The 57,671-nt window shown below is 65.8% G+C and carries 51 protein-coding genes, 1 tRNA gene and 1 other RNA gene (1 of these 53 running past the window's edge); 15 read left to right on the top strand and 38 right to left on the bottom strand.

What is annotated here, in order from left to right:
- Positions 1–1,030, bottom strand: the 5' portion of a protein-coding gene (locus tag NT151_06520; GenBank protein ID MCX6538574.1) for a PP2C family protein-serine/threonine phosphatase. The gene continues 104 nt to the left of window position 1, outside the view; only the first 1,030 of its 1,134 coding nucleotides appear in the window; the start codon lies at positions 1,028–1,030; its stop codon lies beyond the left edge, outside the window.
- A 256-nt stretch (positions 1,031–1,286) separates the two neighbouring features.
- Between NT151_06520 and sppA the strand changes: the two genes are divergently transcribed.
- Complete coding sequence (gene sppA, locus NT151_06515; GenBank protein MCX6538573.1) at positions 1,287–3,053, top strand: signal peptide peptidase SppA; 1,767 nt, start codon at positions 1,287–1,289, stop codon at positions 3,051–3,053.
- Between the two features lie 234 nt (positions 3,054–3,287).
- Here sppA and NT151_06510 read toward each other — a convergent pair whose 3' ends face one another.
- The 7 genes from NT151_06510 to NT151_06480 all read right to left on the bottom strand — a co-directional run bounded on the left by NT151_06510 (position 3,288) and on the right by NT151_06480 (position 12,576).
- Positions 3,288–4,199 (bottom strand): NmrA family NAD(P)-binding protein, encoded by a 912-nt coding sequence (locus NT151_06510; GenBank protein MCX6538572.1) that lies wholly within the window; start codon positions 4,197–4,199, stop codon positions 3,288–3,290.
- Between the two features lie 356 nt (positions 4,200–4,555).
- The gene (locus NT151_06505; GenBank protein ID MCX6538571.1) at positions 4,556–6,478 is read right to left on the bottom strand and encodes a SurA N-terminal domain-containing protein; all 1,923 of its coding nucleotides are present in this window, start codon (positions 6,476–6,478) and stop codon (positions 4,556–4,558) included.
- A 150-nt stretch (positions 6,479–6,628) separates the two neighbouring features.
- A complete protein-coding gene (gene araD, locus NT151_06500; GenBank protein ID MCX6538570.1) occupies positions 6,629–7,321 on the bottom strand; it encodes an L-ribulose-5-phosphate 4-epimerase AraD in 693 nt (230 codons plus the stop codon).
- A 2-nt stretch (positions 7,322–7,323) separates the two neighbouring features.
- The gene (locus NT151_06495) at positions 7,324–8,907 is read right to left on the bottom strand and encodes a ribulokinase (GenBank protein MCX6538569.1); all 1,584 of its coding nucleotides are present in this window, start codon (positions 8,905–8,907) and stop codon (positions 7,324–7,326) included.
- Between the two features lie 296 nt (positions 8,908–9,203).
- On the bottom strand, positions 9,204–10,634 hold the full coding sequence (locus NT151_06490) for an L-fucose/L-arabinose isomerase family protein (GenBank protein MCX6538568.1): 1,431 nt from the start codon (positions 10,632–10,634) through the stop codon (positions 9,204–9,206).
- Positions 10,631–10,855: a hypothetical protein gene (locus NT151_06485; GenBank protein MCX6538567.1), complete on the bottom strand. Its 225-nt coding sequence runs from the start codon at positions 10,853–10,855 to the stop codon at positions 10,631–10,633. The genes NT151_06490 and NT151_06485 overlap by 4 nt, the downstream gene beginning before the upstream one ends.
- An 8-nt stretch (positions 10,856–10,863) precedes the next feature.
- Complete coding sequence (locus tag NT151_06480; protein ID MCX6538566.1) at positions 10,864–12,576, bottom strand: sodium:solute symporter family protein; 1,713 nt, start codon at positions 12,574–12,576, stop codon at positions 10,864–10,866.
- A 157-nt stretch (positions 12,577–12,733) separates the two neighbouring features.
- Here NT151_06480 and NT151_06475 point away from each other — a divergent pair, with 157 nt between their 5' ends.
- The 9 genes from NT151_06475 to NT151_06435 all read left to right on the top strand — a co-directional run bounded on the left by NT151_06475 (position 12,734) and on the right by NT151_06435 (position 24,642).
- Positions 12,734–13,816: a sensor domain-containing diguanylate cyclase gene (locus NT151_06475; protein ID MCX6538565.1), complete on the top strand. Its 1,083-nt coding sequence runs from the start codon at positions 12,734–12,736 to the stop codon at positions 13,814–13,816.
- A 20-nt stretch (positions 13,817–13,836) separates the two neighbouring features.
- Positions 13,837–14,847 carry a rod shape-determining protein gene (locus NT151_06470; protein MCX6538564.1) on the top strand — a complete coding sequence of 337 codons (1,011 nt, stop codon included), beginning with the start codon at positions 13,837–13,839 and terminating at the stop codon, positions 14,845–14,847.
- Positions 14,848–14,916: 69 nt separating this feature from the next.
- Complete coding sequence (locus NT151_06465) at positions 14,917–15,762, top strand: rod shape-determining protein MreC (GenBank protein MCX6538563.1); 846 nt, start codon at positions 14,917–14,919, stop codon at positions 15,760–15,762.
- Positions 15,759–16,280, top strand: coding sequence for a rod shape-determining protein MreD (gene mreD, locus NT151_06460; GenBank protein MCX6538562.1), 522 nt, complete (start codon positions 15,759–15,761; stop codon positions 16,278–16,280). Before NT151_06465 ends, mreD begins: the two co-directional genes overlap by 4 nt.
- A 6-nt stretch (positions 16,281–16,286) precedes the next feature.
- Positions 16,287–18,185 carry a penicillin-binding protein 2 gene (mrdA, locus tag NT151_06455; protein MCX6538561.1) on the top strand — a complete coding sequence of 633 codons (1,899 nt, stop codon included), beginning with the start codon at positions 16,287–16,289 and terminating at the stop codon, positions 18,183–18,185.
- Between the two features lie 20 nt (positions 18,186–18,205).
- Positions 18,206–19,309: a rod shape-determining protein RodA gene (gene rodA, locus NT151_06450; GenBank protein MCX6538560.1), complete on the top strand. Its 1,104-nt coding sequence runs from the start codon at positions 18,206–18,208 to the stop codon at positions 19,307–19,309.
- Positions 19,306–20,853, top strand: a complete 1,548-nt coding sequence (locus NT151_06445) for an Rne/Rng family ribonuclease (protein ID MCX6538559.1) — start codon at positions 19,306–19,308, stop codon at positions 20,851–20,853. Before rodA ends, NT151_06445 begins: the two co-directional genes overlap by 4 nt.
- Position 20,854: 1 nt before the next feature.
- Entirely contained in the window at positions 20,855–23,626 is a 2,772-nt protein-coding gene (locus tag NT151_06440; protein ID MCX6538558.1) for a DEAD/DEAH box helicase, read from the top strand.
- Complete coding sequence (locus NT151_06435; protein MCX6538557.1) at positions 23,626–24,642, top strand: hypothetical protein; 1,017 nt, start codon at positions 23,626–23,628, stop codon at positions 24,640–24,642. The genes NT151_06440 and NT151_06435 overlap by 1 nt, the downstream gene beginning before the upstream one ends.
- 423 nt (positions 24,643–25,065) lie before the next feature.
- Here NT151_06435 and NT151_06430 read toward each other — a convergent pair whose 3' ends face one another.
- The 16 genes from NT151_06430 to NT151_06355 form a co-directional block, all read right to left on the bottom strand.
- On the bottom strand, positions 25,066–25,569 hold the full coding sequence (locus NT151_06430) for a 3D domain-containing protein (protein ID MCX6538556.1): 504 nt from the start codon (positions 25,567–25,569) through the stop codon (positions 25,066–25,068).
- Positions 25,569–25,835, bottom strand: coding sequence for a DUF2062 domain-containing protein (locus NT151_06425; protein MCX6538555.1), 267 nt, complete (start codon positions 25,833–25,835; stop codon positions 25,569–25,571). The genes NT151_06430 and NT151_06425 overlap by 1 nt, the downstream gene beginning before the upstream one ends.
- Complete coding sequence (gene thiL, locus NT151_06420; protein MCX6538554.1) at positions 25,832–26,839, bottom strand: thiamine-phosphate kinase; 1,008 nt, start codon at positions 26,837–26,839, stop codon at positions 25,832–25,834. Before thiL ends, NT151_06425 begins: the two co-directional genes overlap by 4 nt.
- Entirely contained in the window at positions 26,823–28,394 is a 1,572-nt protein-coding gene (gene rny / locus NT151_06415; protein ID MCX6538553.1) for a ribonuclease Y, read from the bottom strand. Before rny ends, thiL begins: the two co-directional genes overlap by 17 nt.
- Before the next feature lie 108 nt (positions 28,395–28,502).
- Positions 28,503–28,683: non-coding RNA, 6S RNA (gene ssrS, locus NT151_06410), on the bottom strand.
- A gap of 63 nt (positions 28,684–28,746) precedes the next feature.
- On the bottom strand, positions 28,747–29,034 hold the full coding sequence (locus tag NT151_06405; GenBank protein ID MCX6538552.1) for a cell division protein ZapA: 288 nt from the start codon (positions 29,032–29,034) through the stop codon (positions 28,747–28,749).
- Positions 29,035–29,039: 5 nt separating this feature from the next.
- On the bottom strand, positions 29,040–29,315 hold the full coding sequence (locus tag NT151_06400; GenBank protein ID MCX6538551.1) for a hypothetical protein: 276 nt from the start codon (positions 29,313–29,315) through the stop codon (positions 29,040–29,042).
- Between the two features lie 28 nt (positions 29,316–29,343).
- Entirely contained in the window at positions 29,344–29,793 is a 450-nt protein-coding gene (rplT, locus tag NT151_06395) for a 50S ribosomal protein L20 (GenBank protein ID MCX6538550.1), read from the bottom strand.
- Positions 29,794–29,937: 144 nt separating this feature from the next.
- Positions 29,938–30,135 carry a 50S ribosomal protein L35 gene (gene rpmI / locus NT151_06390; protein ID MCX6538549.1) on the bottom strand — a complete coding sequence of 66 codons (198 nt, stop codon included), beginning with the start codon at positions 30,133–30,135 and terminating at the stop codon, positions 29,938–29,940.
- Between the two features lie 165 nt (positions 30,136–30,300).
- Entirely contained in the window at positions 30,301–31,050 is a 750-nt protein-coding gene (infC, locus tag NT151_06385) for a translation initiation factor IF-3 (GenBank protein MCX6538548.1), read from the bottom strand.
- A gap of 12 nt (positions 31,051–31,062) precedes the next feature.
- On the bottom strand, positions 31,063–32,991 hold the full coding sequence (gene thrS, locus NT151_06380; protein ID MCX6538547.1) for a threonine--tRNA ligase: 1,929 nt from the start codon (positions 32,989–32,991) through the stop codon (positions 31,063–31,065).
- A gap of 83 nt (positions 32,992–33,074) precedes the next feature.
- Positions 33,075–33,151, bottom strand: a tRNA-Val gene (locus NT151_06375).
- A 179-nt stretch (positions 33,152–33,330) separates the two neighbouring features.
- Positions 33,331–33,603 (bottom strand): HU family DNA-binding protein, encoded by a 273-nt coding sequence (locus tag NT151_06370; GenBank protein MCX6538546.1) that lies wholly within the window; start codon positions 33,601–33,603, stop codon positions 33,331–33,333.
- Positions 33,604–33,696: 93 nt separating this feature from the next.
- On the bottom strand, positions 33,697–34,863 hold the full coding sequence (locus NT151_06365; GenBank protein ID MCX6538545.1) for a S41 family peptidase: 1,167 nt from the start codon (positions 34,861–34,863) through the stop codon (positions 33,697–33,699).
- 16 nt (positions 34,864–34,879) lie between these two features.
- Complete coding sequence (locus tag NT151_06360; GenBank protein ID MCX6538544.1) at positions 34,880–36,010, bottom strand: peptidoglycan DD-metalloendopeptidase family protein; 1,131 nt, start codon at positions 36,008–36,010, stop codon at positions 34,880–34,882.
- A gap of 89 nt (positions 36,011–36,099) precedes the next feature.
- Positions 36,100–38,160 carry an alkaline phosphatase family protein gene (locus NT151_06355; protein ID MCX6538543.1) on the bottom strand — a complete coding sequence of 687 codons (2,061 nt, stop codon included), beginning with the start codon at positions 38,158–38,160 and terminating at the stop codon, positions 36,100–36,102.
- 323 nt (positions 38,161–38,483) lie between these two features.
- Here NT151_06355 and ruvX point away from each other — a divergent pair, with 323 nt between their 5' ends.
- Both ruvX and mltG read left to right on the top strand, forming a co-directional pair.
- Positions 38,484–38,939 carry a Holliday junction resolvase RuvX gene (gene ruvX / locus NT151_06350; GenBank protein ID MCX6538542.1) on the top strand — a complete coding sequence of 152 codons (456 nt, stop codon included), beginning with the start codon at positions 38,484–38,486 and terminating at the stop codon, positions 38,937–38,939.
- Positions 38,940–39,191: 252 nt separating this feature from the next.
- Positions 39,192–40,295, top strand: coding sequence for an endolytic transglycosylase MltG (gene mltG, locus NT151_06345; protein ID MCX6538541.1), 1,104 nt, complete (start codon positions 39,192–39,194; stop codon positions 40,293–40,295).
- On the opposite strand, the gene NT151_06340 is transcribed toward mltG, so the two are convergent.
- From NT151_06340 to NT151_06300, 9 genes are all read right to left on the bottom strand, one after another.
- Positions 40,292–41,230 (bottom strand): NAD(+)/NADH kinase, encoded by a 939-nt coding sequence (locus NT151_06340; protein MCX6538540.1) that lies wholly within the window; start codon positions 41,228–41,230, stop codon positions 40,292–40,294. The genes mltG and NT151_06340 overlap by 4 nt on opposite strands.
- Positions 41,231–41,256: 26 nt before the next feature.
- Complete coding sequence (locus NT151_06335) at positions 41,257–41,997, bottom strand: TlyA family RNA methyltransferase (GenBank protein MCX6538539.1); 741 nt, start codon at positions 41,995–41,997, stop codon at positions 41,257–41,259.
- A gap of 12 nt (positions 41,998–42,009) precedes the next feature.
- Positions 42,010–42,951 (bottom strand): polyprenyl synthetase family protein, encoded by a 942-nt coding sequence (locus NT151_06330; protein ID MCX6538538.1) that lies wholly within the window; start codon positions 42,949–42,951, stop codon positions 42,010–42,012.
- Positions 42,948–43,244, bottom strand: a complete 297-nt coding sequence (gene xseB, locus NT151_06325) for an exodeoxyribonuclease VII small subunit (protein MCX6538537.1) — start codon at positions 43,242–43,244, stop codon at positions 42,948–42,950. The genes NT151_06330 and xseB overlap by 4 nt, the downstream gene beginning before the upstream one ends.
- 17 nt (positions 43,245–43,261) lie before the next feature.
- Positions 43,262–44,710, bottom strand: coding sequence for an exodeoxyribonuclease VII large subunit (xseA, locus tag NT151_06320; GenBank protein ID MCX6538536.1), 1,449 nt, complete (start codon positions 44,708–44,710; stop codon positions 43,262–43,264).
- Positions 44,707–45,540 (bottom strand): TIGR00282 family metallophosphoesterase, encoded by an 834-nt coding sequence (locus tag NT151_06315; GenBank protein ID MCX6538535.1) that lies wholly within the window; start codon positions 45,538–45,540, stop codon positions 44,707–44,709. The genes xseA and NT151_06315 overlap by 4 nt, the downstream gene beginning before the upstream one ends.
- Positions 45,541–45,579: 39 nt before the next feature.
- A complete protein-coding gene (locus NT151_06310; protein ID MCX6538534.1) occupies positions 45,580–46,050 on the bottom strand; it encodes an Hsp20/alpha crystallin family protein in 471 nt (156 codons plus the stop codon).
- 206 nt (positions 46,051–46,256) lie between these two features.
- A complete protein-coding gene (locus NT151_06305; protein ID MCX6538533.1) occupies positions 46,257–46,547 on the bottom strand; it encodes a hypothetical protein in 291 nt (96 codons plus the stop codon).
- A 148-nt stretch (positions 46,548–46,695) separates the two neighbouring features.
- The gene (locus tag NT151_06300; GenBank protein ID MCX6538532.1) at positions 46,696–46,986 is read right to left on the bottom strand and encodes a hypothetical protein; all 291 of its coding nucleotides are present in this window, start codon (positions 46,984–46,986) and stop codon (positions 46,696–46,698) included.
- A 225-nt stretch (positions 46,987–47,211) separates the two neighbouring features.
- On the opposite strand from NT151_06300, the gene NT151_06295 reads away from it, so the two are divergent.
- Both NT151_06295 and NT151_06290 read left to right on the top strand, forming a co-directional pair.
- A complete protein-coding gene (locus tag NT151_06295; protein MCX6538531.1) occupies positions 47,212–47,472 on the top strand; it encodes a hypothetical protein in 261 nt (86 codons plus the stop codon).
- Between the two features lie 181 nt (positions 47,473–47,653).
- The gene (locus NT151_06290; protein MCX6538530.1) at positions 47,654–48,976 is read left to right on the top strand and encodes a transposase; all 1,323 of its coding nucleotides are present in this window, start codon (positions 47,654–47,656) and stop codon (positions 48,974–48,976) included.
- A gap of 287 nt (positions 48,977–49,263) precedes the next feature.
- On the opposite strand, the gene NT151_06285 is transcribed toward NT151_06290, so the two are convergent.
- The 4 genes from NT151_06285 to NT151_06270 all read right to left on the bottom strand — a co-directional run bounded on the left by NT151_06285 (position 49,264) and on the right by NT151_06270 (position 52,883).
- Positions 49,264–49,419: a hypothetical protein gene (locus NT151_06285; protein ID MCX6538529.1), complete on the bottom strand. Its 156-nt coding sequence runs from the start codon at positions 49,417–49,419 to the stop codon at positions 49,264–49,266.
- Positions 49,420–49,633: 214 nt separating this feature from the next.
- Positions 49,634–51,205, bottom strand: a complete 1,572-nt coding sequence (locus tag NT151_06280) for an L-serine ammonia-lyase, iron-sulfur-dependent, subunit alpha (GenBank protein ID MCX6538528.1) — start codon at positions 51,203–51,205, stop codon at positions 49,634–49,636.
- A 120-nt stretch (positions 51,206–51,325) separates the two neighbouring features.
- Entirely contained in the window at positions 51,326–51,508 is a 183-nt protein-coding gene (locus NT151_06275; protein ID MCX6538527.1) for a twin-arginine translocation signal domain-containing protein, read from the bottom strand.
- Positions 51,509–51,731: 223 nt separating this feature from the next.
- Positions 51,732–52,883 carry an IS4 family transposase gene (locus NT151_06270; GenBank protein ID MCX6538526.1) on the bottom strand — a complete coding sequence of 384 codons (1,152 nt, stop codon included), beginning with the start codon at positions 52,881–52,883 and terminating at the stop codon, positions 51,732–51,734.
- A 956-nt stretch (positions 52,884–53,839) separates the two neighbouring features.
- On the opposite strand from NT151_06270, the gene NT151_06265 reads away from it, so the two are divergent.
- The gene (locus tag NT151_06265) at positions 53,840–57,088 is read left to right on the top strand and encodes a TonB-dependent receptor (GenBank protein ID MCX6538525.1); all 3,249 of its coding nucleotides are present in this window, start codon (positions 53,840–53,842) and stop codon (positions 57,086–57,088) included.
- A gap of 173 nt (positions 57,089–57,261) precedes the next feature.
- Here NT151_06265 and NT151_06260 read toward each other — a convergent pair whose 3' ends face one another.
- A complete protein-coding gene (locus NT151_06260; GenBank protein ID MCX6538524.1) occupies positions 57,262–57,492 on the bottom strand; it encodes a hypothetical protein in 231 nt (76 codons plus the stop codon).
- Positions 57,493–57,671: the final 179 nt, after the last annotated feature.

Genomic DNA, 57,671 nt, shown 5'->3' with positions numbered 1-57,671 from the left:
CCGTGAGCGCCGAGAGTCCGGGCATCAACGCCCTCAGACGCTCGTCGCCATAGAAGTCGCCGCTGGCATTCATCGCGTCGGTCAGACCATCCGAGTAGACTACGAGCATCTCGCCAGGCTGGAGCTCGACCTGCTGCTCCTCAAACGAGGTCCGCGGCATCAACCCCATGGCCATATTGCCGCGAGGCAGGTCGTGGAATCCGGCTGGGGTCACGACAATTGGCGGCATGTGCCCGGCATTGACCAGCGTGATCCGGCCGCTGTCGGCGTGCACATCGAGATACACCAGCGTCACGAACCGGTTGGGCAGGCCGTCGCGGCAGAGAATCGCATTGACGCGTGACGCCAGGTCGGTCAGCGACGTCGCAACGGTTGCCAACGCGCGCAGCGTGGACTGGACCTTGGCCATCAGCAACGCGGCCGGCAGGGCCTTGCCGGCCACGTCGGCCAACGCCAGGGCGTGCCGGCCCGGCTCGACCTCGAGGTGATCCACCAGGTCGCCGCCGACATCATTGGCCGGCATGGTGTAGAGCCACACATCCCAACCCGCCACCGTCGGGTTGCCCTCCGGCATCAATGCCCGCTGCACGGCACGGCCCGCAGCCAGTTCGTGCCGGGCGACCAGTTTGTCTTTGAGTTCCAGCATCAGCAGCAGGAGCAGCAGGCCGGCGCCCAGCACGGGAGTATCGATACTCGCGCCGCCATGACTGCCTTGAGTCGAAGTGCTCGCGCGAAACGACAGAATGCACAGCGCGAAGATGAGCAGCACACGCCGCGCCGGCGTCAACTTGAGGAACAGCGATTTCAGCAGCCACCAGAGCCGGACGAAGAACCGCTTGACCCGCGACATCTCCTGCAGGCGCAGGCGGTACTCGTCAGACAGATAAAACGATTCCAGATCGTCGAACGTGCGACGAATCGCCGCCCAGAATCCGCCACTCCGGACATCGTCTCCAAAACCCCGGAAATCCTGCTTCAACTGGTCCCAGAGCCTGGGGTCGTCTGGCGCGCCTGGTGCGGTGGTCTGCATGAGTCTTCTCGTCTATCCTCGCGGCGGTCGGGCCTTCGCGTCGCCGGAACGGTCCATTCGTTGCCTTCAGTCAGTATTGACGGACACCGGCGCCCGCAAGTTCACCGCTGCGACAGGGTTTCGGCTGAAGGCGCATCCTGTCGACCGGCCCGCGGCTGTGCCCGCCACCCCAACGCGGGTGCCGCGTCGGGGGCCCCGGCCGGGAGCCATTGGGGCAAGTGCTATACTCGCAATTTTGGTGGGAAGGAGGCCGTCGGTGGCAATTCGGCGCGGCGTTGGCTTGGTACTTACGATCCTGATTCTGGGCATCACCATCTCGGTGGGCGGCATGCTCCTGATGCTGATGCTGGTCGGCCGGGAGCCGACCGTCGTCAGCAATTCTGTGCTCACGCTGCGAGTCGAGGGCGACCTCGACGAGATTACCTCCGACAACGTGTTTGGAAATCTTGTCTCAACGAAGCGGCCGACGGTGCGCGGTCTCGTGGACAACCTCCGCAAAGCGAAGGTCGACACCCGGATCTCGAGCGTCATCATCAGGCCGGGCAACCTCACCTCGGCCTACTGGGCCAAGCTGCAGGAAGTGCGCGACGCGATCCTGGACTTCAGGAAGTCGGGCAAACAGGCCATTGGCTTCCTCGAATACGGCGGCACGCGCGAGTACTACGTCGCGACCGGGTGTGATCGCGTCTTTCTGGCGCCGGCCAGCCCGCTCGACTTGAGCGGCCTCGCCAGCTACGCGCTCTTCCTGCGCGGGACGCTCGACAAGATCGGCGCCACGGCCGACTTCTACCACATCGGCGACTACAAGACGGCGCCCAATCAGCTCACCGAGAAGACCTTTACGCCGGCGCACCGCGAGATGGAAGAATCGCTCAACAACGACTTCTTCGAGCAGCTCGTGCAGGCCGTGGCCGAGAGCCGGAAAAAGCGGCCCGAAGACGTGAGGGCGCTCATCGACGAAGGGCCGTACCTTCCGGAAAACGCCTTGCACGCCGGCCTGGTGGACGAGGTGGCGTACGAGGACCAGATCGAGGAGAAGGTGAAGCTGTCGAAGACGAAGACCTTCTCGCGCCTCGAGGCCGATGCCTACAGCAAGGTCAGCCTGGAATCGGTCGGCCTGGGCAAGGGGCCCCGCATCGCGGTCATCTACGCGATCGGCCTCATTAATTCCGGCCGGAGTGGTTACGACCCCCTCAACGGCCCCGTGGTCGGCTCCGACACGATCGTCGAATATATCCGCAAGGCGCGCAAGGATAGTTCGATTCGAGCAATCGTGTTGCGGATCGATAGTCCCGGCGGTTCAACGATCGCCTCCGACGTCATCTGGCGGGAACTGATGCTCGCACGCACGGGGACCCATCCCTGCCCGGTGGTCGCGTCGATGTCTGATCTGGCGGCATCAGGCGGCTACTACATCGCGATGGCGGCGCCCGACATCGTGGCGCAGCCCGGGACGCTCACCGGTTCGATCGGCATCTACGGGGGCAAGATTGTGACCGGCGGCACGTACGAGAAACTCGGGATAAACATCGAGGCCATCAGCCGGGGCAAGAACGCCGAGATGAACTCGCCGGTCCGCCCGTTCAATGAGTCGGAACGCCAGAAGCTGGAAGAACAGCTTCAGGCGTTCTACGACCAGTTCGTCGAGAAGGTTGCCGAGTCGCGCAAGATGAAGCCCGAGGCCGTCGATGCGATCGCGCAGGGCCGTGTCTGGACCGGGCGGCAGGCGAAACACCTGGGCCTGGTGGATGTGCTCGGCGGACTCGACCGTGCGATTGCCGTGGCCAAGGAGCGCGCGAAGATCGAGCCATCCCAGAATGTCGAACTCGTCACCTATCCGCCGCGCAGAAGCCTCTTTGATGTGCTGAGCGAGTCGTTCGGCGGGGGAGTGGACGGACGCGCGGAGGTGGCCGCGCTGCTGGGATTCACGGATCGGAAAGCCATCGCGGCCTTGACGGCCCCACTTCGTCTGTTCCGCCGGGGCGAGCCACTCGCGCTCATGCCCATGGGCTACATGCAGTAGGACGACGACGGAGCCAGAGCGCCTCCAGGATGTGGCGCGCGCACATCGCGACACGACGCGTGGAGATCGCCAGGTGCTGATGGCTACGTGCTGACCTTATGCAAGGGGGACGTGGTATGGCATGCCTGAACGCAGGCGCGATCACGGCGTACTTCGCCACCAGCTCGGCTTCAAGTTCCGTGTTGCGCTTCACCCTGACGTTAGATCATGCCCGGCGAAAGATGGCAACAGCACTCACGATGGGCGCCTCACTTGACGCGCTGAGAGCACATCCCGCACAGTCGTCCAACGCATGTTGGGATAGCGATCGTTGTCGAGCGGCTCTAGCTTTGCCCGGCCGTCGAACATGTTACGCATGTACTGCATGCCCTGCCATGCCGGGTAAAGTTCCTTCTCTCCGGGAGCGATCGTGCGCGCGACCTTGATAAGCGTGCCGAGCATGCCCAGACCTCCGGCGCGGAACAGGCGGAACTTCTTTCCGGTCACCTCACTCACGACCGCTGTCAGCTCCCGGGCGCTGAGTTGATCGCCAGCGATTCGTAGAATGCGAGGAGTGGACGGATCAAGAGCCGCGCTCGCCGTGAAGGCGGCCGTGTCGTCCATCGTCGTGAAGTCCATGCGCTGGTCCGCATTCCCCCAATAGAGGACGCGCTTCAGTTTGAAGAGAATGAGCGGCATCTGACCGGTCAGCATATCGGCAAACGCACCGTTGTAGATCGTGGTCGCTGAAATCGACGTCTTATCCAGGCGCTTGTGGAAGTCTCGGCGCAGATCGAGATTGCGATTCTCTCCGGGTGGAAACCTGGTGAAATCGATCGAGTAGTCGGACGGAATGAAACGTGGCACGTCAGCCTTGATCGCAGCGTCGAGCAGAACCGTTTGCGTCTCTACGATCACGTCCCGTAATCCCTGCAGCGCGGACACCACGCAGGACGCACCCGAGCATGCCGGTGTCACTTCGGAAGCGCTGCTCAAGTCGACACTGGCAATCGCTACGCCGAGCTCCTGCAGTCGCTCAATCTTGTCTCGCGCAGTGCCGTGGCGAACAAGCGCTCTTACGCTGGCTCCCCGTTCGAGCAAAGCTCTCGCGATGCGTCCGCCGAGATTACCAGCAGCTCCCGCCACAACGATGGTCGAGTCATTCATGATTCCGATATTAGAGAAAGAACAGCGTCGATACAAGTTGGGCACAGATCCGCGTGGGGGGTCGAGCCGCGCGCACCCACGGGTCGTAGCTGCTGGTAAGACTGGGTGTGGCGCTCGGCGCCAAGTGTTCCTGCTGTCATCACCAGCGTGGCGCACACAGCCACCACCAACTGTGTCGCCTTCGTGGCCTGCCTCAGCGCTTCGAGTCGCAAGTGCGGCCGCGTCTCGTTTTCGAGCGCATGGGCCGCAGTTGCTCCCTCAGCACTGAGTCCTGAGGGCACAAGTGCGTGGCCGTGTTTGTGCACCGAAGGACTCAGCACGTCAACCTCCAGGGTTTGAAGAAGCCGTGCGTTCGCTTACGCGCCGGTCGACCTATCGAGGGCCTCGCGGTTCATCTGGATCTTCATCTTCTGGCGCGCCTTTATCATGTAGGCGTTGAAGAACTGATTGCGCCGCTGGCCGAGCAGATCCTGTTTGATCGACTCCCGCGCGCCTGCGGCTTCGCTCGGGGCGATGTCCTTCCGCTCGATGACCTTCAGGATCGTCGTGCCATCCAGTGTCGCAATCGGATCACTCACGGCGCCGATGGCCTGTGAAAACGCGGCCTTCTCCACCGTGGCGTTCATGCCCACATCCGGCAGCGCGGTGCCGCGCGCGACGAGATCGCTCGTCTTGGCCTCGATCCCGGCCTTCTTGGCGGCTGCCACGAAATCGATCGCCGTTTTGAGGGCCGCCGCCAGCGTAGCCGCCTTCTCAGACGCCAGCTTGCTCGCCTTCTCCTTGATCACATCGTCGCGGGCCTTGTCCTTCACCTCGTCGAGCGTGGGGATTCGTGGATCTTCGCGACCCGAGACCGCCGCAAACGCGTACCCGCGGCCCACTCGCAAGGCGCCGCTGACTTCGTTGTTGCCAAGCTGGAAGATTTCGGCCGACACCTGCGGCGATCCGCCGAGGCTGAGCAGCGGCTCTTCACGCGTGAAGAACCCGGTCTCCTGGACCTTCCATCCGCGCGACGCCGCGACCTTGTCGAGATCCGGCGGCGTCTTCAGTTCCTTCGCCAGCTGATCGGCCAGGCCATCAGCGGCCTTCTGCGCCTTTTCCATCGCCAGTTGCTCGGTGATCTGCGCCCGCACCTGCTCGAGCGTTCGGGTGGTGGCCGCCTTCTTGTCCACGACCTTGATGATCTGGAAACCGACGCTGGTCTTCACCACGTTGCTCATCGTGCCGGGCGCGAGCGCGAACGCGACCTCGTCGAATTCCGGGCCTATCCGGCCTTTTGCGAAGTAGTCGAGGTCGCCGCCCTGCTTGGCGGTCGGCTCGTCCTCGGAGTACTTCTTGGCCAGCGCCGCGAAATCGGCGTTCGGTTTCTTGGCTTCGGCCAGTACTTTCTCCGCCTCGGCCCGCACGGCCTTCTCGTCCTTGCCTTCGCTCTTGAGGAGGATGTGGCTCGCGCGCACCTGCTCCGGCGTCGAGAATGTCTCGATGTTGTTGTTGTAGAACCGCTCCACCTCGCGCGAGGGCACTATGACGCCCTTGCGCTGGGCATCGAGATCGATCAGCAGGTACTTCACCTTCCGGCGCTCACCGATGCGGTACTTCTCTTTGTTCTTCTCGAAGGCGGCCGCGATCTCGGCGTCGGTCGCCGTCGCCTGGGCGCGGAACGTATCGGCGGAGATGTGCACGAGCTGCACTTTGACCTTCTCGTTGCGGCGCTGATACTCCGCGTCGGCTTCGGTGTTGGTCACGCTCACCCAGTCGGTCACCACGGCCTGCAGCTTCTGGATGAGCAACTGGCGCTTGAGGCTCGCCTCGAATTCGGGCGGGGAGAGGGGCGGACGGGCGTTCCTGAGCGTGATCTGGTAGCGCTGCTCGCCGACGAACCTGCCGTTTTCCTGGAACTCCGGCATCGACACGATGCGCTGGCCCACTTCCTCATCGGTCACGGTGATGCCGAGGCGTCCGGCTTCGGCTACCATCGCGCGCTCGTTGATCAACTGCTGCAGCACCTGCTGCTCGAATCCGAGCTGCTTCAGCAATTGTTCGCTGATGCCGGCACCGTAGGCCTGGCGGTACGCCGCGACCTGGCTCTGGTACGCCCGGCGGAACTCCGAGACGTTGATGCTGGTGCCATCCACCCGCGCCACTTCGTCATTGGAAGAGGTGCCGTCGCCGTTGCCCAGGAAACTGGGGATATAGAACACCACAAAGGTAAGACACACCAGGGCCAGGCTCCACTTGAGCCAGCCCTTGTGACGCCGCATGCGATCGAGCATCGTCATAGTGCTAATCCATTCCAGGAAGTAGAACTTCTAAGTGTATCGTCCAGGTCGAAGCGTCTGCAAGCACTTAGCGAATCCCCGGTCAGTTAGGGATTAGGGGTTAGCGGTTAGGGATTAGCCAATCCCCAATCCCTAATCCCCAATCCCTGATCAGTCCTTCGCCTGTCCGTAGTAGGCCTCGGGGCCGTGCTTCCGGGAAAAGTGCTTCTGGAGGAGCGCAGACGAGATGGCTCGCGCGTTGGGATTCAGGGACAACGTGCCGTAGGCCAGGTGGGCCAGCGTTTCGACGACACACGCCGTGTGGACCGCCGAACTGGCGGACGGCCCCCAGCAGAACGGGCCGTGGCCGTGCACGAGGACCGCCGGAACCTCTTGCGGATCCAGCCGGGCGAAGCGGCGGACGATCACGTGCCCGGTGTTGACTTCGTACGCCTGGCGAATCTCGCGTGGCGTCATCGGCAACGTGATCGGGATCGGGCCGGGGAAGTAGTCGGCGTGCGTCGTCCCCAGGCAAGGCACCTCGCGACCGGCCTGCGCCCAGGCGGTCGCCATTCTCGAGTGCGTGTGGACGATGCCACCGACACCGGGGAACGCCCGGTACAACACCAGGTGGGTGGGCAGATCGGAGGATGGCCGCAATGTGCCCTCGATCACGCGGCCGTCGAGGTCAGTGACGACCAGCCTGGCCGGCGTGAGTCGCGCGTAGTCGACGCCGCTGGGCTTGATCACGACCAGCCCCGATGGGCGGTCGATGCCGCTGGCGTTGCCGAACGCCTCCATCACCAGTCCGCGCCGGACCAGTTCGAGGTTGGCGTCGCAGACCTCGTCGCGCAGCCGACGCAGTTTCATCGTGTGGCCCTCGCCTGTGCCGCGATCTCTCGCAATCTCGGCAGCACGTGCCCGAGTGGCACCGCATCGGCACCACGCCGGCCGAGCGCGAAGTAGAGATCCCGGTACAGAGGATACATCTGGTTGTACGTGTCGACGGCGCTGGATTGCGGCTCGATCACGTCGTAGGACGGACACAACCGGTCCTGCGCTTCCTCGATCGTCTTGAACGCGCCGGCGGCCATGAAGGCGAAAATCGCCGCGCCCAGACTCGTGGATTCCCGTGTCGGCACCAGAATGGGCTTGCCGAGCAGGTTCGCGTAGATCTGATTGAGCGCCGGGTTCTTGCGGGGAATGCCTCCCGCATTGATGATCCGGCGGATCGGGACGCCGTGCTGCTCCATGCGTTCGAAAATGACACGCGTGTGGAACGCCGTGCCTTCAATGGCCGCAAAGAGCTCGTCTGTCGCCGTGTGGGTCAGGTTCCAGCCGAGCGTGATGCCGCCCAGTTCCGGGTTGACGAGCACCGTGCGGTCGCCGTTGTCCCACGTCAGGCGAAGCAGACCGGTCTGGCCGGCGCGGTACGCGCCGAGATGTTGTGACAGGTCCGTCACGGTCGTGCCGGCGCGCCGCGCGATCGCTTCGAAGATGTCACCAGTCGCCGACAATCCAGCTTCGATGCCCGTGTAGTTCGGATGAACCGATCCAGGCACGACGCCGCACACTCCCGGAATCAGGTCCGCCTGTTCGCTTATCGCGATGATGCAGGTCGACGTGCCGATCACATTGACCACATCGCCAAGCCTGACGCCGGCGCCGATGGCATCCCAGTGGGCGTCGAAGGCGCCGACCGGGACCGGCGTGCCGGCCGCGAGGCCCAGCCGGGCGGCCCAGGCTGGAGTCAGACGGCCCGCGATCTGGTCGGACGTACTGAATCGACCGCGGATCTTGGCTCGCACGCCAGCGAGGAGCGGATCCACGGCGGTGAGGAATTCCTCATCGGGCAGGCCGCCCCAGGCCGGGTTCCACATCCACTTGTGACCCATCGCGCAGACACTGCGCGGCAGGGCGTCCGGGTCCGTGATGCCGCAGAGCGTTGCGGCCACCATGTCGCAGTGCTCGAGCGCGGTGACAAAGCTCGTACGCTTCGAGGGATTGTGGCGGAGCCAGTGCAGGAGCTTCGAGAATCCCCATTCGGATGAATAGACGCCGCCGCACCAGTCGATGGCAGGCAGCTTCTTCTCGTGGGCGGTGGCGGTGATCTCGCCGGCCTCCTGCCACGCCCGGTGATCGCACCACAGGTAATACTGGTCGAGCGGCACCAGACCCTCGCCGACCGGCACGACACTCGACCCGGTCGTATCGAAGGCGATGGCCGCGATCGTGTGGCCGTCGATCCCCGCCTCTTCGATGGCGCGACCCGTGGCCGCTTCGAGGGCGCGCATCTGGTCGTCGTGCTTCTGCGTGCCGAGGTTCGGATCGTCCTTGCTCCGCTGGAGCGGGTAGTCGGCTGTGCCCGCCCCGAGCCGTCCGCGCGTATCGTCGAAGATCGAGACGCGGACACTCAACGTGCCGAAATCCACGCCGGCGACAACGGTCACAGTGTTACTCCTAACCCTGATCCTCGCGGCGGGAGGACGGTTCCTCCGCGTCCCCGCTCACGCAAGCCGGCAAAACGCGCCTTGCCGGGGTGTGTCGCCGATGTCGCGTGGGGACCCCCATCCCCACGCCTGTCTTGGCCCTCACGGCACGTTTTGCAGACTGCCGCCCTTCGACTTCGCTCAGGACTTCGCTGTCGGCTTGGTTCGAGGGGCCGCTCCGGAAGCCGTCCTCCCGTCGGCACGACTGTGCGCCGGTGCGGGTTGCTCCCGAACCCCGAATCCCCAATCCCTAACCCCTAATCCCCAACCCCGTGCCAGTACATCTCCCAGCCCAGGTACTTCGTGGCCGCTTCGTGCACGATGGCCGCGGTCGAGGAGAGGTTGGCCGCAACGTGGTGCTCGAAGCCGCGTTCGCAGATGAATCGCAGCAACTGCTGCATCCGCGGGATGTGCACGACGCCGGCGCCACCGAACGTCGTGAGCGGATCGTCGGTGAATGCGCCCTCGCCGACGTAGCCGCACACTCTGCCCGCGCGGTCGTCTGTCGAGACGCGCGCGAAGGTCATCGGCCCGCTCTTGACGCGGCCGACGCACGTGCCGAACGTGTTCTCTTTGCCGACCGTGCCCGCGATGATGGCCTGGTAATCCATCCGCGCTTCCGTGAAAAACGTCCTCGGCAGGTTGCTGCAATGGAAGCAGACGGCCTTGTCGGGATCCTCGCCGTAGTTGTTGTTCCAGTCGAGCAGCGCACTCGGCGTGCCGGAGGCGAGCCGGAGCGCGTGCATGGCGATCGTGCCGCAGATGTCGACCTCGCACGCGCTCGACATCAGCTCGTTGCTCATCATGCTCATCACCGTGCACGGCACCACCCCGAAGTACGTCTCGAGCGCCGTCCAGCACTGGAAGGCGCTTGCCGAGACGCCGGTCTCCTTCATCCATCCGTCGATGACGGCGCCGAGCTTGGCCATCTTGATGAGCGCGGCCCTCGGTGTGTCGAAGACCGGCACGTAGGCGGTGATGGCACCGAGCTTGGCCTGCGCCATCGGATCATCTTCCTTCAGCCGATCCACCCGGCCGAGGATTTCCGACAGGTCGACCGTTTCCACCGTGATGCCGCTCGCTTCGAGCAGTTTCTCGCTGTAGCGCACGGTGTTGAATGCCGCTGGCCTCGCGCCAATCGCGCCGACGCGCAGGTTCCGCATCCCGCGCACGACGCGGCAGACGCCGGCGAACCACTCGAGGTCCCGCCGGAAGGTCTCCGACTCGGGCGACTCGGTATGCAGCGTCGTCAGCGAGTAGGGAATGCCGTACTGCGTCAGGTTGTTGCAGGCCGACATCTTGCCGCAGAAGCTGTCGCGCCGGTCGGCGATGAGCATCCGGCCGGCCGAATCCGGCGTCGCCTGCACCAGCACGGGCACGCGCAAGCCGGCCAGCCGAAGCGTGTCGGCCACCGCCCGTTCGTCCCCGAAGTTCGGTAGCGTGACGATGATGCCGTCGATGTCATCGCGGTGCGACGCGAACAGCGCCGCACAGCGCTTGGCTTCTTCGTAGGTCTCCACCGCGCCGTGCTTCGAGTCGTCTGGCCCGAGGACCGTGGCGGAGATGCCGGCCCGTTCGAGGGCGGCCAGCATGTCTTCGCGGCCGGTCCTGGCGAGGTGATCGGGAAAGAATCCGCGGTTGCCGACGATGATGCCGAGCATGGGGCGAGTGTGTGCGGCTGCGCTCATGAGCGATACCTCCGGGGATGGTAGAAGTGGGTATACAGCGACCCGAGTCCAACCAGCAGCGCCCCCCACCAGATGCCCATGTGCAATTCGCCCAGCACCACCTCCCGCGCCGGCGGCACGTAGAGCTCGTAGAGACTGACGCCCAGAATCAGCAGACCGTAAGCGAACAACAGGAGGCCCACGAAAAACCAGATCGACAGCCGTCCATGTCCTTCACGCATGACGCCTCCTACCAGAAGATGATGTTGAGCAGGACGAACACGATGCCCACGACAACCGCCCAGAATCCCGGGCGCTTGATGAGCGGCAGGTCGCGGTCATGGGGAACCGTCGTGCAGCCGTAAACCAGCCCGTTCAGCTCGGCCTCCGGTTTCGGTCGCGTCGCCAGGCTCACCACCACGGTCACCACGACGCACACGATCCACGACCACAGCGCGCGGTACATGTTCTCGGCCATGTCCCTGGCGTTGCTCGAGAACGCAATGTAGTGGAGCGCGCTCGGATCCAGCTTCACCCAGGCCCACATGCCGATCGACGACAGCGTGCCGGTCAGCAGCCCCCAGAATCCTCCGGCAGGCGTCGCGCGTTTCCACAGCATGCCGAGCAGTACCGTGCCGAACAGGGGCGCGACGAAAAACGAGAACAGCGCCTGCACGTAGTCCATGATGCTCAAGAACTGCATCACCAGGTACGCGGTGCCGATGCTCACCAGCACGCCCAGGATGGTGCACCATCGGCCCATCGAGACGTAGTGGGCGTCACTGGCGTCTTTGCGGATCAGCGCCCTGTAAAGGTCGTAGGTCCACACCGTCGCGAACGCGCTGACGTTGCCGGCCATGCCCGACATGAACCCCGCGATGAGCGCCGTGATGCCGAGGCCCAGCAGGCCCGGCCCGCAGTACCGGGCCAGCATCAGCGGCAGCACTTCGTTGTAGCTGTGGCCGCCGCTGGCGATCGCCTGCGCCTCGCCCGTCAGCTTCATCGGCAGCAGCGCGAGGCCGAGCAGGCCCGGGAGGATGACAATCAACGGCACCATCATCTTGAAGCCGGCGCCGATGATCGGCGCCATCCTGGCTGAGCGCAAGTCTTTGGCGGCAAGCACGCGCTGCACGACGAGGAAATCCGTCGTCCAGTAGCCGAACGAGATCACCCACCCCAAGCCGAGCACGATGCCGGTCCAGTGGATGCCCATCGGATTGTCGGTAAACGATCCCATCGTGCGCCACATGTGGGTGTAGTCCTGGCCGGGGAAGTTCTGGGAGATGCGGGTGACCATGCCGTTCCATCCGCCTGTTTCCACCATGCCCAGGATCGGGATGAGCAGCGCGCCGAGCCAGATCAGCACGAACTGCAACACCTCGTTGAAGATGGCCGAGAACAATCCGCCCAGGCAGACATAGAGCGCCACCGTCAGCGATGACACCCAGATGCTGAAGTTAATGTCCCAGCCGAGGACGACCTTCATCACCAGCGCCATCGAGTACATGTTGATGCCGCTCATCAACACCGTCATGAGCGCGAACGACACGGCCGACAGCGCGCGGGACGGCTCGCCGAAGCGCAGCTTGAGATACCCCGGCACCGAGTGCGTCTTCGAGATGTAGTAGAACGGCATCATCACGAGGCCGAGAAACAGCATCGCGGGGATCGCGCCAATCCAGTACCAGTGCGTCGCGAGAATGCCGTACTGATACGCGGCCGCGGCCCAGCCCATCAACTCGAGCGCGCCGAGGTTGGCGGCCAGAAAACTCAGGCCGGCGACCCACGCGGTCATTTCGCGGCCCGCGAGGAAGAAGTCGTCTCCCGTCTTCGTGTACCGCTTCAGGTAGAACCCGATCGCGATCACCGCGGCGAAATACAGCGCGATAATCGCCATATCGACCGGTGCCAGCGCCAGCAGACGGTCGGGAACCGGTGGCAGCATTGAGGCGAGCGTTCTCATGCGGCAGATTCTATCCTGCCAGACCCCTAAAATGGTGACTATCCAGCCGGTTGGATCTGGAGGTGCCAGGGGCTGGCGCTGTGCTATATTTGCTGAGGACTGAGGAACTTAGCGGGCCGGCCCGCTTCATCGATTGGCGGTCCCTCGAGTGTCACCGGTGAAGACCGTTCGGAAAGCGGGCGCCGCGGCGTCCGATCTGTCGAATCGGCTTTGGCGTGTACAGCCAGATCTGCGCGCGTGTCTGCGACGAAACGACACGCTCGTCGAGGTGGTGCGCGCCTCGCACGGCGAGAATCGCCCGGCGACGGCGGCCCAGGTGTTGATCGAGCGCGTCAGCCGGTGGATGCCGGCGCCCATCTGGGGCGTCGTCCTCAACGAGGGGCCCGGGTCGGTGTCCCTTGTGGCGTCGACCGATGCAGACGATGGCTCACTGGCGGCGTTCCACACCGTGGGCGCGTGGATCACCGACCATGGCGAGGAGTTCTTCACGCGCGATCTGAGTTCCGATCCGCGCGTGAATCAGCCGGTGGTGGCGACGGTCATCGGGTTTCCACTTCTGGCTCGGGGACGGACCATTGGCGCGTTGGTTGGCCTCGATCGGACCGCCAGCCGCCTGGTTCCACGATTCGGGGCGGGGGTTCTGCCACTGCTGCAGCAGGTCCTCGAGCCGGTTGCGGTGGCCATCGACCAGGCGCAGCGGATTCAGCGGGTCGAGGCGCTGTCGGTGACCGATGACCTGACCGAGCTGTACAACTCGCGGTACCTCAAGGAGGCCTTGATCCGCGAGACGAAGCGGGCGGGCCGGTACGGCCGCACGCTGTCGGTGCTGTTCATCGATCTGGATGGCTTCAAGATGGTGAACGACCGGCACGGCCATCTGCTCGGGAGCCGGACGCTGGTCGAGGCGGCGATGGTGATCCGCGGGTGCGCGCGCGAGAGCGATGTGGTCGCCCGCTATGGCGGTGACGAATTCGTGGTGGTGCTGCCCGAGACGGCGAGTCCCGGCGCGGTGGTCGTCGCCAGGCGCGTGGGCCAGCGGCTGGCCTCGTACGCGTTCCTGGCGGCGCACCAGCTCAGTGTGCGGCTGACGGCGTCGGTCGGCATCGCGACGCTGCCGGGTGATGCGACCACCCCCGAGGATTTGCTCCATGCCGCGGATCTCGCCATGTACCGCGTCAAGGAGAACGGCAAGAACGGTATTCGCCTGGCCTCGCAGAACGAGGAAGGCCGCAAGGAGTGAGAGCGTTGGCGTTTCGTTCCCTGTTGTCGTTGTTTTCGAGCGACCTCGCCATTGATCTGGGCACGGCCAACACGTGCGTCTACGCGCGCGGCCGCGGGATCGTGGTGAACGAGCCCTCGATTGTGGCCATCAACAAGATCAACGGTAAGGTCGAAGCCGTCGGCCGCGAGGCCAAGGACATGCTGGGCCGGACGCCCGGCAACATCGTGGCGATCAAACCGATGAAGGATGGCGTGATCGCGGACTTCGAAGTGACCGAGAAGATGCTGACCTACTTCATCAAGAAGGCGCACAACGGCGCCATGTGGGTCAGACCCCGGATCGTCATCGGAGTGCCGTCCGAGATCACCCAGGTGGAGAAGCGCGCCGTCAAGGACAGCGCGTACCGCGCGAAGGCCAGCGAAGTGCATCTGGTCGAGGAAGCGATGGCGGCGGCCATCGGCGCGGGCATGCCCATCACCGAACCGACCGGCAACATGATCGTCGATATCGGCGGCGGCACCACCGACATCGCCGTCATCTCGCTGGCTGGAATCGTCTACAGCAAGGCGGTGCGCGTGGCCGGCAACGAGATGGACGAGGCCATCATTCAGTACATCAAGCGGAACTATAACCTGCTCATCGGGGAGCGGACGGCCGAACAGATCAAGATGGAGATCGGATCGGCCTTCCCCCTCGAAGAGCGTTTGACGATGGAGATCAAAGGCCGGCACCTGATCGAGGGCGTGCCGAAGACCATTACCATCAGCGACGAAGAGGTGCGCGAGGCGCTGGCCGAGACGGTCAACGTGATCATCGACGCCGTGCGCGTGGCGCTCGAGCGGACCCCGCCGGAACTCTCGGCCGACATCGTCGATCGCGGTGTCGTGATGACCGGGGGCGGGTCGATGCTCAAGAACCTCGACAAGCGGCTCCGCGAGCAGACCGGACTGCCGGTGGCGATGGCTGAGGATCCGCTGGCGTCCGTCGTGCTGGGCGCCGGCAAGATGCTCTCGGATTTCAACCTGCTGCGCAAGATCTCCATCGACTGACACGACGATTGGCCCGAGGCGCCCGGCCGAGCGTGGCTCGGGCGCCGTCGGTACCGCGGGCGGCGATAGATGGCCCTTCCCGACACCCGCCACCGCGTCCGCTATCTGTTTATAGCGGTCATGGTGGGTCATATCCTGCTCATCTCGACGCAGGTCAGTACGCGATCCGGCGTGTCGCTGCTGCAGGCGGCGCTGGCGTCCGGACTCACCGAAACGCAGCGGGGCGCCTGGGCCGTTGTCGGCGCCGGGCAGGCCGTCTGGGACGGCTATGTCGCGTTGTGGGGTGTCCGGGCGGACAACCAGCGGCTGAGCCAGGAGTTGGCGGATCTGCGCGTGCAGCTTCAGCAGGAGCGGGCCGCGTCGCAGACCGTGGAGCGTCTGCGGGCGCTGCTGGACCTGCGCGCCCGTGTCACGTGGAAGACGACCGGGGCCGACGTCATCGGCGGCAGCGTGTCGCCTGAGTTCCGGTCGATCGTGATTGATCGCGGCAGCGATGCCGGGCTGCGTCGTGACATGCCGGTGATCACGCCGGCGGGGCTGGTCGGACGCGTGGTGTGGCCCAGCGCGCACGCGGCGACCGTGCAGCTCATCGTGGACAAGAGTGCGGCGGCGGCCGTGATCGTGGAACCGTCCCGGGCACAGTGCGTGGTGCTCGGGAACGGCGATGGCACGCTGAGGCTCGACTACCTGGCGTCTTCCGCCGTTGTGCAGCGGGGCAATCAGGTGGTGACGGCCGGTGTCGACGGTGTCTATCAGAAGGGGATCGTGGTCGGGTACGTCGAGCGGGTCGGCCGGATCGTGATTCTGCGGCCGGCCGTGGATTTCACGAGCCTCGAATCCGTGCTGATCGTCGTCGAGCCGGCGCCCCAGCCAGCGCCGGTGCGTCCGCCGGCAGACGCGCAGGTCAGACAATGAAGGCCGTGCGCACCATCGCGGCCGTGGTGATCGCGCTCATGCTGCAGAGCGTGCTGGCTCGGATGACGGGGTCGTTTCGTCTGCCGGTCGATCTGGTCCTGGTGGCGGTGGTCACCACGGCGCTCCTCTACGGCCGGGTTGCCGGATTGCTCGGCGGCACGCTGGCCGGGTTGGCGCAGGATGGGCTGGTCGGCGGCGTGATGGGCATTGGCGGGATGGCGTTGAGCCTGGCGGGATTCCTGGCGGGTTACATCGGGACGCAGTTCATCGTGACGCAGACGATCCCGCGGTTCCTGTTATTTGCCGGCGCAACAGTGGTGCACGGCGCGGTGTTCATGGGGCTCTATCAACTGCTCGGCCTGCGCCAGTTCGACCAGCCGTACCTGGACCTGACGGTGCGGGCCCTGGTCAACGCAGTCGTGGGCATCGTGCTCTTCGGTCTCGTCGAGACCCTGCCGGGCCTGCCCGAACGCTGGCGGAACCGGCGCGAGCGTCGCCGGAAGGTGCGGTTTCACTGACGTATTATGGTGACCGGAACGGCCGATGGCCGGCGTCGAACGGCTCTGCGACTCACCGTGTTCTCGGTGGCGGTCAGTGTGTGCTTCGCCGCGCTGTGCGTGAGCTTCTGGTACATCCAGGTGCTGCACAACCAGATGTACCGGGAGATGGCGGAGGCCAATACCGAGCGGCGCATGGCGCTGCGCGCACCGCGTGGGATCCTGTTCGATCGCAGCGGTCGCGTGCTGGTCGAGAACCGCGATGCTTACGTGATCTCGATTCTCCGCGAGCACAGCAAGAATCTCGATCAGACCATGCAGTTGCTGGCCGCCGCCACCGGGGTTGCCGAGTCGCGGGTGCGAGACACGGTCGCGCGGCACATGAGCACACCGCGCTACCAGCCCATCGTCGTCATCGAGGACGCCTCGCTGGCGCAGGTGTCAGCCGTGCTGGCGCGGCGGCTGGACTTCGAATTGCCCGGGGTTGTCGTCCAGCGCGTGCCGACCAGGCGGTACCCGTCCGGCGGGCTTGCCGCTCACCTGCTGGGGTACGTGGGCGAAATCAGTGAAGCGCAGATGGCGTCTGAAGGGTTGCGCAGCGGATCGATGGTGGGGCAGTCTGGTGTCGAGAAGGCCTACAACAAGCTGTTGATGGGCACCGACGGCGAGCGGCGGGTGATGGTGAACAACGTGGGCCGCGAGATCACGACGCTGGCCGAAGCGCCTGCGGCCGAGGGGCGTCGGATTCAACTGACCATCGATTACGACCTGCAGCAGGCGGCCGAGGACGCCTTCCGCGTGTCCGGATACGCGGGAGCGGCCGTCGTGCTCGATCCGAGAAACGGGGAGGTTCTGGCGCTCGCCAGCGTGCCGTCCTACGATCCGAATGTCTTCGCGGCCGGGATCGACCCGGCCACCTGGAAGCGGCTCAATACCGATCGACTCCGGCCGCTGCAGAATCGCGCCACACAGGGCCGCTACTCGCCGGGCTCGACCTTCAAGGTCGTGGTCGCGACCGCGGCGCTCGAGGAAGGCATCATCACGCCGGATTTCAAGGTGACGTGCCACGGTGGAGCGACGTTCTTTGACCGGTTCTTTCAGTGCAGTGTGAAGAGCGGGCACGGCACCGTCGATCTGCGCCACGCCATCGAGCAGTCGTGCAACGTGTACTTCTACACCGTCGGCAATATGGTGGGCATCGACAAGATCCACAAGTGGGCGGAGGCCCTCGGCCTGACGGGCAAGACCGGGATCGACCTGCCGAACGAAGCCGAGAGCCTCGTGCCGTCGAGCGCGTGGAAGCGAGCGCATACCGGCGAGCGCTGGTATTCGGGCGAGACGATTTCGGTCGCTATCGGACAGGGCCAGGTGTCGGTGACGCCGATGTCGCTGGCCTTGACGTACGCCTCGGTGGCGAACGGCGGTACCCGGCTCACGCCGCGATTGGTGCGCGCCGTCAATGACGGTTCTGGATGGAAGACGCCACCCGCCGCAGACGCCGTCGTCGGCCAGGTGTTGAAACCGGAGACCGTGGCGGCGCTGCACGACGGGCTGTTTCTGGTCGTCAACGGCGCCGGGACGGGCGGACGGGCGCGCCTGGTCGGCTACGATGTCGCCGGCAAGACCGGCACGGCGCAGGTGATTTCGCTGCAGGGCGGGAAGCAGGCCGCAGGCCGAACCGACATGGACCTGCGCGATCACGGGTGGTTTGCGTTCTTCGCGCCCAAGGACAACCCCGAGGTGGCGGGCGTCGTGTTCGCCGAGCACGCGGGGCACGGGTCGAACGCGGCGCCGCTGGCCCGGCACATCATCGAAACCTATTTCGCAAAAAAGGCGGGGCGGCCGCTGCCGGTGCTGGCTCCGCCCGAACCGCCGCCGATCAAGGCCGCGGCACCTGGTGTCGCCGGGCAGGATCGTCCGCACTAGAGGGAGGCCATCGGCCAGTAATGTTCGATCGGCGTTTCTACCGGCATCTGGATTGGCCGCTCGTGGCGGCCGTGTACGCGCTGTGCGTCATTGGCGTGCTGATGATCTACAGCACGACAGGCGACGCGGCGCGCGCGGCCATGGCGCGCCTGTTTCTCGTGCAGATCTACGCCATCCTGATCGGGACGGTCGCCCTTGTCATCTGCCTGAGTGTCGACTATCGGTCACTGGCCGATCGCGCGCAGGTGATCTACGCGATTCTGCTTGGGTTCCTGGTCTACGTGCTCATCTTTGGCGTCGTGCGGGGCGGCGGCCGACGCTGGATTCCGCTGCCGCTGTTCAATCTCCAGCCGTCCGAGTTCGCCAAGATTGTGGTGGCGCTCCTGCTGGCCAGGCTGTTCGCGGCCAACCAGAAGCGAATCCCGTCCACCGGCAACCTGGTGGTGGGCGGAGTGATGACGGCGGTGCCGCTGCTGCTCATCTGGGCGCAGCCCGATTTCGGCACGCCGGTCACGCTGGTGTCGGTGCTGTTGGGCATCGCGTATGTCGCCGGCATGCGGCTGCGCGTGGCAGGCGTGCTGCTGGCATTGGCGATTGTCACCGCGCCCATCGTCTGGAACTACGCGCTCAAGGACTATCAGAAGGCGCGCGTCGTGACGTTCCTCGACCCGTGGCGTGATCCCCGCGGGAAGGGCTATCAACAGATCCAGGCACAGATCACCGTGGGCGCCGGCGGGCTGTGGGGGCAGGGCTTCCGAAAAGGTACGCAGGGACAGCTCAGCTTCCTGCCGGCGCGCCACAATGACTTCATTTTCTCGGTGCTGGCGGAGGAGCACGGCTTTGTCGGCGTGCTGGCTGTCCTCGGCCTGTACCTCTTCATCGTCGTACGGTCGATCGAGACGGCCAGGCTCGCCAACGACCGCCTGGGTACCTATCTCGTCGTGGGTGTACTGTCGAGCTTCACGTTCCAGGTGCTCTACAACATTTCGATGTCGGCGGGACTCGCGCCGGTCAAGGGACTCACGCTGCCGCTCATGAGCTACGGCGGCTCGTCCCTGATCGCGACGCTTGCCGGCTTCGGGCTCATCCTCAATGTGAGGATGCGGAGGTTTACCAACTCGTGAACAAGGAAATGATCATCACCTCGAACGGCCATCAGACCATGGTGGCCATTCTCGAGGACGACCAGGTTATGGAAGTGTCGGTCGAACGCGAACGACAGCGCGGGGTCGTCGGCAACATTTACAAGGGCCGTGTGTCGAAGGTGCTTCCCGGCATGCAGTCGGCGTTCGTGGACATCGGTCTCGAGCGCGATGGCTTTCTGTACGTGTCCGACGTCGTCGACACCATGGAGGCCTTCGAGCGCCTCGGCGTCGACGCCGAAGACGGAGACGAGGGGGCTCGCGAGGATGGCGGGGGCGACCAGGGCAAGGAGCATGAGCGCGGCGAGACGCCGAAGATCGAGACCCTGCTCAAGCAAGGGCAGGAGATTCTGGTCCAGATCGTCAAGGAGCCGCTTGGCACCAAGGGCGCACGGCTCACCTCGCACGCGACCATGGCGGGACGGTTTCTCGTGTTCATGCCGACCGTCGACCATATCGGCGTGTCGCGCAAGATCGAGTCGCGCGACGAGCGGTCGCGCGTGCGGGGCATCGTCAAGCAGTTCCGCGAGAAGGAAGGCTTCACTGGTGGCGTGATTATCCGCACGGCGGCCGCCGGCCGCCCGCAGGAGGATCTGACGAACGATCTGGTGTACTTCCAGCGGATCTGGGGCGAAATCCGTCAGCGCGTCGACTCGTCTCGCTGTCCGGCGGTGGTGTACCGGGAGCAGGGGCTCGTGTCGAAGCTGGTTCGCGACCTGCTGACCGACGAGTACTCCGCCATCCGGGTCGACGACCCCGCCGAGTTCCAGAACGTCAAGGAACAGGTGCAGCGCTTCATGCCGGCGCTGGCCGGGCGCGTCAAACACTACACGAAGGACTTTCCGATCTTCGAGGAATACGGCGTCCAGTCAGAAATCGACAAGGCGCTGCGCAGCAAGGTCTGGCTGAAATCAGGCGGCTACATCGTCATCAATCAGACGGAAGCGCTCGTGGCGATTGACGTCAACACGGGTCGATTCGTCGGCAAGCGCAACGATCGGCTCGAGGACACGATCGTCAAGACGAACCTGGACGCGGTGAAAGAGATTGTCCGGCAGGTTCGGTTGCGCGATCTGGGCGGTATCATCGTGCTCGACTTCATCGACATGGAGGAGCGCAAGAACCGCACGAAAGTGGCGCAGGCGCTCGACCAGGAGTTGCGGCGCGACCGGTCGCCGTCGAAGGCCGTGCAGGTGTCGGATTTCGGGTTGATCATCATCACGCGCAAGCGGGTCAAACAGAGCCTCGAACGCGTCATGACCGATCCGTGTCCCTATTGCTCGGGCACCGGCGTGATCAAGTCTGCCGCGACGATCTGCTACGAGATCCTCGATGAGGTGCGGAAGGTCGGCGCCGAACTGGACGGTCCGGGGCTGGTGCTGCGGGTCAATCCGGAGATCGCCAAGGCCCTCCGGGAGGAGGAGTCCGCAGTGCTGCGCGAGTTGCAGGACACGCTCGGCAAGACCGTGTCGATCAAGCCCGACCTCCACCTGCATCACGAGCAGTTTGACGTGATGGCGATTTGATGTGACCCCGCCATCGTCAACCGCCCTCGCGTTGCTGGCGCCCGTCCTGACACCACGCGGTCACCTGTTGCTGACAGAGGGTGGCGAGCCACCAGGCACGGACCGCGATGTCGCCACGCGACTGCTCGATGCCTTCAGCAGAGGATCGGGTGAGGGACTCCTGCAGCTCGGAGCCGGAGAAGTCGGGACGACACTGTCCCCCGTGCTGGCCTACTGGCGGGATTTCGCCACACAGTTCGTCACAGCGATCTGTGCGCATCCTGACGCGCACGTCAGTCAACGCGCCGATAACGATCACGCTCCAGACGACGCGGCGGCTGGCCGGTTTGGTATTGCGACGCCAGAGGACGTCGTCCTCAGCAATATCGTCGCCGCAGCGCCGCCGATGGCGGGCGCCGAGTATCTGACGACCACGGTGCTCCGCAGCCTGTGGGGCGCCATCGAGACAGCGTTTGCCCGCCGGATCGCCACGACGACCACCAGTATCCAGGACGCATTGCAGGTGTTCAACCCCGCCTGGAACACCGTTGGCCGCGTGTGCTTCCACCTCGCCGAAAATCGCAAGGACCCGGAAGCGCCCTTCGCGTTTCTCGCCACCTACACACACGGCCTATCCGCTCAGGCGAAACCCCAGCATCTCCCGCTCGGCCAGGCATTGCGCGAGTACGCCGGTGCGGCCAACAAGACGCGCCTGCTCTCGCTGCTGCTACCCGTCCAGCGCGCCGCCGAACGATGCGCGTGGCTGAAGTCGATGGTCGACCAGGGCGAGATCTTTCACCCGCTGCGCTGGACGCCGCGCGAGGCGGTCACCTTCCTTCGCGACGTTGAGGCGCTGGAACAAGCCGGCGTCGTGGTCCGCGTACCGGCGAACTGGAAGAGCGGCCGGCCGCCGCGCCCTCAGGTGACCGCCACGGTGGGCGCGAAGGCGCCCGGTGGCCTCGGCCTGGACGCGTTGCTCGATTTCCAGATGGAGGTGACGCTCGATGGTGAGCCCCTGACGCCGGCCGAGATTCGTGCGGTGCTCGATGGTGTGGAGGGGCTGGCGCTTCTTCGTGGCAAGTGGGTGGAGGTCGATCGCGAACGCCTGCGCGGCATGATTGACCAGTTCCGCCGGATCGATCGCGCGGCCAGCACAAACGGGGTCACCTTCGCCGAGGCCATGCGTCTGCTCGCGGGAACCGGCGCGCCGGCCAGCGAGAGCGCCAGGGCAGACGGCGGTGAGTGGGCGGGCGTCGTCGCGGGTCCGTGGCTTGCGCACACGCTTCAGACCTTGAGCGGGCCGGAGGCGCTCGCGCGGATAAACCCGGGCACGGATCTGCGCGGCACGCTGCGCCCCTACCAGCAGGTGGGTCTACGGTGGCTGCACCTGCTGTCGTCGCTCGGCCTCGGGGCGTGCCTCGCCGACGACATGGGACTCGGCAAGACGATCCAGGTGCTGGCACTCCTGCTCGTGCTGAAGCGACACGCCGGGTCCGTCTCGGGTGACGGCCCCAGCCTGCTCGTTGCACCCGCATCGCTGCTGGCCAACTGGGCCGCCGAGATCGCGCGATTCGCGCCGACGCTGACGGCCATCATCGCCCACCCGTCTGCCATGCTGCCCGACGAGTTGAAGTCGATTGACCAGACCCGACTGCGCAAGGCGGACGTGGTCATTACCAGCTACGGATCGGTCCGAGCGCTGCCCTGGTTGGCCGTTGCCGATTGGAACATGGTGATCATCGATGAAGCCCAGGCGATCAAGAATCCTGAGGCGAAACAGACCCGGGCCGTCAAGGCGCTGCACGCGCGTACGCGCATCGCCCTCACCGGTACGCCGATTGAGAATCGCCTGGGCGATCTCTGGTCGATCTTCGATTTCATCAACCCCGGGTTGCTGGGTTCCGCGAAACAGTTCACCGCACTCACCAAGCGCCTCGCCGACCGGCCGCACAACGCGTACGGTCCACTGCGCGAGTTGGTGCGGCCCTACATCCTTCGCCGGTTGAAGACCGATGCGTCGGTCATCTCGGATTTGCCCGAGAAGACCGAAGTGAATGCATATGCCCTTCTCAGCCGGAAGCAGGCTGCGCTCTATGAGCAGGCGCTGCGCGACCTGCGCGACGGCCTCGAGCGGGCCGATGGCATGGCGCGTCGAGGGCTCGTGCTCGCGTCGCTGATGCGCCTCAAACAGATCTGCAATCATCCCTCGCAATGGTTGGGCGACGGGGCCTGGAACGCAGCCGACAGCGGCAAGTGGGCCCGGCTGACCGAAATTGCTGAGGTCGTGGCGGCGCGCCAGCAGAAGGTGCTCATCTTTACCCAGTTCCGCGAGATCACGGCGCCACTCGCTGCGCACCTTGGGACAGTGTTCGGGCGACCTGGCCTGGTCCTGCATGGCGGCACACCGGTAAGAGCCAGACGCGATCTGGTGACACGGTTCCAGGACGATGAAACCGTGCCGTTCTTCGTGCTGTCGCTCAAGGCGGGTGGCAGTGGACTCAACCTTACGGCGGCTTCACACGTGGTACATTTTGACCGTTGGTGGAATCCGGCCGTTGAAGATCAGGCCACCGATCGCGCGTTCCGAATCGGCCAGACGCGTAACGTGCTGGTGCACAAGTTCGTGTGCCGCGGAACGGTCGAGGAACGCATCGACGAGTTGATCGCGTCAAAACGCGGGCTCGCCAGGGACCTGCTGGAGGGCGGCGGCGATCTGCTGCTCACCGAAATGAACAACGAAGAACTGCTGCGGCTTGTCGCACTCGACGTCAACGCGGCGCTCAAGGAGGGATAGTGGCGCGATACGACTACGACGACTACGGGTGGCGGCCGTACGTGACACGGGCGGAACGGCGTCGACAGGCGCTTCGGACACAGAAGGCCTTGCGTAAGTCCGGGAAGGCCGTCTCGCCGATCGAGATCGTCGGGCGCAGGATCGCGACCACATTCTGGGGCGGCGCGTGGTGCGACAACCTCGAGCGCTACAGCGATTTTGCCAACCGGCTGCCGCGCGGGCGTACCTACGTGCGCAATGGTTCGGTCATCGATCTGCAGATCGCCGCCGGTCAGGTGACGGCTCTCGTCAGCGGATCGGACGTCTATTCCGTGATGGTGACGGTGGCGAAAGTGCCGGCCTCGCGGTGGAAGACCATCTGCCGCCACTGCGCCGGCGGGATCGATTCGCTGGTCGAACTGCTGCAGGGACGGCTGTCCACGGCGGTGATGGAGCATCTCTGTAAACAGGGTACGGGACTGTTTCCCACGCCGCACGAGATCGAATTCACATGCAGCTGTCCAGACTGGGCATCGATGTGCAAGCACGTCTCCGCGGTGCTCTATGGCGTCGGCGCGCGACTTGACCATCAGCCGGCGCTGTTGTTCCGGTTGCGCCAGGTCGACGAGCAGGATCTGCTCGCACGGGCCGGCACCGATGTGCCGCTCTCGAAGATGCGGCCGGCCTCGTCTAAGATACTGGCTGACGAGGATGTGGCCGGGGTGTTCGGGGTGGAACTGGCACGAGCAGCGCCGATCCAGGCACTACGGCGCAGCCGGGCACCGAAGACGACGCAGGCCGCGAAGTCGTCGGACCAAATCGGTCGGAAGAGTGGGCCGGCTGGAGCCAAATCGTCCGTCAGCCCTACGCCTGCAGAACCACCAAAGCGGTCGAAACCGTCGGCGACGGCCGCTGGGCGCCGACGGGTGACCCCAACTGCGAAGATGAGCGCTGCAGCAAGAAACGCCGTGTCCGAACGGATGAAACGATATTGGCAGGAGCGGCGGCGCCAGATTGGGTCGAGCGGGAAGTCCTGAAGACATGGAGGCTTTGCGCCGAACCACCCAGGCCTTCACGGGAATCGCCGCCAACAGCGATGCTGCCCTTGTTCGGTTCGTCGATCTGGGCGGATGCCGGTATCGCAGCCGCGACGACCAGCGGAATCAGCAGGCCGCAGGCCCATGACAGACGCATACGGGAACACTCCCCCCTCATGAGAGCAGTATCGGCCAGTCGGAGGCGACGGGATAGGCTTGCACCCTGGGATCGCCACGCTCCAGCGTGGCTCTTTCTTGGGCCGGGCTATCCGCCTCCGCGCGTAGCGCTACGGCGAGACCTCGACGAAGCTCAACGAGCGAAGTCGGGGAGCCCGTCCTTCGGCGTTGCTCAGGACGCCCCGAGCACGGTCGAGGGGCGGCGATCCCAGGAAAACGCCTGCCACAATCCGTGAGACAAGGGCTTTACTTGAGGCGTTCGAGTTCGCCGAGGGGGAGCGGATGCGACGGCAGCACATCAGTCGTGCTGTCGCGAGGGTTCCACCCGAGGCGGATGATGGTGACTTCCACCGAGCGGCGGCCGAAGCGCAGGGCTTCCGTGCAACTCCACATGTAGATGTCGATGTGGCGTCCCTGGATCATGGGGCCTGTGTCCATGATGGTGTAGACGCCGGAGTAGGGCGGCTCGGCCAGCATTTGGATGACCGATCCGACAGGCAGCAGCACCGGGTCGGCGGCGGCGATCCCGGTGCGGGGCCATACGCCAGAGGCCGTCAGGGCGCCCTGGCAATAGGCCGTGGCGCTGAACCGCAGCCTCGCGCCTGCCGCGGGCAACGCCGTCGATTCGCGAAGTACCGCCTGCCTGGCGGCATAGCGGGAGTCGAAGATTGTGACCTCGTACACCGCGACGAAAAAGAACGCGGCGAGCGCGGTGACGACGATCTTCTGCCAGCCCGATCGCGACAGCATCAGCGCGACTCCGTCGACGCGACCGCGTGCGTCCGCAGATGAAGGTGTGTTCGGCCGGCGACGATGGCGGGCAGCGCCATTAGATACGCCAGGGCGGCCAACAGTACGGCGCCGATGAGGCCAAGGATGGTGTGCAGGCCGAAGAACGGGGAAAAGCCCCAGAACACGCCGACCGCGAAGGCCGCCGCCGTCCGCTGCGGCGAGTCGTGAATGTGCAGCAGCGCTTCGATCCACTTGCGGAGCAGGGCGCGCGCGACGTGGATCATCTGAAGTGCTCGTACCCGGCCGGCACCGGCGATTCGCCCCAGGCCGTTTTCAGGCGGACCGTCCGGGACGCGGTGACCGTGCCGATCCGGGTCAATGCCAGAGGCCCGAGCGTTTGCCGCACGGACCTGAGCCTCGCGCGCTGGCGGGCATTGACCGTGAACAGCAGTTCGTAATCGTCGCCGCCGCGGATGGCTGCGATGACGGGATCGGCCTGGTGCGCCACAAACCACTCGCGCGCGTCAGCCGCCACCGGCAGGGCCTGTCCGTCGACGACAAGGCCTGCCTCCGAGGCGAGCGCGAGTTGGTGAAGGCCATCGGCCAGTCCGTCACTTAGATCGATGCATGCCGACGCCGCGCCGTTGCTGGCGAGCAGGAGTCCGAGGCGGACCCGTGGTTCGGGCCGGAGGTAGGCCTCTTCACACGCGGTCATCGCGTGGGCGGTTCTCGCGCCCGAGGCGAGCGAGGCCAGCCCCGCTGCGGCCGAGCCCACCTGACCGCTGACCCACACCTCGTCTCCGGAGCGCGCACCCGACCGTGTCAGGAACTTCCTCCGATGGACCGAACCCACGGCGGTGATACTGATGCAGAGCGGACCAGGTGTTCTGGTGATATTGCCGCCGACCAAGGCCACCTTGTGCCGGGCGGCCAGTGCCAGCAGGCCATCGACGATGGCCGTCAGATCGGATAGTAGAAGGTCCGCCGGAAGTACCAGCGAGAGCAGCGCCACACGCGGGCGGGCTCCCATCGCGGCCAGGTCGCTCAGGTTGACGGCCAGCGCACGATGACCGATGGCGTCGGGCGGGGTAAACGCCCGATCGAAGTGGACGCCGTCGACAAGCGCGTCCGTCGTGAACACGTCCAGCGAGCGCGGCTCGGGCTCGACCACGGCGGCGTCATCGCCAATGCCGAGCGTGACCCACGACGGGGCCGGAGGCACACGCGTCCGGATCAGATCGATCAGCGCGTGCTCGCCGGTCGCCGCGACGCTATTTGGCGTACTCAACGGCCCGGGTCTCTCGAATGACGGTGACCTTGATCTGGCCTGGGTACTCGAGTTCGTTTTCGATGCGCCGCGCGATGTCTTTCGAGAGCCAGATCGCTTCCTCGTCGGTGATCTTTTCGCTTTCGACCATGATCCGGATCTCGCGGCCGGCCTGCAGCGCAAACGCCTTCGACACGCCCTTGAACGAATCGGCGATGCCTTCGAGCTTCTCGAGCCGCTTGACGTACGATTCGAGAATGTCGCGCCTGGCGCCAGGCCTCGCGGCCGAGATCGCGTCGGCCGCCTGGACGATCATCGCTTCGAGCGACGGCCAGTCGACGTCCATGTGGTGCGCGGCCACCGCGTCGAGCACGGCCGGCTGTTCGCCGTGCTTGCGGAGGAACTCGAGCCCGATCTCGAGGTGCGTGCCCTGCATCTCCCGATCGATGGCCTTGCCGATATCGTGCAGGAACGCCGCACGCACCGTCAGCGGCGTGCGCAATCCGATTTCGCGGGCCATCGTGCCAGCCAGGAAGGCCACTTCCTTCGAGTGGTCCAGCACGTTCTGTCCGTAGCTGGTCCGGTACTTCAGCCGGCCCATCAGCTTCAGCACCTCGGGGTGCAGATCGTGCAGGCCGAGTTCAAAGGCGGCGGCTTCGCCCTCGCGCCGGACTTCCTCATCGAGCTCGGCCTTGACCTTCTCGACCACCTCCTCGATCCGTGCCGGGTGGATGCGGCCGTCGGCGATCAGGCGCTCGATGGCGCGCTTGGCGATCTGGCGCCGGTACGGATCGAAGCCCGAGAGGATGATCGCGCCCGGCGTGTCATCGACAATCAAGTCGACGCCGGTGGCGATCTCCAGTGCCCGGATATTGCGGCCCTCGCGGCCGATGATGCGTCCCTTGAGGTCGTCGCTCGGCAGGTCGACCACCGACACGGTGGTTTCGACGGCGTGCTCGGCGGCGCTCCGCTGGATCGCTTCGGTGATGATCTGGCGGGCCTTCGCCGCGGCGCTCTCGCGGGCTTCGGCCTCGAGGCGCTTCACCAGGTTGGCGGCGTCCCGTTTCGCGTCGCTTTCAATCTGCTTGAGCAACAGCTCGCGGGCCTCGTCGGCTGTCAGCCCGGCCACACGCTGCAATTCGCGCTGCTGATCCGCCACCAGCGCCTGGTACTTCGCGGCCGCCTCGGTGCTGGCCTTGTCCCGCTTTTGCAGCGCCTGCTCCTGTGTGCGAAGTTCCTTCTCCCGATGTTCGAGGAGCGTGGCCCGTTCGGTGAGCTTTTCCTCGCGGCGATTGAGCGTCTGCTCGATCCCGGCCAACTGCTGGCGGCGTTCGCGCGCCTGACGCTCGGCCTCGACCACCAGTTCGTGCGTCCGCTCCTTGGCTTCGAGCAGCGCTTCCTTCTTCTTGTTCTCGGCCTCGCGCCCGGCGTCCCGCACGAGGCTGGCCGCCTTTTCCTCGGCGCGTCCCACGATTTCGACGGCCGCACGCTTCCGATTCCCGAACCACACGAACAGGCAAATCGTGCCAACCGCCGCGGTAATCAAGGCGTTGACGAACCAGAACACTTCATTCATGCCGCGTCCTTTCGAGATCCCCCGGGGGCGGGGATCTCGCGGGGGCTACGCGCCCTGGCGGGTGTGGCAACCCCGCGGCGATGGCAGCCGTGGTGGGCTAGATGGATAAAAGGCCCCGCTTTGCCGTGTGGAGAGGTCGATGAACCTGCCATTAGCAGGTGGAACCGCTATGAGAGCCGGGCTTCAGGCTTCCTCTCGCAGAGGCATGCACACCGCTCGGCATCGCAGCTCCTTGTGTGAAACGTTGGCTCAAACGAGCCTCCGACCATCACGCACAAAGCAGGGCACCCAAGTTCAAGTCTGGATGGATCTTAGAACGGGGGGAGGTGGGGGTCAAGCGCCCCGTACCGCTTCAGCCGGCGAGCGTTTCGTCTATTAACTGTTCCAGGCTGGCCAGCCGCGCGGCCACTTCGGCCTCGTGGCTCTCGGCGGGGCCCCTGAGCCGGAACACCTCGTCGGCGATGTTGAGGGCGGCCACGACGGCCACGCGCGCCGAATCGGTTTCCGACGTCATGCCGGCGGCCGCCCGCATCTTCTCGTCCACGAAACTGGCAAGCTGCTGGATGTACGCGGCATCCAGCGTGCCGCGGATCGGGTACCGCTGCCCGAGAATCTCGACGGGTACCACGACATCAGCCATGGCGGCTACAGGTTAAGGTCCTCGATCTGCGCCAACAGCGAGCTGACGCGCGTGCGAATCACCTCGCGCTCGTCCTTGAGCGCGGCGATCTCGGCGCTGGCCTCGCCCGCCTCCTTGAGGCGGGTCCTGGTTTCGTCGAGTTCGCGGGTGGCCCGTTGGAGCGCGTCGGCCGTCTGCGCCTGTTCGCTGCGCATCCGGCCGACCAGAGCCACGAGCAATCTCACCTTGTCTTCAAGCCGATCGAGCGCCTCGGTGACGACCGGCCGTTCTGTCTTTGCCATAGCTGCTCCGCCGCCTGTCGTTTCGGCGCTATGCCTTCGCCTTGGTGGTCTTCGCCTTCGCCGTGGTGGCCTTCGGCTTCGCCGGCGCCGCAGGCTTGGGCGCTGCTGCCGGCTTGGGCGCGGCGTCCGACGCGCGGCGCGCCTGATCGAGCACCGTCTTGAAGCCGGGCTTGTCGTTGACCGCCAGCTCCGCGAGGTGCTTCCGGTCGATCGTGATGCCGGCCAGCGTCAGTCCATGCACCAGTTCCCGATATGTCCAGTTGTGTTCGCGGGCCGCGGCGTTGATGCGGACGATCCACAGCCGGCGATAATCCCGCTTCTTGTTGCGACGACCGACAAACCCGTATCCCAGGGCCTTGTCGACCGCCTCTTTGGCGGCTCGGTACAGCTTGCTCTTGTTGAGGAAGAACCCTTTGGCGCGTCCCAGTAGCCGTTTACGCTTGGCTCTCCGGACGGTGCCACGCTTGACTCTCGGCATTATTGCCTCTCTTCAGCCACTACATGTTCAGTGGACCATGGGCGGGGCATCGGTGGCCCCAGCCCGTTACAGGACCGACATCGATCGCGGGGGGTGGCAACCCCGAGTCAAAGATGCGGCCCCAACTCTGCGTGCGCCCTGCGCTTACTTGTACGGCAGCATCTTCTCCAGCGTCGCGTGGTCGGCTTCCGAGACCACGGTGGCCTTCGACAGTTGCCGCTTGCGCTTGGTCGTCTTGCTCCCCAGCAAATGACGCTTGAATGCGGAGTGGCGCAGGAACTTGCCAGACGCCGTCTTCTTGAACCGCTTGGCGGCGCCGCGATGGGTCTTGATCTTCGGCATAACGTCTCTACTCTCCTGTCGTCTGACGATTGGTGGCCCGCCCGCCTATGCCCTTCGATTCATAAGCTCGGCAACGAACTTATTCACTCAGGACGTCGTGCTGAGCGAGCATGATTCACTTAATCGATTCGCCAGAATACGCAACGGTATTCGCGAGTCGAAGCACTATGCGTCCGGACCGACATCCTCGGATTTGGGCTCCACCCCGGCTTCGGCCGGCACGTCTTCGACGACCGGCACCTCTTCGACGACCGGCGCGGCTTCGACGACCGGCGCGGCTTCGACGATCGGCACGGCTTCGACGATCGGCACGGCTTCGGCCTGGACCGCCGCCGGGCGGGGGGCCGGTCGTGGGGCGGCGGCCTGCTTGGGTCCGCTGCCCGCGCGCCTGGCCAGAATCACGTGCATCGTGTTGGCCTCTCGCCGAGGCATGTTCTCGGCCACGGCCTCGTGACCCAACTCCTCGATCAGCCGTTCGAGGATACGCAGCCCGATCTCGGGGTGCGCCATCTCGCGGCCGCGGAAAAAGATCGTGGCCTTCACCTTGTCGCCGTCCGCCAGGAAGTTCTCGATGTGCTTCTTCTTGAACTGGTAGTCGTGCTCGTCGACCTTGGGACGGAACTTGATCTCCTTGACCTCGATCACCTTCTGGTGCTTCCGAGCCTCGCGGGTGCGCTTCTGCTCCTGGTATTGGTACTTCCCGAAATCCATGATTCGGCACACCGGCGGGGTGGCCGCTGCGGCCACCTCGACCAGGTCCAGACCTTTGGAGCGCGCCAGCGCCAGCGCCTGCGGCGGAGGCATGATGCCCAACTGAGCGCCGGTGTCGTCGATCACCCGGATTTCGCGGACGCGGATGCGTTCGTTGGTACGGGTGCGTTCTTCACGGCGCGGACCAGAACGTTCAAAAGCGATATGCGCCTCCCCTTACAATGCCTGGGGCTCGTGCCCCTTGCGGCGGATTTCTTCCCGGGCCGCGTCGACAAACGCGTCGAGAGCGCGCGGACCCAGGTCTCCGGCGGCGCGACTTCGCACCGCCACGGTGCCTTCGGCCATCTCGCGATCGCCGACCACGAGCATGTAGGGCACCTTTTGCAGCTGCGCCTCGCGGATCTTGTACCCGATCTTCTCTTGGCGGTCGTCCAGCTCCACGCGTAGCCCGGCCGCCACCAGTGTATCCCGCACGCCGGCAGCGTACGCCATGTGCCGATCCGCGATCGGCAGCACGATGGCCTGCACCGGCGCCACCCAGAGCGGGAACGCGCCGGCATAGTGCTCGATCAACAAGGCGATGAAGCGCTCGAAACTGCCGAAGATCGCCCTGTGGATCACCACCGGGCAGTGTTCGGTGTTGTCGGCCCCGATGTACTTCAGGTCGAAGCGCTGCGGCAACTGGTAGTCGAGCTGGATAGTGGCGCACTGCCACTTGCGGCCGATCGCATCCATCACATCGAAGTCGATCTTCGGCCCGTAGAACGCGCCGTCGCCCGCATTGATGTCGTAGGGCAGTCCAACCGCATCCAGCGCCCGCTTGAGCTCGGACTCGGCGTGATCCCAGGTGGCCACTTCGCCCAGGAACTGCCCGGGCCGCGTCGACAGCTTCATCTGCACGGTCAACCCGAAGTCGCCGTACACGCGCTGCACCAGTCGCAGCAGCCGCTCGACCTCTTCGCCAATCTGCGACTCCATCACGAAGATGTGCGCATCGTCCTGCGCGAACTGCCGGACGCGAGTCAGTCCGGAGAGCACGCCCGACGGTTCGTTGCGGTGCAGCGGGGTTTGCTCGTGAAGGCGCAGCGGAAGATCGCGATAGCTGCGCGTGCCGGTGCCAAACACGAGCATGTGGCCCGGGCAGTTCATCGCCTTGACGCCCATCTGCTGGCCTTCGGATTCGACCAGGAACATGTGCTCCCGGTAGTGCTGCCAGTGGCCGGAGGTTTCCCAGAGCGCCTTGTTATAGATGAGCGGCGTCTTGACCTCGACATAGCCGGCGGGGAACAGCACTTCGCGCATGTAGTTGGCGAGTTGGTGGTAGAGCGTCGTGCCCTTCGACAGCCAGAACGCCGCGCCCGGCGCCCACGGGTGGAAGGTGAACAGTCCCAGCTCGCGGCCGAGCTTGCGATGGTCGCGCTTCTTCGCTTCCTCGATCCGCAGCAGGTACGCCTTCAGGTCGGCGTCGCTCGAAAACGCCGTTCCGTAGATACGCTGCATCGGCTGGCCGGACGCGTCGCCCTTCCAGTACGCGTTCGAGGTGCTCAGCAGCTTGAACGCCTTCAGCTTGTTCGCGGACGGGACGTGCGGGCCGGTGCAGAAATCGGTGAACACATCGGCGATGGCGTAGCAGGACACCGTCGCGCCGCCCTTTTCCTCGATGAGCTGGACCTTGAGCGGTTCGCCGCGTTGGGCGAAGTACGCCTTGGCCTCGTCTTTGGGCAGCAGCTGTCGTTGGTAGCGGAGGTCGCGCGAGGCGAACTCCCGCATCTTCGCTTCGATGGCCTCGAGGTCCTCGGGCACAAACGGGCGATCCACGACGAAATCGTAGAAGAAGCCGTCGTCGGTGGCGGGTCCGATGCCGCACTGGGCGCCCGGAAACAGGTTGGTCACCGCAGCGGCCATCAGGTGCGCGGTCGAGTGACGGTACAGGTTGAGCGCTTCCGGGCTGTCCGCCGTCACGATCCGGATCGACTGGTCGGCCTCGATCGCGCTCGACAGGTCGACGAGCCGGTCGTCGACAACTGCGGCCAGGGCAGACTTCGCCAGCCTCGGCGAAATCGATGCCGCAAACTCGCTGATGCGAGTGCCTCGTGTGACTCCCCGGCTCGATCCGTCCGGGAGTGTAACCGTAATCTGATCCATCAATTGATCGGCACGTCCCGCCCCTTGCGAGGGGCCCGGCTCCTCACCCCAGTCGACCTGTCTGCCACAAGGACGTGGGGAAATGGTAGGCACGAGCGGACTCGAACCGCTGACCTCCTGCGTGTCAAGCAGGCGCTCTAACCAGCTGAGCTACGCGCCTAATCATCGGAAAGACAAGGCTTACCGGACCAGCCAGTATAGCAACCGGCTTGCAGATCAGTCAACGCGAAGGAGGGGCTTCGAGGTGGGTTCCCGGCCCTGCCGACCAGTGCTGGATGGACCCGTTGTGGGCCCGAACCGGCAGGACCGGGGTGTCCCGAACGCTGCAGCGCAACGCCGTTATTTGACGGCGTCTTTCAGGGCCTTGCCAGCCGAGAAGCGCGGCACGCGGCGCTTCGCGATCTTGATGGGGGCGCCGGTGCGCGGGTTGCGGGCGGTGCGCGCCTTGCGCTGCGACGTCTTGAACGTGCCGAAGCCCACGAACGACACGGTGTCGCCCTTCTTCAGCGCGATCTTAATCGTGGCGAGCGTGGCTTCCAGCATCTTGCCGGCAGCCGCCTTGGTCGCGCCCGTCTCTTTCACGAGCTTGGCAATAAACTCCTGCTTGTTCATCTGTCCTCCTCAACTGGACCCTGCTGGGGTGGGATTACCGCTCCCACTGCGCCGTCGCGTTTATACGCAACGTGTACTGGCGTGTCAAGCGATTTACGACGATAGCCGGCTGCCAAGCCGCTCGACCGCCTTGTCGAGCGTCGCATCAGCAGCTGGAGGCTCCGCGCCAAACTCGATATCGGGCTGTTCAATCGCCACGTCTGGCTGCAGTCCGCGTTCGTGGATCGGGTTCCCGGCCGGTGTCAGGTACCAGGCGTAGGACATCCACAGCGCGCTGCCGTCGGGCAGCGCGAACAGCCGTTGCTGCGCGGCCCGGCCTCCGGTTCGCTCGCCGAACAGCTCCGCGCGTTTCTGCCCGGCCAGCGCCGAGGCAAACAACTCCGCCGCACCGGTGGTACCGATATCCACCAGCAGCGCCAGCGGCACGGCCAGGCTGCCGTCGCCCGTTGCGGCCACCATCGTCTGGCGGCTCGTGCCACGCGTGTCCTGCATCGCCAGCGTGCCCGACGCGACAAACAGCCGCGCCGTCGCAATGCCGGAGAGCAGCGGACCCCGCGCCGTGTTGCGCAGGTCGAGGACGAGCGCCTTCGCTCCGCTTTTCTGCAGTTGCACGATAGAGGTGCGCAGCGCCGATGGTGTCTGGTCCGTGAACTCGGCAATCCGAATGACGCCCACACCATGGCCCGCCATCTTCGAGGTCAGCGGAGCCGGCGTCATCGCTTCGCGCGTGAGGCTGACCACGTGCGGATCGGCCGCATTCCCCCGGATGATCGTGACGCTCACCGGCGTGCCCGGCGTGCCGCGCAGTTTGCGTATGCCTTCCCAGACCGACATCTCCCGGGTCGGCTGTCGATCGATCAGGCGCACGAAGTCCCCCGAGCGCAGGCCAGCCCTGGCGGCCGGCGATCCGTCCCGAACGGCGATGATCCGGAGGTAGTACTGCCGCGTCAGATCCACGCCAACATCGCCCGCCGGCAGCGGCGCGCCGGATTCAACGGCCTTCACTTCGTCGGCTGTGAGGAACGCGCTGTCGGCGTCGAGCGAATCCGCCAGGCCGTGCATCGCGCCGTGCATCAGCTTGTCGACGTCGACCGGTTCGACATAATTGCCCGTCGTCAGACTGAACACGTCGTCGAACACCCGCAGGTGAGGATAGGTTTCCTGACGAGCTGATGTCCGGCCCAGCAGACTGCCCACCACGGCAAATGCCAGGACGGGGGCTGAGATCAGGACAACAGCGATGCGGGTGCGCGTAGTCATGATGAAGGGGATTCGACTATTTCTTCTTGAGCCATTGTAGTGGATCGACCGGCTTGCCGTCGACGCGCAGTTCGAAATAAATCGAGGGGACGCCGTCGGGTGACGCCCCGGCCGTGCCAACGTTCTGGCCCCTGATCACGTGCGTGCCGGCCGCGACCGTCATGGTGGACAGGGTGCCGTACATCGTAAATGCCTGTCCGCCGTGGTCGACGATCACCAGATTGCCGAACCCGGTGAATGGCTCGGCAAACACGACTGTGCCCTCGTGAATGGCCCGCACGGGGGCGCCAGGGGGCGCCGCGATGCGGATGCCGTTGCTGACGATCGCGGTGTTGAACCGCTCATAGCGCTGCCGGCCAAACGACGCGAGTATGCGCCCGTCGAGGGGCCAGTCGAGGTCGCCACGGAACGGCCGGAGTGGCAAGGCCACCGCGCCAGCCGCTCCGGCGCGCCCGCCCTGCTCGAATCCGGCCAGCCGGCGCTGCAGGTTCTGCTGGGCTGTTTGCAGTTCGCCCATCAGTTGGGCGGCGAGGTCCCGGCGCTGATCAATCTGCTGGATGAGCGCGGCCAGTGCGGTCGCCGCCTTGGCGGCGGCCGCCTTGGCGACACCTGCCTGTTCCTGGACGACGAGGCGTTGCCGCCGCCGGTCTTCCAGCGAGGCCTGGGCGCGTTGCAGGTCCGCGAGCGTGCGGCCGTGCTCGGCCACGCGTTGCCGATCCAACTGCTGCAGCGCCGAGACGAAGCGGTAGGCACGCCCTGCCTCGTGCAGGTTGTCGACGCTGAGCAATAGCCGGGCGTAGCCTGCCTTGCCGAGCTTGTACAACTCGACCATGCGGAACGACAGCGCCGGTGCCTGCGCCCGCGCCCGCGCCTCGATCTGATCGATGCGCGTCGCGGTCGTGCGGAGATCGTCCTGGATGGTGGCGAGGTCCCGTTCGCCCTGCGCGTACTGCTCGGTCCGCAGGTCGCGCTCGACTTCGAGCCGGCGCAAATCGTCGAGCAGTGTCCGCTCGCGCGCCGCGAGCGCGTCGGCCTCCCGTTGCAGGGCGCTGATGCGTGCGGCGGCCCGCCTGGCCAACTCCTGCACCTGTGCCTGGTCGGCCGCCGGGGCCTGCGCGTTGGTCGCGATCCCCGCCAGCGCGCACACCGCTACCGCGGTCCAGAGCCCGCGCCCCGCCCAAGAGGAGTGACGGGGGAACCCTGGTCGCGGTCGCGCGGTCGCGGCGGTCATGGGCGTCAGAACAGCGGCCGGCCGTCGATGTCCTTCGGGATGGCGATGCCGAAATATTTGAGCACTGATGGGGCGATGTCAACGATGTTCGGATCAACGGCCGTGACCTTGCGGTTCGAGATGAGCAGGCCCGGGATCGTCTTGTAGTCGAATCCGCAGTGATCGCCGCTCCACTTCCGCATGTTGGGATATACGATGCTCCCCGGCGGCGATCCCCCGAGGGTGGTCTGCCAGGAGACGCGGTAGCCATCGACCATGCCGACCTGCAGGTCGGGGGCGTTCTTCAGGTATTCGCCAGAGTAGATCTCGTCGCGCTTGTACACGGCGCTGATGATGCGCGCGCCGTTGGACGGGTCGGCGACCGTCAGCAGCCTGGCCGCCAGATCGTCGACGACCGTCTTGTAGTCGGCCGGATCGACCGCGCCCTGGCCCTCCCGGCCTTTCAGATTGATGAAGACCTGGCCAAGCCCCATCGCGTACGCCTTGGTCCGCGACCAGTCCACGTTTTCCCAGAACTCGCCGCTTCCCAGAAACAGATTGCTCAGGTTCTTCTGCTCGGTCCGCTGTCCCTTGATCGCCAGGTATCCCGCGTTCACCAGCCAGGTGTTGAGATTGACGGCCTGCCGGAACGAATGGAACCCGTGGTCCGACATGACGATGACCTGCGTGTCGGGACCGACGCGCTTGACGACCTCGCCGACCATCTGGTCCACGCGCTGGTACACGCGCAGGATCGAGTCGCCGTACTTGGCGGCGGCCTCGGCGTTGTACATCGGGTGCGTCTTATCTTCGAACCGCCACATCATGTGGCTCACGCGGTCGGTGGATTCGATCACGCCGATGAGCAGATCCCACCCGCGCGCGTCGAGACGGTGCATGATGACCTGCGCGCGATCGTCGAAGGCGCGGAACAGATCGTCCATGAACGTCTTTTCGTCGATGCGATCTTCGTTGAGCGGCCAGGTGGCTTCGGCCCAGCCCAGCGTCCTGAAGTGTCCAAGGCGATTGTCGAGATCCTTCGAGAACGACGCGGGCGACGAAATCGGGAATGGCGGATTATCGGGTCGCCAGTTGACCGGCGAGACGTATAGTCGGAGGTCCTTGTCGGCACCCACCAGGTACATCTGTGCCATGCCGTGGAGCCGCACGAGGTAGTTCACGCGGAACTCGATCGTCACCCACTTGCTCCACTCGCCTTCGGCCAGGCTGATGGTCGTGTCCTGGATGTCGATCGTGGCCTTGCGCTCCGGGCGATTCCAGCGAATCGTGATCGGGATCCGGATATCCTCGCGGGCCGCCAATCCAGCCAGTTCGGCCGTGTCACCGTCGGAGATCGCGGGGCCCTTTGCCTGGATCTTGCGTTGCTGGGCCTTGACGATCGGATTGGGCGGGCCGATGAGTTCGCTGCGGGCCACGTTCTGATCAAAGACCAGCCGCTTCAGGATGCCGCCCATCTCGGTGTTGCCTTCTTCGTACCGCGACAGGTCGGACGCGAAATAGTAGAACGTGCCGATGGTGCCGCGGATGTCCGGCACTGGAAGACCCGACAGCAGTTCGCCGTTTTCCACGTGCTCCGCGGGAAACGTGATCGGTACGGTCAGCAGGCTGGATCGCACGCCGGCCTGACCGGCCGTGACCCAGAACGACGTGCCGCCGCGGATCGAATGAATCTCCGGCTTCTTGATCGGAATGTAGTTGAAGAGGAATTCGGGCGGCACCTTCCTGACGATGCCCAGATCGGGCATGTACGTCTTCGGGTCGCGCACCAGGAAATCAAAGATGTTGTGCTTCCCCGCGTTGGTCCCCGTCGCAAACGACGACCAGGACGTCGGCGACTCCGGCGAGTGGCTCGTGCCGAGGCGCGAGAAGCCACCCTGCGCCGCGAGCTTCGCGAGATTCGGCAGCCGGCCTTCGGCCATCCAGCGTTCCGTCAGCACGGGGTCCATGCCGTCGTAGCCGAGGATCACCATCTTCTGCTTGAACTTCTCGGCCGGCGTGGAGCGTCCGCAGTGGACCGCACCGAGTGCAATTGCGCCGGCAAGAACAACAACGGTGGCTGACTTCACAGTGATCTTCCTAGGTTTCGGTTGGCCTCTTCGCAGTATAGCGTACCGGTTCTAGCGAGCCGCCCGCGTGCGGGGACCCGGTCGGCAGATCGGGATTGGGGATTCGGGAAGCACGGAGTTGGACACCCCTGGGATCGCCGCCCCTCGACCGTGCTCGGGGCGTCCTGAGCAACGCCGAAGGACGGGCTCCCCGACTTCGCTCGTTGAGCTTCGTCGAGGTCTCGCCGTAGCGCTACGCGCGGAGGCGGACAGCCCGGCCCGAGGTTCCGACACTCAGCGGAGGCAGAAACCCAGGAGACGAATGTAGTACTCTTCGACTCGAAATGCGCGTCCTGGGCATCGACTACGGCGAGCGTCGGATCGGGATCGCGGTGAGCGATCCCACCGGGACGCTTGCGCGGCCCGTCGGGGCGATTCCGGGCGATGCGAACCAGGCCATCGCGGTGGCGCGGGTCATCGAGCAGGTGGCGAAGCTCGAGCAGGACGACGAGCCTGTGTCACTGGTCGTGGTGGGCCTGCCGCGCCGGCTCGACGGGTCGGCCAACCAGCAGACGCCACGCGTCGAAGCGTTCGCGGAGCTGCTTCGAGCGCGGGCCGGACGTCCGGTGGTGCTCCAGGATGAGCGGCTCACCAGCCACGAGGCCGACCGATTGCTGGCGATGCACGAGCGCGACTGGCGCGAGCGGAAGCGGCGGCTGGATGCTGCCGCCGCCGCGGTGATTCTGCAGGAGTATTTGGATGGGCATCGCACGGCGATGCCTGACGGGATTGGGGATTAGGGATTCGGGATTCGGGAGGGACGGGAAGGCTGGAGAACGGCTTCCGGAGCGGCCCCTCGAACACGACAGAAGCACGACGCAAGAAGGTAGACAGAAGCCAGTAGTCGGTAGTCGGTAGAAAGACGGGATTCGGGGTTCGGGATTAGGGACCGGGGGCCTGGGATCGCCGGGCTCCAGCCCGGCCCCGGGGTGTGAGCCACGCTGGAGCGTGGCGATCCCGGGGAGCATGACTAGCGATTTCAATCGATCACCATGCGACGATTCATCATCATCCTCCTGTTGCTCGCCGTCGTCGGCATCATGGCCGTCTACTCCATGGCGGGCTATGCCCGATTGAGCGAGCCCTTCAAGGGCTACGCCGGCGCGGAGCAGTTTGTCGACGTGCCGCCGAAGACCGGGCCGCAGACGATCGGCCGGCTGCTCCTGGAGAGCGGCGTTGTGAGCGACACGCTGACGTGGCGCGTGGCGCTGTGGTGGAGCGGGGAGGCGACGCGGCTCAAGGCCGGCGAGTACCGCTTCGATCGCGAGATGACGGTCGACGAGGTGATTCGCAGGCTGGCGCGCGGCGAGGTCTACCTTCGGTCGCTGACCTTTCCTGAAGGTCTGACCATTCGCCAGATGGCGCGGCTGTATGAGGGCGCGGGATTCGGTACGGCGTCGGCATTCACCGAGGCGGCGACCAATGTGGCGCTCGTCTCCCGCATCGATCCGGCCGCGCGCGATCTCGAGGGCTACTTGTTTCCCGACACCTACGCGTTGCCCCGCCGCGCCACGGCGGTGGACGTGGTCCGCACGATGGTGGCGCGTTTCGAGACGGTATTCTCGCCGGCGCTCGGTGACGCGGCCGCCTCGCTCGGCATGTCACCGCGCGAAGCCGTCATTCTTGCCTCGATCGTCGAGAAGGAAACCGCCCGCCCTGACGAACGCCCGATCGTGGCGGCCGTGTACCAGAACCGGCTCCAGGTGCGGATGGGATTGCAGTGCGATCCGACCGTCATTTACGCCCTCGAGCGCGCTGGCCGCTACACGGGCCATCTCACCCACGCGGATCTCAGCTTCGATTCGCCGTACAACACGTACCGCTACGCCGGCCTTCCGCCCGGACCGATCGCATCGCCAGGGCGTGCGTCGCTTGAGGCCGCCGTCCGGCCCGCCCCGGTCAACTACCTCTACTTCGTAAGCCGCAACGACGGCTCGCATGCCTTCGCGGCCACGCTCGACGAGCACACCCGCAACGTGCAGCAGTACCAGGTCGATTTCTTCAGGGACCAGCGGGCCAAAGAAGAGGTGGCCCGCGGCGTGGCGCCGCCGCGCAAGAGCCCGGCGCGGTCACCGCGATCGATCAGCCGACACTAGCGTTCGGCCCACCTCAACTTCTTGCGCAGGACCTCGTAGTAACTGTGGGCCGACCCTCGCACCAGCCGCATCGGCCGGCGCGCCCGCTGAATGTGGACGATGTCCCCGTTTTCGAGTTGCACGCCGGATTGGCCGTCAAACGTCACGAAGGCCTCGTCGCCAGGACGCTGCAGCACGGGCTGGATGGCCACCTCCGCGTCGGCCGGGATGACGACGGGCCTGTTGGTGAGCGTGTGCGGCGCGATGGGATTCAGCACCATCGCATCGACCGCCGGGTGCACGATGGGGCCGCCCGCCGACAGATTGTACGCCGTCGATCCGGTTGGACTCGAGATGATGAGGCCGTCGGCGTTGAACCGTGCGACGAAGTCGCCGCTGACGGACACGGAGAACTCGACAATCCGGGAGAGCGATCCGCCGGTGACGGCCACGTCATTGAGCACGATGCGATCCACGTAGGTGCGTCCCGCCCGGTCCACCCTCGACCGGAGCATCATGCGGGCTTCAATCACCGCGGTGCCGTCCAGCGCTGCCTCAAGCGACGGCAACAGTTCGGACGCCGCAATCTCGGTCAGGAATCCCAGGCTGCCGAAGTTCACGCCCAGAATCGGGATCTCGCGATCGGCTTGGGCAATCCGATCAGCCATGCCGAGCAAGGTCCCGTCTCCGCCGAACACCAGCATCAGATCGACCCGGTAGGGCAGGTCGTCACGCGATGCTTTCGGCCGGGACCGCAGGTCGGCCATCTTCGAGGTTTCGTCTTCCACGACCGACTCGATACCACGCGCATCGAGCCACGCGGTCACCGCCGTCAACTCGACCGCCGTGTCGGTGAGTCCGGGCTTGGCGACGATGCCGACCCGGATGATGCGGGCTGGACCATCCGGGTTCGGCGTGCCAGCGCCTGGAGAGAGCGTGTTCGGTTCGCGTTGCATAGGTCACCGGTCCGTGCCCGCAGATTCTATACCCTGAGGTGCAGGAAATACTCCTGGTTGCCGGTCGCACCGGTGATCGCCGATGGCGTCATCGCAACTCTGGTGAGGCCGCAGGCGCCGGCCGCCTCGGTCACGCGGGCGAGGACGGCCTCATGTACGGCCGTGTCGAGGACGAGTCCGCCGCGGCCCACTTCGTCGCGGCCCGCCTCGAACTGTGGTTTGACGAGCGCCACGACATGCCCTCCGGGGTTCATCACCGCCGGCACCGCAGGCAGAATCAGCCGGAGCGAGATGAACGAGACGTCAATGGTCACGATGTCGACCGGCGCGGGCAGCCACTCCGGCACCATCTCGCGGGCATTGCGCCGCTCGAGCACCACGACACGGGGATGCTGCCGGATCTTCCAGTCGAGTTGGCCGTGTCCGACGTCGAGCGCCACCACGCGGGCGGCCCCGCGGCTGAGCAGCACATCGGTGAAGCCGCCGGTCGATGCGCCGATATCAAGCGCCTCGCATCCAGCAGGGTCGATATGGAACGTGTCGAGCGCGTGAACCAGCTTGAGGCCACCTCGCCCGACCCATGGCATGTCGGGTTCATCCAGTTCGAGGACCGCATCGACGGGCACCGGTGATCCGGCCTTGCTGATGGGCGTGCCGTTCACCCGCACGCGCCCGGCGAGAATCAGGGCGCGCGCCCGCTCACGTGACGCGACCAGGCCACGCTCGGCGAGCAGGACGTCCAGACGTGATCGCGGCTTCGCGGCCATGGGCGCTGGTACCTACGAGGTGCGCGAGACGACCCACTGTGCGATCTCGGCGAGGCGGCCGCTGTGCAGATGCGCGCCGGCGAGTGCGCCGACGGCGGCATCGGCGGCCTGACCGGCGAGACGCTTCGATTCGTCGAGGCCAAACATCGCCGGGTACGTGGGTTTGTTGGCTGCCGCGTCCTTGCCCACGGTCTTGCCAAGCTCGCTGCCATCCCCCACGACATCGAGCACATCGTCGACGATCTGGAAGGCGAGACCAAGGCCGGTGGCGTACCGGTCGACCGCACCAATCTGTTCGGGCGATCCGCCGGCCATGATGGCGCCCGCGACCGCCGATGCGCGGATGAGCGCGCCAGTCTTGCGCGCGTGCATGTCGCGGAGGCCGTCGGCATCCATGGCCGAGGCATCAGCGGCATGTCCCGCGGCCAGCAGATCGATCGCCTGGCCGCCGACCATGCCAAGCGACCCTGCAGCCTCGGCGATGCGGTTGATCGCGGCCAGTTTGCGGAGGGCCACGACCCCGTCGCCGGCATCGACCGGCAGCCTGGCGAGCAGCGCGAACGCCTCGGCGAGCAGGGCGTCGCCGGCCAGAATCGCCATCCCCTCGCCGTAGACGACGTGCAGCGTCGGCTTGCCGCGCCGCATCGTGTCGTTGTCCATCGCGGGCAGGTCGTCGTGGATGAGCGAGTAGGTGTGAATCATCTCGATCGCGCACGCGGCGGGCATCGCCAGCGCGCGCGTCGTGGCCGCGTGGGGCCGAACGGCTTCGGCCGCCGCCAGCGTCAGGATCGGCCGGAAGCGCTTGCCGCCGGCAAACAGGCTGTAGCGCATCGCGTCGGCGATCACGGCGGGGCACGCCGGGACGCCGGGCAGCACAATGGTCAGCTCGCGCTCGACCTCGCTCCGCAGTGACGCGACGTAGTCGCGCAGCGCGAGCGGAGAGGGCGCATTCACGATTTCCGTCCCTTCTCGTCCCGATCCGCGCGCGCCGACCGCTGTTCGTCGTCGGCGGCGGCCGATGCGGCCAGCCCGGGCGGGGCCGGCTGCACATCGCCGCGTTCGCCCAGGATCTCGATGCGCCGCTCCGCTTCTTCGAGCCTGGCGTGGCAGTATCGCGAGAGCCGCACGCCGCGCTCGTAGAGTTCGAGCGACTGCTCGAGCGCCAGGTCGCCGTCCTCGAGTTTCTTGACGATGCCTTCCAGTTCGGCGATGGCGGCTTCGAAGTCCTTGATGTTGACGTCCATCATTGCTCCCTTGCGACGGTCTATTTTGATCTAGCCTGCGAGGCGTCGGATCCCGGCTCGTCGGCGAGCGTGCGTTCGGTGACCACGCACGCGAGCTCTCCTTTGTGGAGCGTCACCCGCACGCCCGCTCCCGGCTCAACCGTGGCCGCGTCGACGACAATGGCGTGCCGCGCAGCGTCCCAGCAGACCGCATAGCCGCGGCCCAGCACGGCGAGCGGGCTCAGCGCGTCGAGACGCGCGGCCAGCGCGCCGAGCGTGGCATCGGCGGCGTGGTAGCGACCCATGATGCCGGCCGCCAGTTTCGCGTCGGCCAGAGAGAGGCTCTTCTGCACGCGGGCGATCGTGCGTCTGATGTCGAGCGCCTCGAGGCGATCGCGCAGCAGTTGATAGGCGCGCATCCGCCGGGCGATCGTGCCGCGGCCGGACCGCTGCAGATCACCGAGCAGTTCGGCGACGTGGCGGCCGCGTAACGCAAGCCGCGACGGGAAGCCGGCAAAGGCCGGTCGTCCCTCAATCCGCTGCAGCACGTGGCGGCCGTTCTGCACCCGGCGTCCGGCGGCTGAGGCAAGCCGGTCCGCCAGGTTGTCGATGTGGCCGACGAATTCGTTCTTCGCGGCCACCACCACCTCGGCGGCGGCCGACGGGGTAGGTGCCCGCAGATCGGCCACCAGATCCGAGAGTGTCACGTCCACTTCGTGACCGACAGCCGAGATCACGGGGACCGGGCAACCCGCGATCGCGCGGGCGACCGGCTCCTCATTGAACGCCCACAAATCTTCAATCGAGCCGCCTCCGCGCCCGACAATCACGACATCGACGCCCTCGACGCGTCCGATATTGCCGAGCGCCCGCGCGATGTCCACGGCCGCCCCCTCGCCCTGCACGCGCGTCGGCGCGATGACCAGGTGCGCGTTTGGGTACCGGCGGCCGAGCACCTTGATGATGTCGCGCAGGGCGGCGCCATCAAGCGACGTCACGATGCCGATCTTGCGCGGAAGTGTCGGGAGCGGACGCTTGCGGGCTGCGTCAAGTAATCCTTCCGCCTGCAGGCGTTTCTTCAGTTGTTCGAGCGCCAGTTGCCGCGCCCCGAGGCCCTTGGGCTCGATCTGGTCGCAGACCAGTTGATACTCGCCCTTTGGCTCGTACACCGTCAGTCGTCCGCGGGCCACCACCTGCAGGCCGTCTTCGAGTTTGAACTTGACGAGCCGGGCGGCCGACTTCCACATCACGGCCTTCAACTGCGCCGACGGATCCTTGAGCGTGAAGTACACGTGGCCGGTCGTCCAGGGACGGCAGTTCGAAATCTCGCCCTCGACCCAGACCTCAGCAAACGCCGACTCCATCAGGCGACGAACCTCCGCGGTCACCTCCGTCACGGTGAAGACGCGGCGGGGGCGGTCGGGCTCGACGGCCTCCTCCAGCAGTTCCGGATCGTCGTCGTCAAACGGCAGGTCGAAGGGATCGCTCATGCGTCGTCGTCGCGGTCGCTGCCGGCTTCGCGTCCGGCTCGCGTGATGTCGTCAAGCGTCCAGTCGAGGCGTTCGATCGCCTCGGCGCGCCCACTCTGGTCGTTCGCCGTGATGATGACGGCCTGGAGGCGCAGGCCCTCGCTCGCCGGTTCCAGTCGCGCCGGAAGACCCGTGAGGAAGCGTGACAGCGCCGCCGCCTTCTCCACGCCGATAATCGAGTCGTGCGGACCGGTCATGCCCACGTCGGTGATATACGCCGTGCCGCCTTCGAGGATGCGCGCGTCTGCCGTCGGCACATGCGTGTGTGTGCCCACCACCGCGGTGACCTTGCCGGCCAGGTACCAGCCCAGGGCGACTTTTTCGGCCGTGGCCTCTGCGTGCACATCGACAACCAGGAACCGGCACTCCTGACGCAGTCGCTCGACTTCGGCGACGACCGCAGGGAACGGATTGTCGACCGGCGGCATGAACACGCGTCCCATCGCATTGATAACGCCGACCATCATGCCGTTGGACGCGCGTGCCACGAAGGAACCCCGTCCTGGCGCCTGGGCCGACATGTTCAGCGGGCGCAGCAGACGCGGCTCTGCACCGATATAGGCGAGCGCCTCCCGCTTGTCCCACACATGGTTGCCCGTGGTCATCACGTCGACGCCGTACGACAGCAGCGCATCGCCGCTGTCCCGGGTGATGCCCGCACCGGCGGCGGCATTCTCGACGTTGGCAATCGTCAGGTCGATCCCGAATTGATCAACGACCAGAGGCACTCCTCGCCGGACCAAGTCCCGGCCCGGCCGCCCGACGACATCGCCGATGAACAGGATTTTCATGATGTGGCGTGCATGGCAACGACCTGAAATCTCGCCGGGTTACCCGCCTGGCGCGCGCGTGACGGGTACCAGGATGTCCCGGCCCCGGCGGTTTTCGATCTTCGGAATCCGGACGCGCAGTTCGCCGTTGCCGAGCGTGGCCGACGCCTGACTGGCATTCAGCGCGCCGCCCACGCGAACGGCGCGCGCGAAGCGGCCAAAATCGCGCTCGACCAGGTGAAAGCTCGCATCGGTCCGTTGGCCGGGATCGGGCGGCATCTTGCCGCCTGCGATGAGGACGATGTCGTCTTTCAGGAGCACACGCACATCGTCGATGGCGACTCCCGGGAGATCGACGACGATTTCGAACGCGTCCGCCGTTTCCAGCGCGTCGAGTGTTGGTGAGAAGACGCCGGGCAGCAGTCGCTCATCGAGTGGCCGCGCGCGGTCGAGATCCGCGAACAGCCGCTGGACTTCGTCGGCCAGATCCCTGACGTCGTCAAGCGGCAGCATGGTGTCGATCTGGCGCATACCCGACCATGATCGCACGAGAGGTCGGGCGGAGGCTACCGCCCAGACTGTCCGCCCGGGATCGCCACGCTCCAGCGTGGCCAGGACGGATGCCGGGCTAGAGCCCGGCGATCCCAGGCATTCACCCGCCACCAGGTCCGTCCGAAGCCCGACCCCGCTTGTCCGCCAAAGCCCTTCGACGACGCTCAGGGCGAAGGCGGAAACCCTTACTCCCGAGTCCCGTCTCTCTCCGTCAGTCGCCGGCGCGTGTAGGCGATCAGGCCCCCGGCGTCGATGATGGCCTGCCGTGCGGGCGGCAGCGGGACGATGGGGAAGTCGCGGCCCTTCGTCAGATTGCGGACGGCGGTGGCCGTGATGTCGAGGTCGTCGCCGAGATCCGCCTCGATGGTCGGACAGATCACCGTGCGCAGGCCGAGGTTGCAGGAGTTCTGCAGGAAGATCCTCGCGAAGCCACGGGCGACCAGAACCAGCGCATGTCCCTTGAGCGCGGCCGCCACCGCCGGCGAGCACGTTGGTCAGCCGCGATGGCCGCATCCCGAACAGCGTGGGCGGTTACGTGCATGCGGGTGGATGCCGATCGTCAGCGCCACCCGGCCGGCTCGCGTGTTGAAGCGCACCGTGCCGTAGACGAATCCCCGATGCTCGTCATTCAAAGCGCCCGTCGCTGAGATGTCCGACCAGCGCGTCGTACTCGTCGATGAAGTACGTGAGCGCCTTCCCCATCGAACTCCTGGGCAGGAACCGAGGCCGTGGCGCGAAGGCGCGGCCTTCCACGTCTTCCCAGATCGCGGGAGCCTGCTGCGCGTGCCGGCGCGCATGGCGCGCGACCGGCCCGAGGTCGTGCGCGTCGTCTTCGATGCGCGGATCCGGTTGATGAACAGAGGGCCCGGGCCAGCGGACTCCGCACAGCGCAGCCTGCCGGTCATGGTGTAGCAAGATCTGCCACGTTCGCTTGCCCGCTTGTGTGCAGAAACGGCCACCTGCCGAATTGCACTGTTCAGGCTTGTGAGGAAGAGATCGTCACGTCGCGAGTGTGCTGACCGGCGTCAAGTGCCTGCCAGACAATACGTTTCGAGGCTTCGTCTGTTCTAGCCGGATCCAACCGGCGCCGCGTCTGCGGCGCGTGTGGGATGTGGCACGCGATTCGCCGTACACGGAGGCGTGTCCCAACCCTCGCCGACCTATGAGCCGCGGATGCCGTCGCAGGGCGTCGTGTACCAGGTGGTCCGCGATCACTTCGAAACCTTCCGCGCGCAGGCCGCCGGTCTGCGCGACGGGGAAGGGCTGCCCCGGTTCGTCGAGCAGGCCGCCTTCGCGCGAAGCGCTACGGCGTGCCACGCCGAAGCCTTGGCGGAGGCGGGAGTTTCGCGAGTTGCTGCGCTGCGGGTGCCTGGCGGGCGGCTTTGCGCGCTTTCGCTGTGATGACTGTGGGCTGGATCGGCTCGTCCCGTTTTCGTGTAAAGGGAGGGCAGTCTGCGCGAGCTGCGGCCCTTCGACATGGCTCAGGGCCGTCCCGAGCAAGGCCGAGGGACGGCGGGCGCCGGATGGCGGAACGCGCCGCGCACCTGGTAGACCACGTGTTCCCGGCGGTGCCGGTGCGACAGTGCCGGGGTCCCCAGCGCGGCAGCCGCGCTGGGGTGGAGTGGGTCTTGACGTTCCCGCACAGCCTTCGGTACCGGCTGGCGTGGGATCACGACCTGTGTCGTGCCGTCGTGGGTGTTTCCGTTCGGACCGTGCTCGGTTTCCTGCGCCACGTGGCTCACTTGGCCGGGGTCGTGACGGCCGCGGCGGTGCGGTCGCGATCGTCCAGCGCTTCGGCGGGGCGATGAACTTGAATGTTCATGCTCACGCACTTGTGATGGACGGGGTGTTTGCAAGAGACGGCGCGGACATGCGCTTCTGTCCCGCCCCGTTGCTCACGGCGGCGGATGTCGCGGATGTGCTCGCGACGATCGTGCCGCGCGTCAGGCGCCTGCTCGAACGGCGGGGCCTCGGAGATGGCGACGAGGGGGCGAGCGCGGCGGACGAGTGGGCAGAGGACGCGCCGGTGCTGGCCGGTATGGCGGGGGCGTCCGTGCAGGGGACGTTCGCGCTCGGCCCCCGGGCAGGCAAGCGCGCGCGTCCCTGCGGGGCGGTGCCAGTTGAGGACCAGGTGCGCGAGGGCCAGGTGCCCGGACTCGAACGCTGTCACGCCTGCGGTGAGCCCCGTCGAACCGCGCGCCAGGAGGGGTTCGACCTCGAGGCCGGCGTGAAGGTCCCGGCCGAGCAGCCGGACCGCCTCGAGCGGCTCTGCCGGTCCGCGCTGCGGCCGACCGTCGCGCAGGACCGGCTCCAGTTGACGGCCGAGGGGCAGGTGGTGCTGCAGCTCCGGCACCCGTGGTCGGATGGCACCACGCACCTCCTGTTGGATCCCCTCGAACTGCTGGAGCGGCTGGCCGTCCTGATCCCGCGGCCCCGCATTAACCTCATTTTGTATCATGGCGTATTGGGGCCACGGGCGGCGTGGCGGTCGCTCGTCGTGGGTTTCGGGAACACCACCGACGCGGCCACAGCCAGAGAGCGCGCCGACCCCAGTGAGGCCAGAGCCACCGAGCCCCCGCCCGATCCGCCCTGCGGTCGCGAGAGGCGACCGCCCCGCGAGGAGGCACGGCTCTGGGCGGACCTAATGCGCCGGACGTTCGGGATCGACGTCCTGGCCTATCCGCGCTGTGGCCCTTCGACCCTTCGAGAACCTCAGGGTCGCCGTGAGCCTGGTCGAACGGCGACTCTGCTCAGGACCATCCCGAGCAAGGTCGAGGGATGGCGGGCGTTTCCGGCTGATCGCGCTGATCGAAGAGGCCTCGGTGATCGAGCGCATTCTGCGCCATCTGCACGTGCCCACCGTCGCCCCAGAACCCCGCCCCGGGCGGGCGCCGCCGTTGCTTGAGACCTGCTCGTTCAACCAGGACACGGACATCGTTGTGTTCAACGCATGCGCGTGATCCGCGTGCGCACGTGCCGCCTCGCCGGAGGTACGCTCGATCGTCGCGCGGGCAACCGCCGGACGCACCGCACGCACTGCTGGTGAGGCATGATCCGCGCGAATGCCGCGCGAATGCCCCTTGACACTGACACCTCGGCCGCAGCGGTCATAATCGGCCCTGTGCCCGGGCGACGGCGTCTGATAGCGGGTCATATGTCAACCCGCCGAGCGGAAGGCGAGCGGAGACCGCTCTAATGCGTCCTATCGTCGCGCATGTAGGTGCCGGGCATCGCCAGCGCAAGGGCGATCGGAATCAGGCAGGCGACGGAAATCAGGATCTGCAGGCCCGCCGCGACTGGGGCCAGATCGAGGCCTGCGAGGGGCTGGGGGATCAGGAGGCGCCACACCCACCCACGTGCCGACGCGCTTTGTGGTTTGCTATCTGCTGATTTCACAGGCTGAACTGAGTGATCTTGTCACTGTTGCACGCCGCGGGCGAGGCTGGCAAGCGGGAAACAGGACACGACGGAGTTCGTCAATCGGCTTGGTCGAGACGTCCTCGCACGACGACGGGTCGTCCCGGCCGAGCAGAGATGTCGTCCTGGACATCGCGAAGGCGGATTACCGGGGCGTGCTCACCAGCCGTAGGGCCGAAGGCGTCACGGCCAGGCCACCCTTCGACGTGCAGAGCAGTTCGCTCGGCATCATCCGGCCCACGGCGTACACCGCGTCAATGGTCTCGTCGAGAGGAATGGGATTCGCGTAGCCGCCCACCACGAGATCCGCGCAGACAAAGGCGCTCGATGCGGCCACCGCGTTGCGCGTGTGACAGGGGATCTCGACGATTCCGCGGACCAGGTCGCACACCGACCCCATCGAGTTCTGAAATGCGATGGCCGCGGCGTTGGCCGCCTGGGCGGCGGTGCCGCCGGCCGCTTCAACCACCGCAGCAGCCCCCATCGCACCCGCCGCGCCAATCTCCACCTGGCAGCCAGCCACTTCCGCCGCGAACGTGGCGCGTGCCGCCAGGATGACCCCGATGGCCGACGCCGCCAGCAACCCCATTGCGGCGCGTTCCCTCGACAGCGCACGCTCCTCCACCAGGGTCACGACCACACCGGGCACGGCTCCGGCGGATCCGCCGGTTGGCGCGGCGCAGACGACGCCCATCGCGCCGTTGACGTGCATCACGGCCATCGCGCGCGCCGCAGCCCGCGTGTGCAAGCCGCCAAGCGGCAACCGTCCGGCGGCGTCGGCCTCGAAGATCGCGCGGGCGCTCGGCGCCAGCAACTGCATCGACGGCGCGTCCTTGCCGAGGCCGAGGTGCACGGCGGTCTGCATGATGTCGAAACGGCGAGCGACCTCGTCTATGATCTCGTGTTCCGGAAGCCCCAGCAGGGAGGCTTCGTAGGCCAGCGCAACGCGGCCAAGCGACCAGCCCTTCGACTCGGCCAGCGTCAGCATCTCGGCCGCGCTCTGGAACAGTTGCGGGCCCCGTTTGACGAACGCAATCGGCGGTGCTTCGCGCACGATCACGTCGTCGCCAAGCGCTGCCAACGCAGCCCGCGCCCGCTGGTCGATCGCGACGAACCGGCGCGCATCGACCAGCACGCGCCCGCCGCGATCGAGAATCTCCGGGACGCCGTCCACGTGCCCGTCAGCCGAGAGCGCCGCGACCACCGCGCTGGCCACCGCGCGTGGCCCGTCGACCAGCACCTCGTGGGTGTATCCGGTGAGTCGGACCGGCCATCCCTCCACCTCGACCACCTCGATGGCGCCTCCGCCAATCGAGCGGGCGCACGCGGCCAGTCGACGCCCGTTGGCCGCACGCATCGTGATCTCGACGGTATTCGGGTGATCCGGTTTTGCAAGTGGCCGGACGGAGAATTGGATCACGAGGCCACTCGCAGCGGCCATGTCGAGCGCCGCAAAGAAACGATCATCGGTCAGGCTCCATCCCATCATGCCAACGGCCAGAGCCCGATCGACACCCTGCTGCCTGTAGACCTGTGCGTACGATCCGTTCGGGTCAAAGGCACACTCGACGGCCACCGGCGCCGCGCCGAGCAACCCCGTCACCATTTTCGCGATATGGAACGAGCCGGCGGTATGCGAACTCGACGGCCCGCGCATCACGGGCCCGAGCACATCGTTGAGGATGCTGACGCGAGTGACACGAGGACCTGCAACCATCGGGATCTCCATCGATGTCTACACCGTCTCCAGACACCTATGATTCTGTCATCGTTGATCTAGCGCGCGCCAGACCGTGCCTTGAAGTGTGGCCGCGTCACACGACGTGCGCGTTGTAGATCACGGGGCGACGGCGGTGGGTAGATTGCAAAGAAACGCCTCGTCGATCGCGGCACCGGCCGGTGAGAGCTGGTCGAACGGATCGAGGCGTCGTTCGAGCGCATCGAGGACACGGGGACCGAAGACCGGCAGCGCCGCGCCGGCCGCGGCGGTACGGAGAAACGAGCGACGGGATGTCTGCATGGGTGGCGTGGCCTCCTGTGCGATATTACCGCCCACAGTAGTCGCCGCGCCAAACGCGGGTCAAGCTCGTTCGCCGCGTGCCGACGTCTGGTCTTGATGGCGGAGGCGAATGCCGCGCGAATGCCCCTTGACACTGACACCTCGGCCGCAGCGGTCATAATCGGCCCTGTGCCCGGGCGACGGCGTCCGATAGCGGGTCATATGTTAACCCTGAGCCATCCCCTCATTTCAGACCGAACGCATGCACATAGACCGCTTGCCCGAGGACGTATTCACCGAATCGCTGCACGAGCGGCTCGAGCAGTTCCTGCTTCATGGCCGGGATCGCCGCATAGTAGTGAAAGCCTTGGCGGAAGAGCGAGTGGGTGCGTGTCTTCACCGTGTTGGCTTTGAGCATCCGGTCCATGCCCAGGCTCTCGCCGGCCGCGCCGAGCAGGGTGAGCAAGGTCATCGCCATCGCGCAGATCAGGAGGAGGCGGTCGCGGCGTCGGACGTCGTGCACGTGCGTGGCCGACAAGCCCAAGCCGTACCGCGGGTCTTTGGTGTCGCGGAAGGTCTCCTCGATGGTGAATCGGCGGGCATAGAGCTTCACGGCCGTCGCGCCCGTGCGGGTGCCCCCGCCCACCGCGAGGCACCACGCGTCCTTCATGCCGTGAGCCTTGACGCACACCACCGAATCGACCGAGTAGCGGTCGGCCGTGACCCGCGCGTCCTTCAACTGCCGGGTCTTGCCGTTGGGCGGCACCCACGCGTGGGCTAGCCGCACCTCGCCGTCGCGACTCTGCACCATGACGTCCCCGCGAAAGCGGATGATGAAGTCGAAGCCCAGGTCGGTGAGGTGCGCATACAGGTGCTGATCGCCAAACCCACGGTCCGCCAGGATCGTGACCTTCACCCCGGGTGGCAGGACTTCGTGCAGGCGCAGGAGCACGGTGTCTTCGTAGAGGTTCCGCTGTCCCTTGAGCTGCGCTTTCTTGACGCTCATCCACACCAACGGGGTCGCCCGGCCGTGGGCCGTGACCAGGTACAGAGCAATCGTGGAGTGCCCGTCGGCGTCGAAATCGGTCCAATCCAGCGCGACGACGATCTCCTGGGTCGCGGCCAGGACATACGGGACCCAGTGCGCGAACAACTCCCAGACGTTGAACGCGGGATGGCTCAGCAGCCGGTCCACTTGCTTGATGGCGTGCTTGGTGTGCAGCCCGCTCGTCTGGGCCAGGCCCGCGCCAATCGCGTGAATGGACAGCGAGAAGGCGTTGACCACGCCGACCACGGCGTTCGTCACCGACTGGACCCGCTTGGCGTGCAGACTCTCGCCGGCCACCCAGTCGATCAGGCGGCCAGCGCGTTTGACGGTGATCACGTTTCGGTTCATGCCCCACTACGATGATCTCCAACCCTCAGAATTACCAGCATTTAATGAGGGGATCTCTCAGGGTCGTAACAGTACAGCCCTCGGGAGCCAAAGTACGCAAAGAGATGCTCGCCGTCAGTCACCGGCGAACCCGAAGCCCAGCTCCCGTCCTCGTGGCGCCCCTCGTGCGGCGCCTCCGTGCGGGCAGTCCTGCGCCAGAGCAGCCGGCCGTCTGCGCGGCTCAGCGCCAGAATGTCATACCGGAACACCCCTGGGCCAAGGACATCCGGCACGCGCCCAACCAGCCCCCGTCGGTCTCGCGGCTCCTCGACGGCCGGGACGGCCGTCTGGACGAAGATCCGATCTCCCCACACCACGGGCGTCGCGTGCCCCAGTCCGGGGATGGCGATTTTCCAGCGGACATGGGTTCGCTCATCCCAACGCACCGGAGGGTTGCCGTGCGGCGCTTCACCCGTCGAAAGCGGTCCCCGCCATTGTGGCCAGTATGCTGCGGCATCGGGAGACTGCGCCCTCATTGGAATCGCCGCCGCCCAGCCACACAGTGCCAGCACGGCCAAGCAAACCGCGGCCCTGATGGTGAAGGCCGTTGGGGCTCGAGCGACATCGGGCAGGGAATTCGTTGTCAATGGTGTTCCCGAGCATAACTCACGGTCGCATTGGGGCAGTCGTCCGCTGGAGGCGGCACATGCGCCTGATCGGTCACCGCCTGGTGCGTGCCGGCCGAGCGAGCGGGCGTGGGAGGCGACGCGCCGGCCCTGGAAGAAGACTCCGACCGTGGCCGCCCTGGCGCGCGTTTCGACCTGCTCGGCGAGAACCTGTTGTCTCGCTGAACAATCTGGATTGACAAGCAGAACTGGTACGGGTATGTTCCACTCGTACGAACTGTTGTTTATGAATTGAAACATTGTCAGAGATATCGGCGAGGGCGGCAACTCACAACTGGAGGGAGGCGGACGATGAACACTCGGCGCAACACCCTGGTGACGGCGGTTCTTGTGCTCATGGCCCTGGGCATCGCCGGGCACGCCGCAGCGCAATCAACGGGACGGCTGGTGGGCAAGGTCGCCGACACCACCCAGGGCGTCCTTCCCGGCGCTACGGTCACGGTCGCGGAGGTGAACACCGGGAGTCGCCGGGACACCGTGACCAACGAGCGTGGCGAGTACCTGGTGAACGGGCTCCCGCGGGGGGTCTACGAGGTGACCGTCGAGATGCCGGGCTTCCAGAAGGCGGTCGTTGCCGGCGTCGAAGTGCACGCCGGCGGCCAGGTCCGCGTGGACGCGGTCCTCAAGGTCGCGGGACTGACAGACTCGGTCGTGGTCGAGGCGCGGCACGCGCTGGTCGAGACCGAACGAGGCTCACTGGAGAACCGGGTCCTCGCGGAGCAGATCGCCGACATGCCCCTGAACACGCGGAACCCCCTCGAGTTGTTGACCCTGGCGACCGGCGTTGCATCCGTGAACGCCGGGATCGCGGGTGAAGAAGGCATCATCGCGTACCAGGTGAGCGGCAGTCGGGACGGCGCCGTCAACTACAAAGTGGAGGGCAACACCAGCGAGAATCTGATCGACAACCGAGCCGCAGCGGTGCCGCCCATCGACTCGGTCGCAGAGTTCACTGTGAAGAGCGGGGTGGCAACGGCGGATTCGGGGCTCGGGGGCGCACAAGTCGAGGTGGCCATACGCTCAGGCACCAACGAACTCAGAGGGTCGCTGTATGACTTCTTCCGGGGCAACGTCCTCGACGCGCGCAACTTCTTCACGCCCGTTGACGCCAAGAAGGGCCATCTGATGAAGAACCAGGTCGGCGGCAGCCTGGGTGGGCCGATCTTCAAGAACCGGACCTTCTTCTTCACCAACGTCGAATATCGACGGTCCAGAACCGACAAGGTGTCCCTCGCAACGGTTCCCACGCTGGAGGAGCGGCGCGGCGATTTCAGGAACAGTGGGATCACCGTGCTGGACCCCTTCAACGGCCGGCAGCCGTTTCCGGGCAACGTGATCCCGGCCAACCGTTTCAACGCCGCCTCCCTGAAGTTGCTGAGCTACCTCCCCGAGCCGAATCTCCCTGGTGTCGCCAACAACTACTTCGCAAACCTGCCCGAGCGCGACGATGAGACGCTGGTCACTGTTCGGTTGGATCACAACCTTTCGAGCAAACAGCGGCTCTCCTGGCTGGTGCGCTGGCGAACGCGCGACGCGTTCCTGGCGGGCGATGTTCCCGGCTTGGGAGGGCAGATCTTTGATGACGGGTCGCACGCCCAAACCGTGCGTCATGACTACATCATCAGCTCGCGCTGGCTCAACCAATTCAGCTTCGCCTGGCTGAAGGACGAGTCAGATGTCCTCAACGAGCTGCACCGCGACATTGTCTCCGAGCTCGGCTTCGCAAAGACGTTGGGTTCCACGCTGCCCGAAGCCCAATACGGTTTTCCCGACCTCTACTTGCGCGGATTGTTCCGCTTCGTGGAGCTTGGCCGCAACCCGTCGGTCAACCTCACAGAGACGTTCAGCTTGAAGAACGACGTCTCCTACAGCCGGGGGAACCATGCCATTCGATTCGGGGCCGAAGCCCTGCGCGCTCGAATCTCCATGTCGTCGGTGGAGCGCCAGCGCCCCGTATTCGAGTTCCGCAATTTCCACACCGGTTCCGTCATGGGGGATTTTCTGCTGGGAATGCCGTACAACATTCTAATCGACGTCGGAGCCGGGGTCCCCGAGATGCGGCGGTCGTACTTCGCGGGCTACCTGATGGACGATTGGAGAGTCACGCCCAGACTGACGCTGAACCTGGGCTTGCGCTACGAGTTCTATACGGTCCCGATCGAGATCAACGACCGGCTCTCCGCCTATGACTTCAGCACCGGGGGGCTCGTCGTGTCTTCGAAGGACGGTAAACTCCCCCAAGGCATGCTTCCCCTGTATGTGAGCGCCAGTTCCCCGATTCCCATCCGGACAAACCAGCAGGCAGGACTGCCAAGGGGGTTGCGCACTGCGGACACGAATAACTTCATGCCTCGAGTGGACATGGCGTACCGGTTGACGGAGAACAGTTCGACGATCGTGCGCGGGGGCTATGGGTGGTTCTACGCGCCCCTCCGGCTGCGGCTCCCCTTGATAGGGTCGAGCCGGAATCCTCCCTTCATCATGCGGCCCAGTGTGAACAACAACAATCACAACAATCCCCTCCTGTTCGATCAGGTGGCCGACCTGGTCGGAGCCGTCAGTCAGCCCCCGGCCAGTCAGCTCATCGGCGTGCAGTCCGATTTCGAGGATGCCCTCAGCCAGCAGTGGGCGATGTCGCTCGAGCGCTTGCTGGGCGCGTCGACGGCGGTGCGGTTGTCCTATGTTGGCAACAGAGGGTCGCACCTTCCCGTCCGGCTGAACTACAACCAGCCGAAGCTCGTGTCGGGCGCCGGCGGTGTACCAACACTGGTGACGCTGGACCCGAAGTTCGCCGCGATCGACGTCCTCAGCTCTGCGGCCCGCTCCTCCTACCATGCCGGAGAGTTGGAGGTTCGGCGGCGCCTTGCCGGCGGCCTTTCCCTGCAGGCCAATTGGACGTGGGCCAAGCTGCTTTCGCAGGCCGAACGCGACAATCTCCGGCCGCAGGACAGCTACGACCTGGAAGCGGAGTGGGCAGATGCCTCTTTCCAGCGCCGGCACGTGTTCAACGTGAACTTCGTCTACGAGCTTCCCGTGGGCCCCGGCAAGCGATGGCTCCAGCAAGGGGCCCTGAGCCATATTCTGGGCGGATGGCGCTGCACGGGAATCGCCCGCGTGATGACGGGCCTCCGCTATTCCCCCCGCTACTCGACTGTCGACCCTGACATCGACATCCGATCGGGTCGGCCCGACCTGACGGGCGATCCCAATTCCGGGCTCCATTCGCCTCAGCAGTGGTTCAACACGAGCGCCTTCTCCCTACCCATGGCGTCGGGACCTGCCAGTTTTCGCTTCGGCAACTCTGCTCGGAACCTCGTCGTGGGGCCCGGTTATCGGAGTCTCGACCTGGGCCTACAGAAGCAGGTCAAGGCCGGACGATCCGGAACGATGACTGTCCGAATCGAGGCATACAATGCCTTGAACAACACGAACTTCGATGGGAATTCGCTGGACACCGATCTGGTCTCGGTTGCGGCGGGCTCCCTCTCCCAGGCGTTCGCGCCCCGGCAGTTTCAGTTCAGCGTGCGATTCAGCTTCTGATCCGATGGGTGAGCGCCGGGAAAGGTTCGACGTGTGACGCGTAGCGGCGCGCGAAAGACGGCCGCGAGTGCGTTGAGATATCGGAGGAAATACCGGCTGGACGCCGGAGGTGGCGCGCTGCCTCGATGCCATGCGCCAACTGAGAGGTAGGTCGCGCTCCGGTCCGGCCGTGGTCACAGGCGGACGAACCGGTCCCGTTCGCCCTCGTGCAGGCCGCGGAAGGCTTCGGGATTCCAGACCAGGGCGAGTCCGATGGTCCCGTACTTCGCCACCGGACTCCCCCACAACGCCAGATATCCCTGCTCCTGATTGAAACTCACGCGCTCGCCGTCGAGTCGCGGCAGCTCGGGTCCGAGAAGGACGCCGTTCGACGCGTCGGCGGACGGAAGACGGGCGTGAACCACGTTCTTCGCGCGCCCGGCGAACGGTGAACACGCGTCTGGCCCGTCTTCTACACTGCCGATCAGTAAGTCTCTCCCTGAGAGGGACTTGCAGCCAGGCCGTTGACGTAGTGGCACACTTTTCCTTGGTCACCCGCACGGCGTGGGGCAACGTTAGCATGGGCGCACCGCGGTTGGCATGG

It is taken from the genome of Acidobacteriota bacterium (genome assembly GCA_026393675.1).
Classification (GTDB): Bacteria; Acidobacteriota; Vicinamibacteria; order Vicinamibacterales; family JAKQTR01; genus JBAXOX01.
Note: the sequence above shows the minus strand (reverse complement) of the source record. Positions and strands in the feature narration are given on the sequence as shown.

Coding starts and splice junctions, on each gene's coding strand:
- NT151_06400 (MCX6538551.1), bottom strand. CDS start 29,315: ATGGCAAAGACAGAACGGCCGGTCGTCACCGAGGCGCTCGATCGGCTT.
- mreD (MCX6538562.1), top strand. CDS start 15,759: ATGAAGGCCGTGCGCACCATCGCGGCCGTGGTGATCGCGCTCATGCTG.
- NT151_06335 (MCX6538539.1), bottom strand. CDS start 41,997: ATGGCCGCGAAGCCGCGATCACGTCTGGACGTCCTGCTCGCCGAGCGT.
- NT151_06370 (MCX6538546.1), bottom strand. CDS start 33,603: ATGAACAAGCAGGAGTTTATTGCCAAGCTCGTGAAAGAGACGGGCGCG.
- NT151_06280 (MCX6538528.1), bottom strand. CDS start 51,205: ATGGTTGCAGGTCCTCGTGTCACTCGCGTCAGCATCCTCAACGATGTG.
- mltG (MCX6538541.1), top strand. CDS start 39,192: ATGCGACGATTCATCATCATCCTCCTGTTGCTCGCCGTCGTCGGCATC.
- NT151_06485 (MCX6538567.1), bottom strand. CDS start 10,855: ATGCGTGAAGGACATGGACGGCTGTCGATCTGGTTTTTCGTGGGCCTC.
- ruvX (MCX6538542.1), top strand. CDS start 38,484: ATGCGCGTCCTGGGCATCGACTACGGCGAGCGTCGGATCGGGATCGCG.
- NT151_06275 (MCX6538527.1), bottom strand. CDS start 51,508: ATGCAGACATCCCGTCGCTCGTTTCTCCGTACCGCCGCGGCCGGCGCG.
- NT151_06430 (MCX6538556.1), bottom strand. CDS start 25,569: ATGCTGTCGCGATCGGGCTGGCAGAAGATCGTCGTCACCGCGCTCGCC.
- rplT (MCX6538550.1), bottom strand. CDS start 29,793: ATGCCGAGAGTCAAGCGTGGCACCGTCCGGAGAGCCAAGCGTAAACGG.
- NT151_06510 (MCX6538572.1), bottom strand. CDS start 4,199: ATGAATGACTCGACCATCGTTGTGGCGGGAGCTGCTGGTAATCTCGGC.
- xseA (MCX6538536.1), bottom strand. CDS start 44,710: ATGAGCGATCCCTTCGACCTGCCGTTTGACGACGACGATCCGGAACTG.
- mrdA (MCX6538561.1), top strand. CDS start 16,287: ATGGTGACCGGAACGGCCGATGGCCGGCGTCGAACGGCTCTGCGACTC.
- NT151_06365 (MCX6538545.1), bottom strand. CDS start 34,863: ATGACTACGCGCACCCGCATCGCTGTTGTCCTGATCTCAGCCCCCGTC.
- rpmI (MCX6538549.1), bottom strand. CDS start 30,135: ATGCCGAAGATCAAGACCCATCGCGGCGCCGCCAAGCGGTTCAAGAAG.
- NT151_06265 (MCX6538525.1), top strand. CDS start 53,840: ATGAACACTCGGCGCAACACCCTGGTGACGGCGGTTCTTGTGCTCATG.
- NT151_06480 (MCX6538566.1), bottom strand. CDS start 12,576: ATGAGAACGCTCGCCTCAATGCTGCCACCGGTTCCCGACCGTCTGCTG.
- NT151_06465 (MCX6538563.1), top strand. CDS start 14,917: ATGGCCCTTCCCGACACCCGCCACCGCGTCCGCTATCTGTTTATAGCG.
- thrS (MCX6538547.1), bottom strand. CDS start 32,991: ATGGATCAGATTACGGTTACACTCCCGGACGGATCGAGCCGGGGAGTC.
- NT151_06505 (MCX6538571.1), bottom strand. CDS start 6,478: ATGACGATGCTCGATCGCATGCGGCGTCACAAGGGCTGGCTCAAGTGG.
- NT151_06405 (MCX6538552.1), bottom strand. CDS start 29,034: ATGGCTGATGTCGTGGTACCCGTCGAGATTCTCGGGCAGCGGTACCCG.
- rodA (MCX6538560.1), top strand. CDS start 18,206: ATGTTCGATCGGCGTTTCTACCGGCATCTGGATTGGCCGCTCGTGGCG.
- NT151_06340 (MCX6538540.1), bottom strand. CDS start 41,230: ATGCAACGCGAACCGAACACGCTCTCTCCAGGCGCTGGCACGCCGAAC.
- NT151_06310 (MCX6538534.1), bottom strand. CDS start 46,050: ATGCGCCAGATCGACACCATGCTGCCGCTTGACGACGTCAGGGATCTG.
- NT151_06270 (MCX6538526.1), bottom strand. CDS start 52,883: ATGAACCGAAACGTGATCACCGTCAAACGCGCTGGCCGCCTGATCGAC.
- NT151_06425 (MCX6538555.1), bottom strand. CDS start 25,835: ATGATCCACGTCGCGCGCGCCCTGCTCCGCAAGTGGATCGAAGCGCTG.
- NT151_06315 (MCX6538535.1), bottom strand. CDS start 45,540: ATGAAAATCCTGTTCATCGGCGATGTCGTCGGGCGGCCGGGCCGGGAC.
- NT151_06490 (MCX6538568.1), bottom strand. CDS start 10,634: ATGAGCGCAGCCGCACACACTCGCCCCATGCTCGGCATCATCGTCGGC.
- xseB (MCX6538537.1), bottom strand. CDS start 43,244: ATGATGGACGTCAACATCAAGGACTTCGAAGCCGCCATCGCCGAACTG.
- rny (MCX6538553.1), bottom strand. CDS start 28,394: ATGAATGAAGTGTTCTGGTTCGTCAACGCCTTGATTACCGCGGCGGTT.